We start from the raw sequence: 57671 nt of genomic DNA, 5'->3' as shown, positions 1-57671 counted from the left end.
GCAGTTTGAGGCCGGCAACGACGTTGTCGCGGATGGACATCGTCGGGAACGGGTTGGGACGCTGGAAGACCATGCCGATGGTGCGTCGCACACCGACGGGGTCGACGCCTGCGCCGTAGATGTCCTCGCCGTCGAGCAGAACGGAGCCCTCGACGCGTGCGCCGGGGGTGACCTCGTGCATGCGGTTGAGCGAGCGGAGGACTGTCGACTTACCGCAGCCGGACGGACCGATGAAGGCGGTGACGCCGCGCGGCGGGACTGCGAGGGTGACGTTCTGCACGGCGTGGAATTTGCCGTAGTAGATGTTCACGTCTTTGAGGTCGAGACGTTTTGCCATGGTCGGCTCCTGAAGTTTCGGGGTGGGCGTGCGACGGTCAGACGTTCTTCGGCGAGAAGAACTTCGAGACCAGCTTTGCGCCGATGTTGAGCAGGGCAATGATCAGGATCAGCGTCAAGGCTGCTCCCCACATGCGCTCGGAGGTGAGCGCGCCGGTTCCTGCTTTCTGCAGGTCGACCATCATGAGCGGCAGTGACGTCTGCGGCCCGGAGAACAGGTTGAAGTTGATCGCCGTGGCGGATCCCACGAGGATCAGCACCGGTGCGGTCTCTCCCATGACGCGGGCCAGGGCGAGCATGATGCCGGTGACGATGCCGGACAGTGCCGTCGGGACGACGATCTTGGCGATGGTCTTCCACTTGGGGACACCGAGTGCGTAGGACGCCTCACGCAGGTCCTGCGGAACGATGCGGAGCATCTCCTCGGACGACCGCACGATGACGGGAATCATCAGCAGGACGAGGGCGAACGACACAGCAAGGCCGGACCGTTCGAAGCCGAACGTGGCGATCCACAGTGCGTAGATGAACAGGGCGGCGACGATGGACGGGACACCGGTGAGGATGTCGACCATGAAGGTGGTCAGGCGAGCCAACCGAGTTCCGACGCCGTACTCGACGAGGTAGATCGCGACGAAGACACCGATGGGGATGGAGATCAAGGCACAGAACAAGCCTTGCGTCAGCGTTCCGACGATGGCGTGATACGCACCGCCACCTGCGATGAACTGGGTGATGCCCGCCTGGGAGTTCTGCCACCACGCCGGCGCGACAACGGCGGAGAGCCCGCGCGAGATCACCGTGTACAAAACCCAGACCAGCGGTACGAGCGCGACGAGGACCGCCAGGCTGACGAGGACGGTGGCAGCGCCGTTGGAGAACTTCCGACGCGCACTGACGCCCTTGAACGTGGGTTCCTTGACCGGGCGATCCATGGTTGCGGTCATGGCCTAGTCCTTCTTTCCTGCGATCGCGGCGCGAGCGCCTGCGTTGACCACGAAGGTGAGCACGAAGAGCACGAGGCCTGCGGCGATGTAGGCGCCTGCCTGCAGCTGATTGTTGAACTCGCCTGCGGCAAGGGCAATCTTGGTCGCGAAGGTGCTGCCACCGTCGAACAACGTCCATCCGAAGCTCGACTGGACGCTGCGGATGATGATGTACAGGGCGATGGTCTCACCGAGGGCGCGGCCGAGGCCGAGCATGGAGCCGGACACGAAGCCGGACTTGCCGAACGGGATGACTGTGGTGCGAACGACTTCCCACCGGGTGGCGCCGAGGGCGAGTGCAGCCTCGATCTGTCCGCGCGGGGTCTGTACGAACACCTCGCGGGTCACCGCGGCGATGATCGGCAGGATCATCACTGCCAGCACGATGCCGCCGGTGAAGATGGTGCCGCCGCCCGCGATGGACACCGAGCCGGTGGAGAACAGTGGGAACCAGCTCAGGTTCTCGTTCAGCCATTCCGCGAACGGGCTGATGGCGGGAGCGAGCACGTAGAGGCCCCAGAGGCCGAACACGATCGAGGGAACCGCGGCGAGCAGGTCGATGATGTAGCCGAGCGGCCCGGCGACCTTCTTCGGCGCGTAGTTGGTGAGATAGATTGCGATCCCCAGAGCCACGGGCATGGCCAGGATCAGCGCGAAGATCGACACAGTCGCGGTCACCAGGAACAGGTCGCGAATACCGAAGACCATCGCAGAGGTGTCCGAGGTGTTCCACTGACCGTTGTAGGTCAGGAAGTTGACCGTGTTGTTCTGCAACGACGGGATCGCGCGCCACAGCAGAAACACGCCGATGGCTGCGATGAGAACGATGACGAAGACACCCGAGCCCGTGGCGAGGGTGGAGAAGATCCGGTCACCTGGGCGCGTGACGGTGCCGCCCTTGGCTTTTTTGTCGGGCAATTGCTTGGGTTCTTCCGTGTTCCGCGGCACGCCGCCCGCGGAAATGCTCGCCGCAGATGGTTCGCCGGTGATCGAGTGGGTGTCGCTCATACCGCTCACGTCTCTCGTTTGATGGCTTAGAGAGACGGGAGTCCCACCCGGGCGCCGCGGCTGTTGCTCGCGGCGCCCGAAGCGGGGTCTCGTCTCAATTGAATCAGGCGATCGCGTTGATCGCGGTCTCGAGGCGCTCCTTGAAGGACTCGGGCAGCGGGACGTAGCCGGCTTCCTCGAGGCCCTGCTGGCCTTCGTTCGCTGCGCTCAGCAGGAACGACTTGACTGCTGCGGAGGTGTCGGCGTCGTAGCCGGCGGAGCAGACGATTTCGTACGTGGCGAGAACCAGCGGGTAGCTGTCCGCTGCGTTCGACGCATAGAGGGCGTCGATGTCGATCGCGAGGTCGTTGCCTTCACCGGAGAACTCGGCGGTGTCGATTGCTGCGCCTGCGGTCTCGCTGGACAGCTCGACGGGTCCGTTGCCGAAGTCGACAGCTGCGGTGCCGAGGCTTTCCTGGTCCGCGAAGCCCTTCTCGACGTAGGTGATGGAACCGGGGGTAGCGGCGACGGCCTGAGCGACGCCCGAGGATCCGTTGGCACCTTCACCGACGCCACCGGCCCAATCCGAGCTGTGATCGAGGGTCCATGCCTCGGGTGCAGCTGCGGAGAGGAAGCGCTGGAAGTTGTCGCTGGTGCCCGAGGAATCGGAGCGGTAGATCGGGGTGATCGGAGTGGACGGCAGGGTTGCACCCTCGTTCAGTGCAGCGATCGCCGGATCGTTCCAGGTGGTGATCTGGCCGGTGAAGATGCGTGCGGCTACGTCGGGGCTGACGACGAGGTTGTCGACGCCGTCGACGTTGTAGGCAACGGCGATGGGGCCGAAGACCAGCGGGAGGTTCCATGCCGGGTTGCCCTGGCAACGCTCGGCCGCTGCGGCTGCCTGCTCGTCCTTGATGGTCGAGTCGGAGCCGGCGAAGTCGACGAGGCCGGCGACGAACTGGGTACGGCCGTTGCCGGAACCACTGGTCGTGTACTCGACAGCCTGCCCGGCGCAGACACCGGAGTAGATGGACGTGAAGTTCGACATCGCGTTCTGCTGAGCGGACGATCCTTCACCGGTCAGAGGGGTCTTGCCCTCACACGTTGCTGCCGAGTCCGTGCCCGCAGCAGATTCGACGTTCGCGTCACTGCCACATGCGGTCAGCAGCATGGCGCCGATCGCCACTGCGCCTACGAGAGACGCGCTGCGCTTGAGCTTCACCTGTTTCCTCCGGGGAATCTTGTGCCGTGTCTCGTGTCAGCACCGGGATCGTGCGTGTCACGAGGATCAAGGTGCCGGCCCGTTTGTCGACCCTCGCACCGGGCGGCGTCGGCGCCGCCCGCTGGAAAAGGTAAGGGCCGCCGGTGGACGGCTACCCCCGGGTTGGTTAACGGAAGATGAACAGAGTGGGCTGTATGTCCGGTTCTACGGACGCGAGTAGGCGACGTCGGTATGAAAACGCGTGAAACCCAGTCGTTCGTACGTGTGCACGGCTGCTGCATTGTCCGATTCGACGTACAGAAGCACGTCCTGCAGGTCCCTGCCGCGCAGGTAGTGCAACCCAGCGAGCGTCAACACTCGGCCGAGCCCCCGACCTTGCGCCTCGGGGTCGATACCGACGACGTAGACCTCGCCGATCTCGTTCTCCCCGGCCTCGGCCGGGTGGACCTTGGTCCAATGAAATCCGAGGAGGGTATCGGTTCCTTCTTCGAACGCGAGAAACACCCCGGCAGGATCGAACCACGCCTCGTCACGCCGTTCGGCGATGTCCTTCTCGGTCCATCCACCTTGCTCGGGGTGCCAGGAGAACGCCGCGTTGTTCACGCGAAGCAGTTCCGCGTCGTCCTGATGCCCTCGGTAGGTCCGAAGCGAAACATTGTCCGGCACAATGACATCCGGCAACGCAGGCTCGGCGAGCGGACGCCTGAGCTGAAGCAACTCGCGAGCGACCGACAACCCGAGCGTCGACGCCAGTGCCCGTGCGGCATCGATGTTTCCGTGCGCCCAGATCCGGGCCCCGGCCCCACCGTCGGCGAAGGATCGGTCGATCAAACGTGTTCCGATTCCGCGAGTGCGGAACTCCGGATCCACGACGATCTCGGTCATCGTGGGCGATCCGGCAGCGGTGCCCGCGTACCCGACGACGCGTGAACCGCCCGTCGCGATCAGATGAGTCGTGTCGTCACCGGATCCGACGGATTTCAGTGCCTGCTCGGACAGCGGCGCCGTGCCGTCGACCTCGGTTGCGCGTGCGGCGATCGCCCGGATCTCGTCGACGACGTCTGGCGCCATCTCCGCGGAATCGATGCGAGCGATATCGATCGAGAGAGTCATCGTCGGTCAGTTCGTACTTCCGTTTGTCGCGCCGCCCAGGGAACTGAACTCGACGCTGTCCGAATCGTTGTCGTCGTCGCCGTCGGGGGTCGCCGGACCTCCCTTGGAGCTACGGCTGGGTCGCACGGCCTTGTACCCGACGTTGCGGACGGTGCCGATGAGCGACTCGTACTCGCTTCCCAGCTTGGCCCGCAGGCGCCGGACGTGGACGTCGACGGTTCTGGTGCCACCGAAGAAGTCGTACCCCCACACTTCCTGGAGCAGCTGGGCACGGGTGAAGACGCGTCCCGCATGCTGGGCCAGGTACTTGAGGAGCTCGAATTCCTTGTAGGTGAGGTCCAGCGGCCGACCGCGCAACCGGGCCGTGTAGGTGCCTTCGTCGATGACGAGCTCACCCAGTGTGATCTTGCCCGATGCCTCGGGACTCGCGACGCCGCCCGACCTACCCACGAGGAGCCGCAACCGCGCGTCGATCTCCGCGGGGCCGGTGCCGGGAAGCAGGATGTCGTCGAGACCCCACTCGGAGTTGACCGCGACGAGGCCGCCTTCGGTGAGGACTGCGACGACCGGAATCGCGGAGCCCGTGCTGCCGAGCAACCGGCACAGTCCGCGCGCCGCTGCCAGGTCGGTACGGGCATCCACCAGCGCGATGTCCGCGGAACCGGCCTCGAGCAGCGAGGAGACCTCGGTCGGAGCGGGCCGCACGTGGTGGGCCAACAATGCCAGAGACGGCAGTACGGCCTCCGGGTTCGGATCGGAGGTCAGAAGCAAGAGCTCCATTCAGCCTCCATTCTTACCGCTGTCACTCAAAGACTCCTTCGCCGAGGTCGAGTCCTTGTTCAGGCAACAAGACTAACCCGTCCGACACCTGTCGCGTGCCGCCGTCCCCGAAAGCCCCGGCGGGCATCGGTCACAATGGGCGTCATGCGCAAACTGATCATCGGACTCGTGAGCCTGCTGGCACTTGCCGTCGTCGTGGACTTCGGAGCGGCCGCGTACTCCGAGTACCGCGTCTCACGCGCAATTCGCGACGGCGGAGATCTGACCTCCGACCCGCAGGTGATCGTCCACGGATTCCCGTTCCTGACCCAGGCCGCCGACGGCAAGTATCAGAACGTGGAGATCCGCGCTCAGGACGTACCGACCGACTACGTGGACTCGACGACCATCGAGGCCAACCTCCGCGGCGTCGCGGTACCCCTCTCCGACCTCGTCGACGGGTCGGTGGGAGCAGTGCCCGTCGACGAACTCGACGGCCGAGTGCGCATCGAGGCAACCGACCTCGGACGGTTCCTCGGTATCGTCGACCTGCAGGTTTCCGCTCCCCCCGCGGACAAGTCCGACGGCACGGGCGGGTCCGGCGGCTCCGGTATGACCACGAACGGCGGCGTCGTCCTGACCGGCACGGTCCCCGTCGGCCCGGTCGAGACCAAGGTCGCCGTCCAAGCGGACCTCATCCTCGACGGTGACAGTGTCGACATCGTTGCGAGCGACTTCTACTTCGGCCCGGAGGGGAACGCCGATTTCAGCATTCCGGACTTCGCGAAGCCTGCGGTGCTCGGGCTCTTCACCAAGACCATCGACCGGCAGACGCTGCCGTTCGGGATTCTCCCGACCGATGTCTACGCGGAGGGTTCGCAGATCGTGATCGAGGGCAATGCGAAGGACGTGACCATCGATCTCGAGCAGATCGAGAAGCCATGACCGGAATCACAATTCTCGTGGTGACACTCGTCGTCGCCACGATTGTCGGACTGGTTCTCCGGTCTCGGTCCGGCACGGTGCGCGTCACCGACTCGGAAGGTTCGGCCGGTCGCCGAACCCTGCTTCTCGACGCCGGAGCCGTTCCGGGTACGTCGACGGTTCTGCACTTCTCGGCGGAGTGGTGCGGCCCGTGTGCTGCCGTCCGCCGGGTCGTGGGCCAGGTGATCGACGGGTCGACCGACGGAGCAACGGCACAGAACGGACCCCAGGAGCTCGAAGTCGACATCGACGCTCACCCGGTCCTCGCGAAGGAAATGGGCGTCCTGTCTCTGCCGACGACGTTCGTGCTCGACGCCGACCTGGTGGAACGAGCCAGGATTTCCGGGGTTCCGAAGGCCGACGCCCTCCGTTCGGCCCTCGAGAACCTGTAGTTCTGCTGGTCCGCGACGTCCGGTAGGATGCTCGGTGTGTTCACCGCCCACGAGCTGATGCTCACCAGTCGCCGCACGGTCGATCTGTGCCGACTGGGCGGTTGTTGCTGTCGCTGCCACTGATCTCACCGCCGGCCTCGTGGCCGCGCATCCATCCGGTTCGAGATCGTCGGCGAATCCTTCGTGTTCGCCGCGCCCATGCAGTTGTCTGTCATCAGCCCAGCACGCAGGAGCACCGTTGTCCACAGAATCTCCATCGTCCCCAGAATCTCCCCCGTCCACAGCTTCCTCGGCCGTGGTCGACCAGGTCGACGTCCGGGGGCCACGCTTCGCAGCGTGGATCACCACGGCAGTTCTCGTACTCGTTCTGATTCTCTCCACCTTCCAGAGCACCGTTGCTGCGGTGATCCTGGCGGTTCAGGCCGTCGTGTTCGCGATCGGCGCGGCACGCGGGCCGAGGAAGAGCCCGTACGGGTCGCTTTTCGCACACTTCATCGCGCCGCGACTCGGACCGACCACCGAACGTGAACCCGTCGCACCGCTGAAGTTCGCCCAGCTCGTCGGCTTTCTGTTCGCTGCAATCGGTGTGCTCGGCTTCGCACTCAGCACTCCCCTCGTCGGGACGATCGCGACCGGCTTCGCGCTGTTCGCGGCCTTCCTGAACGCAGCCTTCGCATTCTGCCTGGGCTGCCAGATCTATCCCCTCGTAGCGCGACTGCGGACACAATCCGCACGCGCTTGAACGCTCGACCCCTCCACCGACCGAAGTAACGCACAAGATCGAAAGGAAACCCATGGCTCGCTCCGACGTCCTGGTCTCTGCCGACTGGGCCGAGCAGAACCTGAACGCCCCGAAGACCGTTTTCGTCGAGGTCGACGAAGACGCAAGCGCCTACGACGGCGGTCACATCGAAGGCGCAGTGAAGCTCGACTGGCGCAAGGACCTCCAGGATGCGGTTCGTCGCGACTTCCTGAACCAGGAGCAGTTCTCGGATCTGCTCTCGTCGAAGGGCATCTCCAACGACGACACCGTCGTCCTCTACGGCGGCAACAACAACTGGTTCGCTGCTTACGCCTACTGGTACTTCAAGCTGTACGGCCACAAGGACGTCAAGCTCATCGACGGTGGCCGCAAGAAGTGGGAACTCGACGGCCGCCCGCTGTCGAAGGACGTCGTCACCCGTGAGGCGACGCAGTACCGCGCCGAGGCTCCCGACCTGTCGATCCGCGCCTTCCGCGACGAGGTCATCGACGCGATCGGCAACAAGAACCTCGTCGACGTGCGTTCGCCCGACGAGTTCTCCGGCAAGATCCTCGCCCCCGCACACCTCCCGCAGGAGCAGGCGCAGCAGCGGGGCCACGTCCCCGGTGCCATCAACATCCCGTGGAGCACCACCGCCAACGAGGACGGCACCTTCAAGGACGACGACGCCCTCGAGGCGCTCTACAAGGAAAAGGGCTACGACGACGGCAAGGCCACCATCGCCTACTGCCGCATCGGCGAGCGTTCGAGCCACACCTGGTTCGTGCTGAAGGAACTTCTCGGCAAGTCGGACGTCAAGAACTACGACGGCAGCTGGGTAGAGTACGGCTCCCTCGTCGGAGCACCCATCGAGTTGGAGGTTCACTGATCATGTGTGCTGCACCCGTTCAGGGCCAGGCCATTCCGGCAGGCGTCGACGTCGAGAAGGAAACCGTCATCACCGGTCGTGTCCTCGGAGGCGACGGGGAGCCTGTGGGCGGTGCGTTCGTGCGCCTGCTCGACGGCACCGGTGAGTTCACCGCCGAGGTTGTCGCGTCGGGCACCGGAGACTTCCGTTTCTTCGCAGCTCCCGGCAACTGGACGCTGCGCGCACTGTCGGCGTCGGGCAACGGCCAGGCCGACATCGCGCCGGAGGGCGCAGGCATCCATTCGGCGAACGTGACCGTCGGAGTCTGATCTCTCCCGTAGGCCGAAAGAACCCCCGCACCGATCGGTGCGGGGGTTCTTTTCCGTGCGGTGTCAGCCTTGCGTCGTCTCGGGGACGATCTCGGTCTTCGGCTCGGTCGTCGGATCCGGCACGACGCTGTACTGCGGCGAGAAGACTCCGGGGGGAACCACGTTCAGCGACTCCAGGAACGCGCCCAGATCGCTGTCGCGCGTGACGGTGCCCGGGGTAGGCAACGTCTGCGGATTCGGCTCACGCGCAGCCTCGGGGAGAGGCTCGGCATCCGGCGCTGGGGGTGCGTCGTCGGTGTTCTTGCGTTCGCGTTCGGTCTGCGCCAGATCGGTCACCCAGGCGACGATCTTCTCGCTCTCCCATTCGCGGCCGTCGCCCGGGTTGTTGTTCCAGTACAGGAGGTGCTGGAGGAATCCGATGAAGATGTACGGCCCGACGACGACGTCGACGATGCCCTTGTTGTTCTCCACGAGGCCCTCACCCTCCTGGCGGAGCTTCTCGCGCACCTTGTCCGCACCGGGGCCGAGAGCCCAGTTGAGATCGGCGAGAAGCTGGTCGGGAGTCAACTGCTCCCACGCCTTCTGTTCGTCGACCTCGTAGAGCTGATCGGACACCTTGAGCAGAACTTCGAGCAGCGTCTCGTCGGACTCGAGCCAATCCTTGTTGGTGGCGATGTCCACGATGGCGCGGGTGGCGATGGAGCTCACGGCCCGCGCGAAATCGGCGACGGTCTGCAGCGGGTTGAGAATCGTCAGCCGCATCTGTCCCAGAATGCCGAGGGCCAACTGCAGCGCGACGATGTTGTCCGGCGCGTCGCAGGCCAGATCGTACGGTCGGCACGACCACGTCACCTTGTCGTTCAGCGTTCCGTAGTCCTTGGCGGTCTGCGACTGGAAGCCACCGTCGGTCGGGCCGGGCTCGTCGAAGTTCGGCACACCCGCCGGTCGGTACGGCGCACCGATCATGACGACCCCTGCGATGTCGTCTCCGGTGACCAGCGCGGCCGGATCACGATGACCGAGCTCCATGGAGACACGTTCGATGACTTCACCGCCGACGCTGTAGCCGAGCAGAACGAACTTGGTGTCGTCGCCGCATGTGGTCTTGTACTGGTCGAGCAGTCGGTTGGTGGAGGCGACGCCTTCTGCGACGGACTGTTGGTAGGTGTCGACGTCCGAGAGCACGCCGACGCCGTAGGTCGACGGGTACGGGACGTAGAGCCAACCGACGGAGCCGGGACTGTTCGCGTTCGCCTGCCCGACGGGAAGTGTGACATTTCCCACCCAGTTCGACGCCGGGGACCGCGGCTCCTCGTTCAGGGGGTCACGGTCTGCGTCGGAGTCCGTCGCGCCGGACACTGCGAGCATCAGTACGTCCGGGCAATCCTGGGCGTAGTTGTTGGGGTCGATGTTCGGCTCGTCCGACGATCCGGAGGACGAACCACTGTCCGCAGAGCCAGTGTCCACAGAGCCAGTGTCCACAGAGCCACTGTCCACAGAGCCGCTGTCCGGTGCAGCCGAGGCTGCGGTGGGAACCACCAACAGCAGGGCCGTTGCAATTGTCGCGGTCGTGAACAGCCAAGAGCCAGCACGTGATCGGCGCTGCATGTACGGGTCCTTCCCCAAAACTTCGAAACGTTTTCGACAGCCGTCAGCGCCGGGTCTCGATACTCCCCCGACCCGACGCCAGAAGAAACGTACCGTGCAGAACGCGATCTGTAGAGACGGGAAGTGAATCGGACCATTTCCGACGGCGATCGTCAGTGAGAAGCCACTATTGCGTTGACGCGAATGTCGGGGCGCGGTTCGATCGTGGACCTGGCTGGGGTTAAACTCGGCGACGTGGTCATCTTCTTCGAGGTACTGCTCGCCGTCGCTGCAGTCGCCATCATCGCGTTCTCGCTCTATGTCGTCTACCGCCTGGTCACCGACGAATCGTGAGTGATCGCGCCGCCGACGAATCGGACGAAACCCGGTCTGCCAACGAGGCCATTGCCGAGGCAGCCGAGAAATTCGCGTCCTCGTCGACGCGCAACATCCCCACGCTGCCGGATCTGCCGCATCCCGAGGACACGGCGAATCTGCGGCTGGGGCCGGATCTGAATCCCGCGCTGCTCGCACTGCTGCCGCTCGTCGGTGTGTGGCGCGGCGAGGGCGAGGGCCGTGACCCGGAATCGGGCGAGGAGTACGCCTTCGGTCAGCAGATCGTCGTCTCCCACGACGGCGGCGCGTATCTGGGTTGGGAATCTCGTTCCTGGCGTCTGGACTCCGACGGCAACTACGCGCACCCCGATCTCCGCGAGACGGGCTTCTGGCGGGTCAGTGGCGGCGACGGAGAGAAGGGCACCGAGAACGAAGAGGTCATCGAACTGCTTCTGACTCACAGCACCGGCGTCGTCGAGCTGTACTACGGCCACGCACTCAATCAGTCGTCGTGGGAGCTCGCCACCGACGTCGTCATCCGGTCGACGTCCGGGGCGCTCGTCGGCGGCGCGAAGCGCCTGTACGGCATTGTCGAAGGCGCGGACCTCGCCTACGTCGAGGAACGCATCGGAGCCGACGGCGAACTCGCTCCGCGGCTCTCCGCCCGGCTCTCTCGCTACATCGGCTGATTCGGTACATCGGCTGATCCAGTACATCGGCTGATCCAGCCCCACCAACCGTGAGCATGCGAACGGCCCCCGAGCCATACCTGCGCTGATGCAGGTCTCGGTCGGACGGACCGAGGGCTCGGGGGCCGGGTAGCTGCCGTGGATTCGCTCGCCGCTCGCGCGGTAGAAGAATCCGTCAGCGGTAGCGGCTAGCTGGCAGCCACCTCACGCGTCCTAGAGTTCTTCAACTTCAGACCACCTCCTCTCTCGTGTACTCGACAACGTACGCCCGGATTTGGAGGCTCGCAAAGGGTTTTTCTCGAGTTCGGCCGACAGCGAACGCCCGAGGTCCACGACCTGGTCCGCACGGGTGTCCGGCGGCAGCTGGTGCGTGACGAGAACAACCGTTTTGTCCTCGTCGACGAGGCCGCCGTCGCGATCGAGCAACCGCCGGATCAGATCGGACCCGGACACGTCGTCGAGATGTTCGGTCGGCTCGTCGAGCAGCAACACGGGCGCGTCGGACAGCAGAGCGCGCGCCAGCAGGAGCCGTCGGCGCTGACCGCCGGACAGTGAGGCAGCACCGGCAACGAGAGTGGTGTCGACGCCGTCCGGGAGCTGGTCCAGCCAATCCCCCAAGCCGACCTTCGTCAGCACCGCTCGTGCCTGGTCGGCGTCGACGTCGCCTCGGACGACCCGAAGATTCTCGAGTACCGACGTCTCGAACACGTGGGCGTCCTCCGCGAAGAACCGCGCGCCCGGCAGTTCTGCATTCCCCAGTTCACTGTCCGACGGGACGAGCCCTGCCAGTTCCATGAGCAGCGTCGTCTTGCCCACGCCGCTCGGCCCGACGACGGCGATTCTGGCGGCGTCGTGCGGCCCCGGAAGCGCCGCGCCTGTGCCCACCCGTCGAGGCTCGGGCGCGTCGGCGTCGTCCAACAGCGCCGTGATGCGCGACGCGGACAGCCGCGCGCGCGTCAGAGTCACCGCAGCGGCCGGCAGGACCGATGTCGCTTCGAATGCCGCCAGTGGAACCAGCACGATGATGGCCAGTGCCATGGGCGTCAGCGCGCTCTCGGTGCTGCCGTACAGCGAGATTCCGATGAGCAACGATCCGAGCACGGATGCGCCGATGGACAGTGGAAGAGCCGCGTCGGCGAAGGCGGTGGGCATCGATGCGCGGTCGCGGGCGGTCACCGCGGACCGGTTGGCTGCGGAGGCGTCGGCGAGGGTTCGTGTCAGTTTTCCGGCGACTCTCAGTTCCGGTGCGTGGTCGAGAGCGCGTACCGCGATGTCCATGAATTCGGTTCGTGCGGCGACGCCTTCGGTTTCGGTGATCAGGGCTGCGCGTGCGGCGAGAATCGGTGCGACGACGCCGGCGAGCAGCAGTGCGAGAAACAGGATCAGCGCTGCGCTCGGTGAGATCAGTGCAATCAGCACGGTTGCGCTGATCATCAGTATCGCGGACACGCAGATCGGAACGAGGGCGCGAACGACGACGTCGCCGATGGCGTCGATGTCGGCGCCTATCCGTGCCATCAGGTCACCGCGGCGCAGGTCCAGAGTTGCGCGAGCATTGCCGTCGGCGAGCCGCTCGTACAGCCCGGTGCGTGCCGAAGTCATTCCGCGGAGAGCGGTGTCGTGCGTGGCGAGGCGCTCGAGGTAGCGGAAGACGCCACGGGAGATGCCGAGGGCTCGCACGGCGACGACGGCGACGGTCAGGTCGAGCACCGGCGGCATCTGCCATGCACGCGTGATCAGCCAGGCGGAGACGGCGGCGAGCGTCAGAGCGCTGCCCAGCGTCGCGACGCCCGCGGCCACGCTCGTCGCGACTCTCGCGGGGCGGAGTTCGAACAGTGCGAGTGCTCGTCGGAGATCGGTGTACATCTACTCGGCCCTCACGTTCACCACGACGTCGGCCCACGCCAGAACCGACGGTCGGTGCCCGACGACTATCACGGTCTTCCCTCGATCGGCGATCTCGCGAAGGGCCGCGAGTACGAGTGCCTCGGCTGCGTCGTCGAGATGCGCGGTCGGTTCGTCGAGCAGCAGGACGGGTTTGTCGGAGGACAAGACCCGGGTCAGGGCAAGTCTCTGCAGTTGGCCGAGCGACAGTCCGACGCCGCCTGTGCCGACTTTCGTCTCCCAGCCGTCGGGGAGGTCGGCGAGGACTCGATCGAATCCGAGTGCGGCAGCGGTGTCGCCCAGCACATCGGTGGTGCTGCCGGTGAATTCGAGGTTCTCCCGCAAGGTTCCCGGTACCAGTACCGGCCGCTGCGGCAGCCAGGCGATCTGATCCCACCACGATCGGAGGTCGAGGCTGCGGGCGTCCAGGTCGCCGACGAGCACTCGGCCCTCGCACGGCTCGGTGAGCCCGAGCAGGATGTTCAGCGCCGTCGATTTGCCCGCACCGTTGGGTCCGGCGAGCACGGTGACGAGTCCGGGTGCGATGTCGGCCGACAGTTGGCATGGTGCCCGGGTTCCCCTGGATTCGCGTTCTCGGGACGCTCCGCTCCTCGCGGACACCGATTCGAATCTGATTCCGGTTCCCGCGGCGTCGACGACGGCCGTTCCGGGCGCGGCCGGAGCACGTCGGTCCAGGATCGCGAATGCTTTGTCGGCGGCGGCAACTCCGTCTTCCGCGGCATGGAACTGGGCTCCGACGCGACGCAACGGCACGTACACCTCCGGTGCGAGTACGAGTGCGATGATGCCTGCCTCCAACGCCATGTCGCCGAACACGAGTCGCAGTCCGATACTGACGGCGACGAGGGCAACGCACAGCGTCGCAAGCAATTCCAACACCATCGAGGACAGGAACGCGATCTTCAGCGCCCGCATCGTCGCTCGGCGGTGCGCGTCGCCGAGCGCTTGGACTCTCGCCGCCGGGCCACGCTCGCGGCCCAGTGCGCGCAGCGTCGGAAGGCCGGCGACGAGATCGAGCAGTTGCGCGGACAATCTCGTCATCGATTCGAGCGTCTTCTCCGCGCGCCCCTTGGTCAGCAATCCGATCAGGATCATGAAGATCGGGATCAGCGGGAGAGTGAAGAAGATGATCAGAGCCGACGTGAGATCCTCGGTGAGGATGACCACGAGCGTGATGGGAGTGAGGGTCGCGGCCAGCACGAGCGACGGCACGTATCCGGTCAGGTACGGCGCGAGGCCGCCGAGTGCACGCGTCACCACGATCGCGATCGACTCGCGTTCGGAGTCCAGGTCCCGGGGATCCATGTGCGACGCCGCATCGAGGACTTCGTTCTCGATCTCCTCCACGACTCGTGACGCGGCACGGTGGCCGTACCGCGCTTGCAACCACGCCGCGAGGGTGCGAACGACGATGGCGCCCAGGAGAATCCACAGCTGCGCTGCCCAGTCGGACATCTCGCGGGCGTCGGAGGTGATGACGCCCGCGAGGACGGTGCCGAGCATCACCGCGGACACGACGACGGCCGCGGTGTCGATCAGGGCGAGTACGACGATGAGGACGAGGTACCGACGTGCGGATCGCGAGTAGCGCCACAGCCGTGGATCCACCGGTCCGCGGCCGGCCGTGGCAGTCGTACTCACTTGGAACGACCGAGCGACAATCCGATCGAATCAGGAATGTGAGCGGTGGAAATGCGCTTGCGGAACACCCAGTACGTCCAGGCCTGGTAGCCGATCACGACGGGCGCCATGAACGCTGCTGCCCAAGTCATCACCTTCAGCGTGTACGGACTCGACGACGCGTTCTCGACGGTGAGACTGAAGGCGGGATCCGTCGTCGACGGCATGACGTTGGGGAACAGTGACCCGAACATCAGCACGACGACGGCGATGACGGCCACCGTGGTGAACACGAACGCCCACCCTTCGCGGACCTTGGCAGTCAGTACGACCACCGCGATCAACGATGCCGCGGCGACGCCGACGAGAATCCACGTCCACGTCGTGCCGTGGGCGAGTTGGGTCCACAGGGCGAATCCGCCGCCGACGACGAGAGCTGGGATCGACAGCCGCACAGCAATTTTCACGGCATCCTCATGGACGTCGCCGGAGGTCTTGAGCGCAATGAAGACTGCTCCGTGGAGCGCGAACACCAGTGCCATCGTCGCGCCGCCGAGCAGCGCGTACGGACCGAGCAGGTCGAGAAGCCCGGCTGTGACCTTCTTGTTCTCGTCGATCGCCACCCCGCCGACGATATTGGCGAACGCCACTCCCCACAACACTGCGGGCACCCACGATCCGATACCGATACCCAGGTCGCACCGCCGACGCCACACCGGATCGTCGATCTTGCCGCGGTACTCGATGGCGCAGATCCGCAGGATCAACGCGACGAGAATCAGCAGCAACGGGAGGTAGAAGCCGGCGAAAAGCGTGGCGTACCACTCCGGGAAGGCCGCGAACAACGCCCCGCCTGCCGTGATGAGCCATACCTCGTTACCGTCCCAGACCGGCCCGATGGTGTTGAGGACAGCCCTGCGCCTCTTCTCCCCCACCTCTGCATCGGCGTGACGGCCAAGGAGAGGCATGAGCATTCCGACGCCGAAGTCGAAGCCTTCGAGGACGAAGTATCCGGTGAACAGGACCGCTATCGCGATGAACCAGAATTCTTGGAGTCCCATGGTCGTCTTCCTCTAGTACGCGAACGAGAGTTGTTCGGAATCGACGTCCTCGTGGGGGTGTTCGTCGTGTTCGAGCGGTCCTTCGATCACGTAGCGCCTGATCAGGAAGAACCAGACACATCCGAGGGCGGCGTAGAGCAGCGTGAAGGTCACGAGCGAGGCGACGACCAGACCCACCGGGTGGTCGGACACGCCTTGGTCCACGGTCAGCCGAATCTGGTCGATTCCGTTCAGATTCGGTGCCACCACCCACGGTTGGCGTCCCATCTCGGTGAAGATCCAACCGGCGCTGTTGGCGAGGAACGGCGTCGGAATCGCGGCGAGGCTGAGCCACGAGAACCATTTCTGGTCCGGTACCCTTCCGCCGCGAGTGACCCACAGGCCGGCGAGGGCAAGCAGTGCCGATCCGGCGGCGAGGCCGATCATCATTCGGAATGCCCAGTAGGTGACGAACAGGTTGGGCTTGTAGTTACCGGGTCCGAACTGCTGCTCGTACTGTTCCTGCAGCTGGTTGACCCCCTGGACCGTTGCGCCGAAATCGTTCTCGGCGAGGAACGACGTCAGGCCGGGGATCGAGATCAGGTGTTTCACCGACTCGCAGTTGTTGTGGGTTCCGACGGTCAGCAGCGAGAACGATGCACCGGTCTCCGTATCGCACAACGATTCTGCCGACGCCATCTTCATGGGTTGCTGCTCGAACATCAGCTTGCCCTGGATGTCTCCGGTGATCGCGAGTGCGCCGCCCGCGACGATCATGACGACGAAGGACAGCCGAGCCGCAGGACGGAACATGCTGCGCGAGTTCTCGCTTCGTCCCTCGCCCTTCGACTTACCGCGCGCCTCGCGCACCATCCACCAGCCCGAGATGCCTGCCACGAAGGTCGCAGCCGTCAGGAACGCGCCTGCGACAGCGTGCGGGAATGCCGCAAGTGCGGTGCTGTTGGTCATCAACTCCCAGATGCTCGTCAGTTCGGCACGACCGGTCTCGGGGTTGAAACGTGCGCCGACGGGATGCTGCATCCAGGAGTTGGCAGCGATGATGAAGTAGGCCGATGCGTTCACGCCGATCGCGACGAGCCAGATGGTGGCCAGGTGAACGAGTTTCGGCAGTCGGTTCCAGCCGAAGATCCACAGGCCGAGGAACGTCGATTCCAGGAAGAATGCGACCAGCCCTTCGAGCGCGAGGGGTGCCCCGAAGACGTCGCCGACGAACCGCGAGTACTCGCTCCAGTTCATTCCGAATTGGAACTCCTGCACGATTCCGGTGGCGACGCCGAGGGCGAAGTTGATGAGGAAGAGCTTGCCGAAGAACTTGGTGAGGCGGTACCAGGAGTCCTTCCCGGTGATGACCCACATGGTCTGCATCGCCGCGATGATCGGTGCAAGACCGATCGTGAGCGGCACCAGGATGAAGTGGTAGACGGTGGTGATTCCGAACTGCCACCTCGAGACGTCCAAGGCGTCCATGACTACTCCGAACTCTCGGCCCGCGGGGAAGATACCGCTGCTTACGGGCGTGCCCCAGCGAGTTCGAGAGTACTACTACGCGTAGTAGTAGCTCAAGCGTCGGCGGCGGAGTCTCCGATCGATTCGACCGCCAGATCGACCATGGAACGCACGTCCTCGGCGATGGCCGGTACCGGAAGTTCGACGCCGTTGAGCGTCGTCACGCGGGCCGCGAGGGTGATGCTCGAAATCAACCAAACACCATCTGCCGCAATCAGATCGGCAGGGTAGACGTTCGCGCGCTCACAGGTGTACCCCTTGCTCGACGCCACCTGGAACAGGGCGTCGACCGTCGTTCCCGCGAGGATCCCCTGCTCCACCGGGGGTGTGACGAGAGTCTTACCGCGTGCGAGCACCACGGTGGAACGCGGACCTTCCAGTACTCGTCCTTCGCTGCTGGTGAAGATGACGTCGTCGGCTCCGAGACGCGCCGCGTGCCGTAGTGCTGCCATGTTGGTCGCGTAGGACAACGTCTTGGCACCGAGCAACCCCCACGGCGCGGACGCCGCGTAATCGACCGAGTAACCGCGGTTCAACGTGACCACCGAGACACCTTCGTCTCGCGCTTTCGTCACCCGCTCGTGCAGCGGCCCCACCGTCGCATAGCCCGTCGGCTCTCCTCCGCTCTCGCGACCGCGGCTGAGCACCAGCCGCAACGCACCCTCCGCGTCGGATGTCCGAGTCCATTCGTCCACTGCGAGGCCGACGACGAGGCGCCACGAATCCAGGTCCGGTGTCGGCAGGTCGAGGGCTGCGGCCGACGCCGTCAAGCGGGCCAGGTGAAGTTCGACACCGCACGGCGCTCCGCCGCGCACCAGGAGCGTCTCGAACACTCCGTCGCCGCGTACGGCCGCGAGATCGTCCGCATGCAGCAGCGGAGCGTCCGCGTCGTGAACCTGCCCGTCCAAGGTGACTACTACGCGATCCGACATGAACGCAGCCTACGTGGGTCCTGATGCCCGTTTTCACGTCCCGCGACGACCCGCTGTCACCGCGTCGACCTACTATGGAAGACGTGTCGGATACTGCTGTGATCGCACCGAGCCCTCTTCTGACTTTCCCCGACGCCGTGCCGTCCCCGGAGAACACGCCGGACAGTGCCGTCGCGTGGCATTACGGAAACCCGTTCGGAGAACAACGGGACGCGGTGTCCAAAGCCGCGGTGATAGATCGGTCCCATCGCTTCGTGATCGCGATCAGTGGCGAAGAGCGGCTGACCTGGCTCAACACCATATCGAGCCAACTCGTGTCGAATCTGGCCGACGGGCACTCCGCCGAGAACCTCTCGCTCGACGTCAACGGGCGTGTCGAGCACCACTTCGTGCAAACCGATCTGGACGGGGTCACGTGGATCGACACCGAAGCTGCGCACGGCTCCGATCTGTTGTCGTTCCTGAAGAAGATGGTGTTCTGGTCGAAGGCAGAACCCCGTGAGGGCAGCGAACTCGCGGTGCTGAGCCTGCTGGGCGCCGAAGCCGAGGCTGTTCTTGCCGCCGTCGGCGCCACGGTTCCTGCCGAGATCTACGACGCCACCCCGCTCACCCATGGCGGTTTCGTACGCCGGATGCCGTGGCCGGGCCGCAACGCCTTCGACCTGCTGGTTCCCCGGAGCTCTCTCGCCGAGTGGTTCACCAGATTGCGCGACGCCGGTGCTTCCCCCGCCGGAACGTGGACGTTCGAGGCGTTGCGTGTCGAGTCGATCCGGCCTCGAGTCGGCGTCGACACCGACGAGAAGACCATCCCGCACGAGGTGCGCTGGATCGGCGGCGTCACCGAACTCGGAGCCGTCCACCTCGAGAAGGGGTGCTACCGAGGTCAGGAAACCGTGTCTCGAGTACACAACCTGGGTCGTCCACCTCGCCACCTGGTCCTTCTTCATCTCGACGGTTCCGCCGACGGAAGACCCACCACCGGCAATGTGGTGACCGCGGGTGGTCGCACCGTCGGTCGCCTCGGCACCGTCGTCGATCACTTCGAGCTCGGCCCGGTCGCACTGGCATTGGTCAAGCGGACCGTCCCCGCCGACACCGAGCTCACTGCCGGTCCGTGTGCGGCCTCGATGGACCCGGATTCGATCCCCGCCTACGACGAGGTCCAGGCGGGACGCGCCGCGGTCGACCGTCTTCGCGGGCGATGACCTCTGCACGGGTCGACGCCGTGTGCGTCGTGCACGCGGATGTTCCAATGGGCCGGCGCGGTGTGGTGAACAGCGCGATCGACAAGCGTCCGGTCGATCATCCTGTCCTGGTGCACGCCGACGGGGTGACCGGTGACTACAGCGTGGACACCAAGTTCCACGGTGGGGGCGATCAGGCCGTCTACGCCTACGACTCGGCGGAGGCCGCTCGGTGGTCTGACGATCTCGGGCGTGAGATTTTGCCCGGGTGGTTCGGCGAGAATCTGCGGACGTCGGGGATCGCGGTCACCGACGCCGTGGTCGGTTCGCGGTGGCGCCTCGGTGAGGTGGTTCTCGAGGTGACCATTGCGCGCAAGCCGTGTTCGACGTTCGCTCGGTGGGTTGCCGAGCCCAACTGGGTCAAACGGTTCACCGAGCGCGGCGACGTCGGGGCGTATCTACGGGTGATCACGCCGGGCGCCCTCCGAAGCGGTGAGAGCATCTCGGTCGAGGATGTGCCGTCGCACGGCGTGACCGTTCGAGACCTGTTTCTCGGCAGAAATCCCGAGGGTCTGGCGGAGCTTCTCGGTCGGGGCGATCTCCCGGTGAAGGTGGAACGGGACGCCAAGCTCGCGCTCCGAAAACATACCCAATCGTGATTCTTACCGAGACTCAGCACATATTCGCAGGTTGCGGGCACTGCCGACGCCGGTGAGATGAAGCAAACAGGCCGGACACGTACTCCGTATGAGCATCCGAGCGATTCGCGCGCTAGAGTGTGTGCCAGGAAGAAATACCAAATCTAACGGGGCGCCCAAATTTCCCCAGGCCGCCCCGCAAGTCCGCGAGGGGGCAACGCCATGGGCCGAGGCAGGGCTAAGGCAAAGCAGACAAAGGTCGCTCGTGAGCTGAAGTACAGCTCGCCGACAACGGACTTGGAGAGTCTGCAAAGAGAGCTCTCCGGTCATTCGTCCAACTCCCACCGTGGCGGTATCACCTCGGGCGGCATTTCCTCTTCGGACGCGGACGGCTATTCCCGCGCCGAGGAAGACGAATACGAGGACTGGCGACGCTGACAGCGAGTTCGACAACGAAAAGGAGGGGGAGCCGCACGGCGGCTCCCCCTCCTTTTCGTTCGTCTTCGCGTCAGAAGCGCGGGTGGTTACCCAGCAGCACTGCACGCTCGGCCGCGGACTTGTCGCTCGACTTCTTCACCGTTCCCAGCGTCCAGCAGTCGATGTGCCGTGCAGTCAGTACGGCCAGCGCACGGTCGACGTCCTCGGGTGCGACGATGGCGACCATACCGACGCCCATGTTGAACGTCTGCTCCATCTCGGCGCGCTCGACGCGTCCGCGCTGGGCGATCAGCGAGAACACCGGTGCTGGGCTCCACGTCGTACGGTCGAGTTCTGCGACGAGGCCTGCGGGCATCACACGTCCGAGGTTGTTGGCCAGCCCGCCGCCGGTGACGTGGCAGAACGTGCGCACATCGGTTTCCGCGGCGAGTGCGAGACAGTCCTTCGCGTAGATCTTCGTCGGCTCGAGCAGTTCTTCGCCCAGGGTGCGGCCGAACTCCTCGACGTGCCCGCCGAGGTCCATGTGGTTGATCTCGAGCAGCACTTTCCGCGCCAGCGAGTAACCGTTGGAGTGCAGTCCCGACGAACCCATCGCGATCACGACGTCACCGGGACGCACGCGGTCCGGTCCGAGGACTGCGTCGGCCTCGACGACGCCCACTCCGGTGGCGGAGAGGTCGTAGTCTCCGTCGGCCATGAGCCCGGGGTGCTCGGCCGTCTCGCCGCCGAGGAGCGCGCAGCCGGCGATGACGCAGCCCTCTGCGATGCCCTTGACGAGTTCTGCGACCATCTCGGGGACGACACGCCCTACTGCGATGTAGTCCTGCAGGAACAGAGGTTCCGCTCCGCACACGACGAGGTCGTCGACGACCATTGCGACGAGGTCGAGCCCGAGGGTGTCGTGCTTGCCGAGGGCCTGCGCGACGGCGATCTTGGTGCCGACGCCGTCGGTGGACGCAGCGAGGATCGGTTCGCGGTAGTCACCCTTGAGCGCGAAGAGGCCGGCGAATCCACCGAGGCCACCCATGACCTCGGGACGCGATGCCTTCTTGGCCAGGGGTGCGAACAGCTCGACGGCCCGGTCACCCGCGGCGATGTCGACGCCTGCCGCAGCGTAGGAAGCACCACCCGAGGAGGATGCGCTCTGTGTTCGGGATTCCTCGGTCATGCGGCTCCAGCCTTGTACTCGTGATCGTTGCACGACAAATGCGCGCAATTGCGCTCTAACGGTACCGGAGTCCGATCCGTCGATGCGGAATGCCGTGGATCTAGCCGAAAGTATTTAGTTCGCGTAACGTTCTTGTTGCATCGAATTGTCGGTCGGGGGACTTCAGACAAGGAGGCAACATATGTGCGGAATCACGGGATGGGTGTCCTACGGACGAGATCTACGAGGCGAAAACCAGACTCTGCGAGCCATGACCGACACCATGACCCGGCGAGGACCCGACGACGAGGGACTGTGGACGTCCGAGCACGCAGCCCTCGGACATCGTCGCCTCGCCATCATCGATCTACCCGGCGGCCATCAGCCGATGATCCACCACAGGCCCGACGGCACCGAAGCCGTCATCGTCTACAGCGGCGAGACCTACAACTTCCGCGAGCTCCGCGGAGTGATCGGCGGCGACTTCCGAACCAGCAGTGACACCGAAGTGGTACTCCGTGCCCACGAGAAGTGGGGAGAGAACGCGGTCCCGCAACTCAACGGCATGTTCGCGTACGCACTGTGGGACACCGCCACCGAGGAACTTCTCCTCGTCCGGGACCGCCTGGGCGTCAAGCCCCTCTACTACCTCGAGACCGAGGACGGAGTCCTGTTCGGATCCGAACCCAAAGCGATACTTGCCAATTCACTGTCCTCCAAGAATGTCGGCATCGACGGACTACGTCGACTCCTCGGCTTCGTTGCCGACCCGTCGAACGCCGTGTTCGACGGTATGAAGGAGGTTCCGCCGGGTCACGTCGTTCGAGTGTCCGCCCAGGGTGCACGCGAAGTGAAATACTGGGGCCTCGACGATCACGAGCACACTCACGACCTCGACACCACCATCCGTACGGTCCGAGAGCTGCTCGACGACACTGCATCTCGACAGCTCATCGCCGACGTTCCGCTGTGCACACTTCTGTCGGGCGGGCTCGACTCGTCGGCGTTGACTGCACTCGCGGCCGGTCGACTCGCGGCCGAGGGCAAAGGCCCTGTGCGGTCGTTCGCTGTCGACTTCGTCGGGTACGCGGACAACTTCGTCGCCGACGGTCTCCGCGACGCCCCCGACACGAAGTTCGTGCAGGACGTGGCACGGCACGTGGCGTCGGATCACCGGGACATCGTGCTGAGCAACGACGACCTGCTCGATCCGGTTCACCGGGCAGCCGTGCTCGCCGCACGCGACTACCCGGGACTCGGCGACATGGATACCTCGCTGTATCTGCTGTTCAAGGCGGTACGCGAGCAGTCGACGGTGGCATTGTCCGGCGAGTCCGCAGACGAGGTGTTCGGTGGGTACGCCGATTTCCACGATCCGAAAGTGGTTGCTGCCGATACGTTCCCGTGGCTGGCCGGATCGATGGCACAGGGCAGGGACACGACGTCACCGTTCTCGCTCGATCTGCAGCGTCAGCTCGACATGGAGGGGTACTACGAAGATCAGTACCGGCGCGCGCTGGCGGAAGTTCCGAGGCGTCCCGGTGATGCGGGACTGGAAGCCCGGATGCGCGAGATCTCCTACCTCTACCTGACTCGTTTCCTTCCGTTGCTGCTCGAACGCAAGGACAGGATGAGCATGGCCGTGGGCCTGGAAGTACGGGTTCCGTTCTGCGATCACCGCCTGGTGCAGTACGTGTTCGGTACACCCTGGGCCTTCAAGACCTTCGACGGCCGCGAGAAGAGCCTCCTGCGTGCCGCGACGGCAGATCTACTGCCGCAGTCGGTCGTGCAGCGTGTGAAGAGCCCGTACCCGAGCACACAGGATCCGCAGTACTCGAAAACCATCCTGCAGGAGCTCGGCGCCGTTCTGGACGACTCCAACGCACCGATCGCGGCCCTGTTGGACCGAACCGGCGTCGAGAAAATCCTGGGCGCTCAGGATGATCCGCACGCCCGGCACGCTGCGGAGCGAGTCGTCGGCATCAACTCGTGGCTGGCCGACCACACCATCAGTCTGTAGCGGCTTCGCCGCACGTGAGTGGAAATGTAGGCACTGGGGCAGGAGCGGAGCCTGCGGAGCGACCAGAACGCACTACATTTCCACTCACAGCGTTTCAGGGCCTACTGAGGGCACTCACGTTGGCATTGGTGGACTCCGATGCCTGTCCGGCGGCGCTGGCCAGCATGCCTTCGAGGACGTGCTTGCCGAGCGCGTTGTCGGCGGGAAGATCGATGGGGTACTTACCCGTGAAACATGCGGTGCAGAGCCGAGATTCAGGCTGCTCCGACGCCGCGATCATGCCCTCGGTGGAGATGTAACCGAGGGAGTCGGCACCGATCGCCTGACGTACGCCTTCGAGGATTCCGTCCTCGGAGTCGACGCCGTTGGCGATCAACTCGGCGGGCGATGCGAAGTCGATGCCGTAGAAGCATGGCCAGCGGACGGGCGGCGAGGCGATCCGCACGTGAATCTCGAGCGCGCCGGCTTCACGCAGCATTCTGATCAGCGCGCGCTGAGTGTTGCCGCGCACGATCGAATCGTCCACGACCACGAGCCTTTTGCCTCGAATGACCTCTTTGAGAGGGTTGAGCTTGAGGCGGATACCGAGCTGACGGATGGTCTGCGACGGCTGGATGAACGTACGTCCCACATAGGCGTTCTTCATCAGACCCTGGCCGTACGGGATTCCGGAGCCCTGAGCGAAACCGACGGCAGCTGGAGTTCCCGACTCGGGGACCGGAATCACCAAGTCACCCTCGGCAGGGTGCTCCTCGGCAAGCCGACGACCGATCTCGACGCGAGTGGAGTGCACCGAACGGCCACCGATGACCGAGTCCGGGCGCGCGAGGTAGACGTACTCGAACACACAGCCCTTGGGTTCCGGCGCCGCGAATCGTGAAGACCTGACACCGTCGGCGTCGATGGCCAGGAGTTCGCCGGGCTCGATGTCGCGTACGAAGGCAGCTCCGACGATGTCGAGCGCGGCCGTCTCGCTGGCGACGACCCATCCCCGGTCGAGGCGTCCGAGAGACAGCGGGCGGATGCCGTGCGGATCGCGCGCTGCATACAGCGTGTGTTCGTCCATGAAGGTCAGGCAGAACGCGCCCTTCAGAGTGGGCAGCAATTCCATCGCAGCCTGCTCGATGGTGCGGTCTGCAGCCTTGTGCGCAAGCAGCGCGGTGACAACGTCGGAATCCGACGTGCCGTTACCCTGCAGACGGTCGCTGATCAGGCCTTCTTCGCGGGCACGCGTCGCGAGTTCGGCGAAGTTGACGAGGTTGCCGTTGTGCCCGAGCGCGATGCCCGTGCCCGCGGTCGTGGTCCGGAAGATCGGTTGAGCGTTCTCCCAGGTCACCGACCCGCTGGTGGAGTAACGGCAGTGTCCGATGGCGACGTGCCCCGGCATGGCACCGAGGGTCTGCTCGTCGAACACCTGGCTGACGAGCCCGAGGTCCTTGAACACCAGAACCTGCGAACCGTCGGAAACGGCGATGCCCGCAGCCTCTTGGCCTCTGTGCTGCAGCGCGTACAGGCCGTAGTACGAGAGCTTGGCCACATCCTCCCCCGGGGCCCACACTCCGAATACGCCGCATTCTTCCCGAGGTTCGTTCTCGGGTTCGTCTACAGGCTTGCCTACCAGAAGATTTGGACTGTCGACCGAGATATCGGCAGAGGTCACAACACTGCTCCCTTGGGGGACGGGGCGGGGGGCATGTACCAGTCTACGGGCACACAGGCCATGACAACGCATCGTGGGCAAGTGACATTCCCGGATCAGGCGCTTCGCGGCCATCTCCCGTTCACCTCAGCCGCGTCAGGCGCGCAGGATCGGTAACCAGTGTCCGACTTCGCTCGCCCTGCTGCCCGACGCCGTGATCGAACCGTCGTTCAGCGCGTCGTCGAATGCTCGGACTCCGGTCGCGACCTCGAGCCAGGTGCGCGGATCGGTCTCGACGACGTTCGGCGGAGTACCGCGGGTGTGTCGCGGGCCGACGATGCACTGCACCGCGACGAACGGCGGAACCCGAACTTCGACGCTGGATCCCGGTGCGACCTGGGCCAAGGTGCGGGCGGTGGTGCGGACCGCGTCGGCGACAGCAGCGCGGGGCGGCTTCTCGGCGGAGGCGTCGTGCACCCAGTCCGCGACGGCGAGAACCGCGGTACGTACCTGTTCCGGAGTCACCGTCTTGCTCGGAGCCATGTCGGTCAGCTTATTCGGGTCGTTCCTGCAGGCTCCACTCCCGGCTCAGGACGCGGTCCCCAGTGCACAGAAGTCCGCCCGGTAGGTCACATCCGGCCCTGCGCGGTCGAATTGCGTGCAGCCAGGATCGCGCCCGAAGCGTTCACCCCGTAGTGGAGCAACATCGGCGCGAGAACCCCGCCGCGGCGTCGTAGCCAGGAGAACAACACACCGGCCAGGAAGGTGCCGGCCACGGTTCCGAGCACGGAGTCTCCGGCCGCACGGGCGGGATGGATGTGCCAGAGGCCGAAGAAGACAGGCGACAGGGACGGGGACACGTCGTCGAACACTGCCCTGAACACCAACTCCTCGGTCACGACAGTTCCGATCGGGATCCGGAACAACACCCACTCGGCGAGGTCGTCGTCCGACGGTCGAACTCGGGTGGCCAGCGCTGGTACCGACGCGATCACGACCGCCCCCAGGGCAGGTACAGCTGCCGCACCGATCCCCCACTTCAAGCCGCTTCGCCATTTCTCCAACCCGAGCGGAGCTCGTGTCACTGCGGCCAACGAGATCCCGAACGCTGCGTTCACCACGGCGCGCGGTCGGTCGGACAGCTTCAGTGCTGGCACGACGGCCGTACTCCACGCCGTCGTCACTGCGCCGAGGGCGATGCCTCTCACTTCTCGGGGCCGTCGCGGCCCGCGTAGTCGTCCATCACGGCGCGCACTTTCTCGGTGTCCTCCGCTGTCCATCCCGCGGGCGCCGCGACTGCGACCCAGCCGTCGAGAACCAGGGTTCCGTAGTTGTGACCGTGACCGTCGGGCACGCCTGCGGCGTTGGTCAGATCGGCTGCGACCTGCCAGAAGGTGACGATCGGGAACCAGCGCATGTCAGGCAGACGGTCGGGGCCAGGAGCCTCCGACAGCCAGTCGGGGCGCTCGAACAGCAGGTCGGGCGACCACCAGACGACCGGGTCGGACGCGTGCTGCACGTAGAGGATGCGGGGACTGAGCCAGGGTTGCCCCTCGGGCGGGATCCCGGACGAGTTGTCGGCGAAGCGGACGACGAGACCATCCGCGTAGACCGGCCGTACTTCGGGACTGCCCGGGTCGCGGCGGTTCTTGAACTGCGACCACAACCGGTTCGCGTTCGGCGGCCCGACCCAGAGGACACCGTCGACACTGTCCCGGATCTCGGCGAGACCATCGAAGGCGCCTTCCCCGGACTGCGTTCCGAGACTTTCGCCGTAGACGTACAGCTTGGGCCGGGTGGCCTCCGGTTCCTGTAGCCACCGCTCGCGGACCTTGTCGATCAAGGCTTGACCTGCCTCGGCTGCCTTGTCGCGTTCGGCGAGGAAGGAAATCCAACTGGGGAGGTACGAGTACTGCGCGGCGACGGTGGCGACGTCGCCGCCGAACATCAGTTCCTCGGCTTCGATCGCGGTGGGATTGACCCATCCGGTGCCCGTGGTCGGGACTACGACCAATGCTTGACGCTCGAATGCTCCGGTGCGTTCGAGTTCCTGGACGACGATGTCGAGCCGCTCGTCCTGTGTCTCGGCGGTCTCCAGTCCTGCATAAGCGCGGATCGGTTCCAGCGCAGGCCGTCCGAGGCCGTCGGAGATCTCCTGTGCGCTCAGTCCACTGGAGACGAAGTTGCGTCCTTCGAATCCGAGGGTGTCCCAGGGCGCGAGAGATTGTGGGCTGCCGGATCGCTCGGGTTCGCTGGGTTGTTCTGCGCCCTCACGAGTTTCGTTGTTCTGCAGGCTGAAGATCGAGTTGGTGACATCGGAGACGGCCCGCAGCAGAACACCCTGAACGAGTGCGATGACCAGGACGACAACAAGAACGACCCCGATCACGTTCGCGACCTCACGGGGCATCTTGACGACCTTGTTGAGCTGGCGCGCGATGAAACGAACCAGGTCGCGCAGCACTCGCATCCCCGAGATGAACAGCGCGGCAACACCGATGCTCAACGCACCGGTGCGGAAGTATCCGGTGGTGGTCGTTCCCTCGGCGTCCATCAGTGCGGCAAGCTCTCGCTGCCACCCTGCGGACAGGTAGAGCATGTAGAGCGATGCGAGGATCGCGAGCGGCGGAATGGCGAACTTGACGTAGAGCTCCACGCGACGCGGCATGGGCCACCACGTCTTCCGGTCGAGGTACCACCTCCGAGCCGCCCAGCCGACGGCCACACCGAACCCGTATCCGATGGCGGCGTTGATTCCGCCGATCAGCCCCTGGAACAACCAATCACGCGGCAGCAGCGACGGCGTGAGCGACCAGCAGAAGAACAGTGCACTGAAGACGATGCCCGTGAAATCGAGCTTGAGCAACCCCCACGCCCACATGACGAAGGGGTGCCGCTCGGGGGAAGGTACCGCGAACTCGATCGGCAGACGGTGATGCGTGTGCTCACGCTCAACCGTGTCGACGGTCCCTTCCGATGCCTCTCCCCCGCTCACGGCCCTACCCGAAGAGTCTGGGCAGGGTGCTCTCGAAAGTGTCACGGAGTTCGGTCATCTTGACAGCGAACTGGCCCTGAACTTCGATTTCGTCCGAACCTTCGTCGACGACGCCGATGCGCGTCCACGGGAGGTTGCGGGCGGTGCACATACCGGTGAAGCGAGTCTCCTCGGTGCGCGGCACGGCGACGAGCACGCGTCCGGAGGACTCGGAGAACAAGGTGACGAACGGGTCGGCGCCTTCCGGAAGCAGAATGCGGCAACCGGTTTCGCCCGCCAACGCTGCTTCGACGACAGCCTGAGCCAGGCCGCCCTCGGAGAGATCGTGCGCGGCGGAGATCAACCCGTCACGCGATCCGGCGAGCAGGATGTCGGCCAGCAATTGCTCGCGAGCCAGATCGACCTTCGGCGGGACACCACCGAGGTGGTCGTGCTCGACCTGCGCCCAGATGGAGCCGTCGAACTCGTCGTGGGTGTCGCCGAGAAGAATGAGTGTCTCGCCGGGCTCGAGGCCGAGGCCGGTGGGGACGCGGCGGTGCACGTCGTCGATGACACCGAGGACTCCGACGACCGGCGTCGGAAGGATCGCTTCGGAGCCCGTCTGGTTGTAGAAGCTGACGTTTCCGCCGGTGACGGGGATGCCGAGGGTGACGCAGCCGTCGGCAAGACCGCGGACGGCCTGCTGGAACTGCCACATGACGCCCGGATCCTCGGGTGAGCCGAAGTTGAGGCAGTTGGTGACGGCCTTCGGGGTCGCACCGGTGACGGCGACGTTGCGGAACGCCTCGGCGAGCGCAAGTTGTGCGCCCTGGTACGGGTCGAGTGCGGTGTACCGGCCCGACGCGTCCGTGGCCAGCGCAATACCGCGGCCCGTCGTCTCGTCGATCCGAATCACACCGGCGTCAGCGTTCTCGGCCAGCACGGTATTCCCGCGGACGTAGCGGTCGTACTGCTCGGTGATGAACTTGCGGCTGCAGAGCTGTGGGCTGCCGATCATCTTCAGCAGCGTCGCCTTCAGTTCCTCGGCGGTCTCGGGGCGCTTCAGCGACGCGGTGGTGTTCGCGACGAGTGCGTCCTGAGTGGCGGGACGCTGCACGGGCCGCGAGTACACCGGGCCCTCGTGGGCGACGGTCTTCGGCGGAACGTCGACGACGGTTTCTCCGTGCCACGTGATCTCGAGGTTGTCGCCGTCGGTGACCTCACCGATCACCGTCGCGAGAACATCCCACTTCTTGCAGACGGCCATGAAGGCATCGACGTTGTCGGGCGTCACCACAGCGCACATGCGCTCCTGCGATTCGCTCGAGAGCACCTCCGCAGGCGTCATGCCGGTGGCACGCATCGGGACCTGCTCGAGCGCGATGTGCATGCCGCCGCTGCCGGCAGATGCGAGTTCGGACGTGGCGCACGACAGTCCGGCGCCGCCGAGGTCCTGGATCCCGACGACGAGCTTCTCGGCATACAGCTCGAGACACGCCTCGATGAGGACCTTCTCGGTGAACGGATCGCCGACCTGCACGGCAGGAAGCTTCTTCCTGCCGCCTCCCGTCTCATCACCGTCGAACGTCTCCGAGGCCAGCACGGACACGCCACCGATGCCGTCGAGACCGGTACGAGCACCGAACAGAATGATCTTGTTACCCAGGCCCGACGCGAACGCGAGGTGCATGTCCTCGACGCGCATGACACCTGCGCACAGAGCGTTGAGCAGCGGGTTGCCCGCGTAGGAGGCGTCGAACACCGTTTCGCCGCCGACGTTGGGAAGGCCGAGCGAGTTTCCGTAGCCGCCGACGCCGGAGACGATGCCCGACAGGACGCGACGTGTGTCGGGCGCATCTGCAGCACCGAAACGCAGCTGGTCCATGACGGCGATCGGCCGCGCGCCCATGGCCATGATGTCGCGGACGATGCCGCCGACGCCCGTCGCCGCGCCCTGATAGGGCTCGACGTACGACGGGTGATTGTGGCTCTCGACCTTGAACGTGACGGCCCATCCGTCACCGACGTCGACGACGCCTGCGTTCTCGCCGATGCCCGCGAGCATCGACTTACGCATCTCGTCGGTGGTGGTCTCACCGAAGTACTTCAGATGCACTTTGGAGGACTTGTAGGAGCAGTGCTCGCTCCACATGACGGAGTACATCGCCAGCTCGGCATCCGTAGGCCTGCGACCGAGGATTTCCTTGATGCGGGCGTACTCGTCGTCCTTGAGTCCGAGTTCTTTGTACGGCTGCGCTACGTCGGGTGATGCGACTGCGGCGGAGACAGTGTCAATTTTCACAGAGCTGTCGGACACGAGGAGTGGGGTCCCTTCCTGGAGCGAAATGCCAGGGGGAGTCTATCCGTGCAGGGTGACAGGCCCCAAAAGCAGCGTGCAAACATTGTGTGGTGGATACCCCTTCTGTCGCTTCCGCAGGCTCGGCTCCCATCGCGCTGACCGAGAACGATCTGGACGAATCGGGCGTTCTGACGCCTCAGATGGTGGTCAAAGGTGTGGACATCCCCAGGAAAGCCGTTGTGTGCTTCTTCGCGGAAGTGATCGAATCCATAGCCGGTCAGGGCAAGGCACGGGTGCTGTCGGTACTCCGATCCGAGCACGGCGAGCATCCCGTCTACGAGATCGAGCGGGGCGGCGAACGGCTCGCCGTGTTCCATCCGGGAGTCGGCGCACCCCTGGCCGCATTGTTCCTCGAAGAGGCGATCGCGCTCGGCTGCTCGGAGTTCGTCGCCGTGGGAGGTGCGGGAGCACTGACCGATCAGCTCGGCATGGGTCACGTCATGGTCGTCGACAGCGCGATCCGCGACGAGGGAACGTCGTTCCACTACCTCCCGCCCGGACGGGTCGTCGACGCCGATCCTGCAGGCGTCACGGTGCTGCAGAACGTTCTGACGGAGGCCGGGATCTCGCACGTCACCGGTCGATCCTGGACCACCGACGCCCTGTACCGCGAGACCCGTAGCCGCGTCTCGCGGCGCGTCGACGAGGGCTGCCTGACGGTCGACATGGAGGCGTCGGCGTTCTGCGCGGTCGCCCAGTACCGCGGCGTTCGGTTCGCGCAACTGCTGTACGCGGGCGACTCCCTGGCCGCGGACTGGGAGCACCGCGGCTGGACCAAGGCAGGCACCGTCCGCGAGCAACTGTTCTGGCTCGCGGCCGACGCGTGCCTGCAGCTGAGCTAGCTAGGCCAAGGGAGCCAGGAACGCAGCGAGGGCGTCGGCGTAGGCCTTCACATCGGAGGCGCCCATGAGCTCGCGCGCGCTGTGCATGGCGAGCTGTGCGGCACCGACGTCGACGGTCGACAGGCCCGTCCGTGAGGCCGTGATCGGGCCGATCGTCGAACCGCAGGGCAGATCGGCGCGGTGAACGTAGCGCTGCAACGGCACCCCCGCCTGGTCGCACGCCAGCGCGAACGCTCCTGCACCCGCGGAATCCGTTGCGTACCTGAGGTTCTGGTTGACCTTGAGCACGGGCCCTCCACCGAGTTCGATGCGGTGCGCGGGTTCGTGTCGGTCCGGGTAGTTCGGATGCGTCGCATGCGCCATGTCACCGGAGGCGCAGATGGATCCGGCCATGGTGCGGAGGAACTCCTCGCGACCGCCGCCGCGGCCCAACACGATTCGCTCGAGCACCGTGTTGAGCAGGTCCGAGAACGCGCCACGGTCGGACATACTGCCGACTTCCTCGTGGTCGAACAATGCCAGCACCGGGGTGACGTCCGTCGGATTCTGCACAGCCGCAATCAAAGCCTGAGTACCCGCGTAGCACGTTCCCTGGTTGTCGAGCCTCGGTGCGCTGACCAGTTCGCTCTGGGCGCCGACGACTGCGCTGGGCGCGAGGTCGTGCGTCATCAGCTCCCACCCGAGAACCGTCGACGGGTCGACGCCTTCGCGTTCCGCGACGAACGAGATGAACGATCGCGGTGAGTTACCCACGCCCCAAATGGCATTGACGTGTCGTTGCGGGTCCAAGGTCACGCCCTTGCGATCCTCGGACAGGTGAATTGCGAGCTGCGGGACACGGAGAATCGGTTCGTCGACCTTGACGAGCACCTCACGCAGCCCGTTGCCGTCGCGCACACTGAGTCGACCGGACACACCGAGATCGCGGTCGAGCCAGGAATTGAGCCACGCTCCCCCGTACGGCTCGAGGCCGACCATCTGCCATCCCGCCGACTCCAGATCAGGGTGCTGCTTGACGCGCAGGTTGGGGCTGTCGGTGTGTCCGCCGACGATCCGGAATGCAGCGCTGCTGCTCTCGGTACTCCATGCGACAAGCGACCCGCCGCGGATGAGGTAGTACCGCCCTGCCTCGGCCGGCCAGGCTTCGGTCTCGTCGACGCGGACGAAACCTACCTCCTCGAGCTGCACCGCTACGGTGCGGCACACATGGAACGGCGACGGCGACACGTCGACGAAATTGCACAGACCAGCGGCAGACGCAAGAGACGACATGGGAACCATTGTGTCAGTAGCTGCGTCGAACAGAGCAAGGACCACACATCGACTCGGGGGCGTCATGAATCATCTGGCAGCGCAGGCATCGGGACCGGCTACGACAGCCATCGTCCGCAAGAAAGTGATCGAGGCATTCGGCAAGCACGGGGTGAAGCTGACGAAGATCGACGCCACCACTCTGAAGACCGACGACGGCCACCACGTGACACTCGAGAATCTGACGGCACGCTGCCTCGGTGCTCCGCGGAAGTACTGGGGCGAGATCATCGAGATCCATGTCGCAACCATGCTCGAGTCACAGCGACTGAGTGACCCGCAGTATCTGCTGAACATGCCGGACGACGAGTTCTACATGCGATTGCGTGAGCGGGTCACTGCGCCGAGCGCGTTGCCGGGCAGGGGCGACTTCCGCTATTCGAGTCCGCTGATCGATGCGCCGAATTCACCACGCCGAGTGCTGAACTTGACGTTTCCGGACCTTGCGTTGACTCTCGAAGGTCGGTATCTGGAGAATCGAGACCTCGAGGCCGCGTGGGCGTTCGGTCGCGACAACACGGCCGCGATGACCTTCGACGATCGCGAAACACTGACCAAGGACGATGTGACGATCGACGTGTGCAAGGGCGATTCGATCTATCTCGCATCCAAGGTCGCGAACATGCCCACGCTGATCGCCGATCACCTCGGCGATTCACCGTTCGGCGTTCTGTTCGTCGTTCCCAATGCCTACGAGATCGACTACTACAAACCCTTCGAGTTCGACGCCACCGTTCGTGCGTCGACACTGCTCGTGCAGTTGGCGCGCATATTCTCTCGGGACACCCCGAATCCGCTGTCCCAGGATCTCTACTTCTGGCGTGACGGGCAGTACTGCCAGGTCAACGGTAGTTCATCGGCAGATCTGTTCGAGCGGACTCTCGCCGAGCTCTAGTGCGCGCCCGAGACGCAGAATGCGTTTCCGTCCGGATCGGTCAGGGTGACCCAACGGAATTCGCCCATCGTGTGCTCGTCGACCTTGGACGCACCCGAATCGACCAGAGCCGTCACCTCGGTGTCGAGATCCGCCGTCGTCAGATCCAGGTGGATTCGGTTCTTGCCCGGCGTCGGGTCGTCGACCTTCTGGAAGGCAAGGCGGTACGGCACCGAGGGCAGCGAGACGGTGTAGAACCACCCGTCGTTCTCTTCTTCGATGGTTCCGCCGGTCCTGGCCGCCCACCACGTCGCGAGCGGTCCAGGATCGGAGGAGTCGATCGTGATCATCACCGGTGTCAGGGTCATGCGTCGGAGAATAGACCCTGCTTCCTGCTAGGCCGAGACGATTGCGTCCAGTGCCGAGTAGAAGATGCCGAGGCCGTCGTCGCTGGGGCCGGTGAGGGGCTCGGTGGCGTGCTCGGGATGCGGCATGAGTCCGACGACGCGGCCGTTGGGCGAGGAGATTCCGGCGATGTCCCGCTGGCTGCCGTTCGGGTTGGATCCGCTGTAGCGGAACACGACGCGGCCTTCGCCCTCGAGCTCGTCGAGCACGTTCTGCGATGCCTGGAACCGGCCTTCGGCGTTCTTGACCGGGATCAGGATCTCGGCGCCCGTCTCGTAGCGCGACGACCACGCGGTGTCCGAGTTCTCCACTTTCAGCCACTGGTCGCGGCAGACGAAGTGCAGGCCCTCGTTGCGGGTCAGAGCGCCGGGAAGCAGGCCGACTTCACAGAGAACTTGGAAGCCGTTGCAGATGCCGAGGACCGGCATGCCGCCTTCGGCCGCCTTGACGACGGATTCCATGACGGGTGCGAACCGGGCGATCGCGCCTGCACGCAGGTAGTCGCCGTAGGAGAACCCGCCGGGGACGACGATGGCGTCCACGTTCTTCAGGTCCGCGTCGGCGTGCCACAGACTGACGGCCTCGCCGCCGGCGAGCGTCACGGCGCGGGAGGCGTCGACGTCGTCGAGAGTTCCGGGGAAGGTGATGACCCCCACGCGGGCGGACGACTTGCGTGTGCTCATGCTTCTCGGGTGACCTTCCAGTCCTCGATGACGGTGTTCGCGAGGAGCGATTCCGCGATCTTCTCGAGCTCGGCGTCGTCGACGCTGTCGTCGACCTCCAACTCGAACCGCTTGCCCTGCCTGACGTCGGAGACGCCTGCTACGCCGAGACGACCAAGCGCGCCTGCGATGGCCTGACCCTGCGGGTCGAGGATTTCGGCCTTGGGCATGACATCGACAACTACTCGGGCCACGAGGGAGCTCCTTGGATAAGACAAATACCGGCGGTGAAGAGTTTACGCAGCACCAGCGCGAGCCGCGAAACTGCGCTTAGTGTGGAGGAATGAAGCTGACGCACTTCGGACATTCCTGTGTACTCGTCGAGCTGAACGGCACCACGGTGCTGTTCGATCCCGGCAACTTCTCACACGGCTTCGAGGGCATCACCGGGCTCGACGCCATTCTGATCACCCACCAGCACCCCGACCACGTCGACCTCGAGCGTCTTCCTGCACTGGTGGACGGCAATCCGAACGCAGCGTTGTACGCGGATCCGATGACCGCGTCGCAGCTCGGCGAGCGGTGGACGGCCACACACGCGGGCCAGACGTTCTCCGTCGGCGGCATCCAGGTCAGCGGTGTCGGCGGGACCCATGCCGTCATCCACCCCGAACTGCCCGTGATCGACAACACTGGCTATCTGCTGGGGACACCGGAGAATCCGGGGCAACTGTTCCATCCCGGCGACTCGTTGTTCGTTCCCGAGCAGAAGGTGGACGTGCTGGCGCTCCCGACTGCGGCGCCGTGGTCGAAGCTCTCGGAGAACGTCGAATTTCTGCGCGCAGTCGCACCTCGGACCGCGTTCCCGATCCACCAGGCCGTCGTCGCCGAGGAGGCCAGGGGAATCTACTACGGCCGGTTCAAGGACATGGCCGACGAGAACACCGAATTCCGCGAGCTTCCTCAGGAATCCTCCCTCTCCATGTGAGTGAAAATGTAGGCCGGGGACAGGAGCGGAGCCTGCGGAACGACCCGATGGCACTGTCATCTCCACTCACATCAACCGGTCACCTCGGGCGGCAGAGTGTCCAGCATGATCACGGAGCTCCCGTCCCACTGGTAGCGGATTGCGACGGGACCACCTTCGGGTGCTGCGAACGCCTCGTCGGCGACGAGCCAGCGATAGTTCACGGTGATCGTGTCGGCGGTCTGGGTTGCAACACTCGTGAAGCTGTACGGCGCTGCCGTCGCCGTGCCGAGGTACACACCGTTGCCGAAGAACAGAATGTGCTCCGGTGTGCTCGCGGTGGCATAGGGCGACGCCGCAGCTTCCACCCACGTGAACGCTGCACAGGGATCACCTGTCCGGCCTGCGGTCCAGGCTTCGTCCGGAAAGTATCGCGGAATGGATGCCGCCGCATCGGCGACCACCGCAGCGTCCACACATGTCGCCGGCCGGACCGGGGCCACTGTCGGAGCTGCGTCCGCCGTCGGGATCCGGATGTCCGACGGAAGGGCAGGGACCGGCGACGGAACCACGACCGACGGCAGCGCGCCCACCGAGGGTGCAACCGTCGGCGACGCGGCCTGCTGCCCCGGCGCGGCAGTGGATTCCGACACTGCGGTCGCTGTGCCGCCATCGGTGTTTCCGCAGGCCACAGCGGCCATCATGCAGAGGTTCACGAGCACGATTCTTTTCATGGCGCCGCCTCGACATCGATTGCATCGTCGAGGGTTACATCCACTGGACCAGGTGGTCCGTTACGTCACGATCTCATAACCCCGCGAGCGGTCAGGCTGCTCTCACCCTGCGAACGTGTTCGTACACGCCCGGTGTTGCACCGCTGTAGAGCGCCAGGTCGACCGCGTCCAGGATTGCCTGCCGGGGACCGCTGCGGCCCAGTTGTTTTGCGCTGACCGCCAATCGGACGGTGCCGCCGCGTCGGGCGGTACGTCCGGCGCCGATGACCAGTGCTCGACACCACCAGGGTTCGGCTTTGAAGCCTTCGCCGATGCCCAGGACTCGTGCCCGTACGAGCGATCCCGTGTCCAGATCGTGAATTGCGCTGAGGCCTGCGAGCATTCGAAAGCCGGCCTCGGGCAGAGCGGCAACTGCTCCGGGTGATGCGATCCACCGCGGCGCTGCGAACACCCTTGTGCGTAAGCCGGTCTGCTCCATGACCCGGTCGGCGGCCATGAGCCGCAGCCGTGCTTCGTGGCGTGGAAGTGCTGCGAATTCGGCTCGGCGACGCTTGGTCGCGGCCTGGTCGTACCCGTGCAGGACTATCGCATCCCCCAGGTCCCGACGCCCTCGCAGCCAGTCCTGGGTGTTCTCGTCTTTCGTGAGCCGGTACTTGTCCTTCAGCCGCGGCGCAACGAGAAGCGACTGCGCGACGCCACGCTTGTCCAGTTCGAGGGCGAACTCCGCTGCGTTGTCGCAGGTGTCGTCCCTGATTCCGCTCACCGACACGATCAGTGCTCCAGACATGCCGCGAGCCTCGCACACCGATGTGAACGAGGCTCGACGGCAGAATTGATCGCGTCTAAACGGCGATGTTCTCCTTGGGCAGGATCTTGTCGATCGCAGCCAGTACTTCAGGGGCGTCCGGCTCGGTACGTGGGCGGAAGCGGTTGGTGACGACGCCCTCGGGTGAGATCAGGAACTTCTCGAAATTCCACTGGATATCTCCTGCGACGCCTTCTGCGTCCTCGGTCTTGGTGAGCTCCGCGTAGAGCGGGTGCCGGTTCTCTCCGTTGACCTCGATCTTCTCCGTGATGGGGAAGGTGACGCCGTAGGTGGTGGAGCAGAACGTTTCGATTTCCTCGGCGGTGCCGGGCTCCTGACCACCGAACTGGTTGCAGGGAACGCCGATGACGGACAGTCCCTTCGCCGAGTATTCGGTGGCAAGCTTCTCGAGTGTGGCGTACTGAGGCGTCAGGCCGCACTTCGAGGCGACATTCACCACGAGGACGGCCCTGCCCGCGTACTCGTCGAGCGAGGTGGGCGCACCGCCCAGCGTGTTGATGCCGATGTTCTGGACTTCAGTCATTCCACGAACTTACCTGTGGGTACCGACTTCTGGTGAGTTGGCTGTCCGAACACACAAGAGCGACCCTCCGAGTGGGAGGGCCGCTCTTGTACTACACGCCTGGTGACGGGGGGTGCGCGTCACCAGGCGGGGTCTTTTACGCCTTGGTTGCGGCTTTATCCAGCTCGACGTGCTTGTCGTCTTCCGGGAGATGGTCGTCGACCATGGTCTCCTCGTCGAACGGCAGGTCTCCGTCGAGGACGGTCTTGACGCGTGACGCGTCGATCGTCTTGGTCCAGGTTCCCACGAGAAGGGTTGCAACTGCGTTGCCGGAGAAGTTGGTCACCGCGCGGGCCTCGGACATGAACCGGTCGATGCCGACGATCAGCTGAACACCGTCGAGTAGCTCGGGACGGTGGCTCGACAGTCCCCCTGCCAGCGTGGCCAAGCCGGCGCCGGACACGCCTGCAGCACCCTTCGAGGCGATGATCATGAACAGCAGCAGTGAGAACTGCTCGGGGATCGAAAGCGGCATGTTCATCGCGTCGGCGATGAAGATCGACGCCATCGTCAGGTAGATGGCCGTGCCGTCGAGGTTGAACGAGTAGCCGGTCGGAACCACGATGCCGACGGTCGTCCGCTCGACACCGACGTGCTCCATCTTGGCGATCAGACGAGGCAGAGCCGACTCGGAAGACGACGTGGCGACGATGAGCAGGTACTCACGGGCCAGGTACTTGACGAGTTTGAAGATCGAGAAGCCGGACACGAACTTCAAGATCAGGCCGAGGAAGCCGAACACGAAGATGAAGCAGGTGATGTAGAACGCCAGCATCAGTGTGCCGAGCTGGATGACGGCGTCGAATCCCGTCTTTCCGACGACGCCTGCGATGGCTCCGAAAGCACCGATCGGGGCGAGCCACAGGATCATCGTCAGGATGCGGAAGACGAGCTTCTGCACCGACGCGATGCCCTTGAGAATGCCCTCACCCTGCTTGCCCATGGCCTGCAGTGCGAATCCGACGAGGATCGCGACGAACAACGTCTGTAGGACAGAACCTGCGGTCAACGACGACAGAAGCGACGTGGGGATGATGCCCGCGATGAACTCCATCGTGCCGCCTGCCTCATGGGCGGTATCTGCGAGTTTGAGGCCTGCGTCGTTGGGCGAGATGTTGAGGCCGGTTCCCGGCTGAATCAGGTTGCCGACGACCATGCCGATGCCGAGAGCGATCGTCGACATACCGATGAAGTAGGCGAGCGCAAGCCCACCGACCTTGCCGACGCTGGCGGCCGCTCGGACCGAGCCGATGCCGAGAACGATCGTGCAGAAGATGACCGGGCTGATCATCATCTTGATCAGGCTGACGAAGAGAGTTCCGAGGATGGACAGGTCGGACGCAAAATCCTTCGCAGTCAGACCGACGATGACACCGGCGACGACGGCGATGATCACCGCGATGTAGAGCCAGTGCGTCTTGTCGCGCTTCTTCTTCGGTTCCGGCGCCGGATTCCGGTTTTCAGCATCGATGCTGGTAGTCATGGGTACGTCCTTTGTGACTAATGGAGTGAGTTGGATCACGCCTTGCTAGAGGACGATGTTGGTGGAAATCGTGACCGTAGTCACGAATACGTTCATTCTGTTCACGAGAACCGGGTACGAAACAAAGGAACGAAACGTGGCGAAGCGTCCGACGAGCGTTGCAGGGCAAGTTCTGATCCTGCAATTGATCGTCATGGCCGTCATCGTGCTTGCCGGCGGGTTCCTGACCATCGTCAACGAGCGGTCAAACAGCGACGAGGCGACCCGCCGCGAGGTGATCGCCGTCGCGGCGAGCATCGCCAACGAACCGTCGACGCCGACGGCGATCGCCTCGGACGACCCCACTGCGTACCTGCAACCGGAGACCGAACGGATCCGAAAGGTCACCGGCGTCGACTTCATCGTCGTGATGGCGCCGGACCGAACTCGTTTCACTCACACGACCGTCGACCTGATCGGTCAGCCGTTCAGCGGCAACATCGATCGCGCGCTCGAGGGTGAGACGTTCACCGAGACCTACGTCGGGTCGCTCGGTCCCTCGATCCGCGCGGTGACGCCGGTGACCGACTCCACCGGCGCCATCGTCGGCCTGGTGTCGGCCGGGGTGACAAGGGACAAGATCAGCGATCAGTTCCTGGCCGGGCTTCCTCTCATCGTCGGGGTGGTGATCTCGGCCTTCATCGTCGCCGCCGGCGGCTCGGTGGCACTGAGCCGACGACTTCGTCGTCAGACGTTGGGCATGGCGCCGGACGAGTTGCGTTCGATGTACGAGCATCACGACGCCGTTCTGCACTCCATCAGCGAAGGGTTGCTCGTGTTCGGCAAGAGGGACACGGCGGAAATCGTCAACGACGAGGCCAGGCGGCTCCTCGATCTCCCCGATGGCCCTGTTCGTCGGACGGACCTGCCGGAATCACTGCAGCACATGACGTCCGGTGGCGAACTGCACCTGACCGAAACTCGCGTCCTGGTCGTCAACTCCGACCCGGTGATGTGGGAGGGTCGTCGCCTCGGCGACGTTCTCACGATCCGCGATCGCACGGAGTTGCAAGGGGTGATCGGTGAACTCGATTCGGTGCGGAGCTTCGCCGAATCGCTGCGTTCGCAGGCGCACGAGTCCGCGAATCGCCTGCACACCGTCATCACGATGGTGGAACTCGGTCGGCCACAGGAAGCTGTCGAGTTCGCGACTGCGGACCTCGAACTGTCGCAGAACTTGATCGACCGATTGATGAGCGCCGTGGGTGAACCCGCTCTGGCCGCCTTGTTGTTGGGCAAGGTCAGTCAGGCAGCCGAGCAGAGCGTCGAACTGACGATCACCGAGGACACAGCGCTGGAACATGCCGGCATCGTCACTCCGCGGGAATTGGTCACGCTGGTCGGTAATTTGATAGACAATGCAATCGATGCGTCGAAGGAAGCAGAGCAGCCGTGGGTCGAAGTGACGGTGCGTGATTCGGAATCGGAGCTGATGGTTCGGGTGTCCGACAGCGGACCGGGGATGCCCGCCGACGTACTGAGAACTGCACTGACCCGCGGATACTCGACCAAATCCGGGTCGCGCGGCCTGGGTCTGGCACTGGTGACACAGGTGGTCAATCGGTACCGCGGATCGCTGACCTCCGAGGTCACCTACGGTTCGGTGTTGACCGCGATCATTCCGCTGGGGAGGCCCTCGTGATCCGAGTCTTGATCGTCGAGGACGAACCGCTGATCGCCGAGGCGCATCGCAGCTACGTCGAGCGCGTTCCGGGGTTCACCGTCGTCGCACTGGCGCACACAGGGTCGGCCGCACTGCGGGCCGCAGCCGAAGCCGTCGAACCGATCGACCTGGTACTGCTGGACATAGGCCTGCCCGATTCCAACGGCATCGACGTCGCCGCTGCGCTCGGCGGTCTCCGGCCGAGTCCGGACGTCATCGCCATCACGTCGGAGCGTGACCTCTCGGTGGTCCGATCCGCCGTGGCCCACGGTGTCGTTCTGTACCTACTGAAGCCGTTCACGTTCGCCGCGTTTCGGGACAAGCTGGACCGGTACCGCGAGTTCCACGACGCCCTTCCCGCGGGAGAGAACGCCGCGAGCCAGCGGGACATCGACCGTGCCATGTCGCACCTGCGCACCGCGGACGAACGCGCCTCGACCCCCAAAGGTATTGCGCCGCAGACGATGGACGGAGTCACCGCCATCGTCCGCGACGCCCCCGACGGGCTCAACGCATCCGAGGCCGCCAAGCTCGTCGGGGTCTCGCGCGTGACGGCCTGGCGGTACCTCGAGCGCCTCGCCGACGACGGCCTGGTCACCCGAAACACCGAATACGGCAAGGCCGGTCGTCCACAGGTCAGGTACGTCTGGCGCTGACACTCACATACGGGCGCCTGTCTGCTGCACGATCCAGGCGTACTCGAAGGCGGCTTCCTTCCACTTCTCGTATCGTCCGCTGACTCCGCCGTGGCCTGCGCTCATCTCGGTCTTGAGCAGCAGGTCGGAGTCACCGGTCTTGGTGGCACGCAGTGCGGCAACCCATTTGGCGGGCTCGACGTAGAGCACACGGGTGTCGTTGATGGACGTGATCGCGAGGATCGCTGGGTAGTCCTTGGCTTCGACGTTCTCGTAGGGACTGTACGACTTCATGTAGTCGTACACCTCCTTGTCCGCCAACGGATTGCCCCACTCGTCCCACTCGATGACCGTGAGCGGCAGCGACGGGTCGAGAATGGAGGTCAGTGGATCGACGAACGGAACGTTCGCGAGGATGCCGTTGAACAGCTCCGGCGCCAGGTTCGCGACAGCACCCATCAGGAGCCCGCCCGCGCTACCACCGTCGGCGACGAGGTGTTTCGGCGCCGTCCGACCCGTGTCGATCAGATGCTGTGCAGCGGAGACGAAATCGGTGAACGTGTTCTTCTTGGTGAGAGTCTTGCCGTTCTCGTACCAGTGGCGGCCCATCTCGCCGCCACCGCGCACGTGTGCGACGACGAAGACGATTCCGCGGTCCAGTAGCGAGAGCCTGGCTACGGAGAACGCCGGATCCATCGATGCTTCGTACGATCCGTAGCCGTACAGCAGGGTCGGAGCAGGGCCTTCGGGAACGTCCTTGCGCAGCACGATGGACAGCGGAATGCGGGTCCCGTCGGCCGCGACGGCCCAATCTCGATGCTGGACGTAGTCGTCGGCGCGGAAATCACCCAGGACGGGCTGCGCCTTACGGAGCAGCAACTCGCCTGATTTCACGTCGTAGTCGTACACCTGCCCAGGGGTGATGAACGAGGTGTAGACAAGACGAAGAAGTGGCTGCGTCCACTCGGGGTTCGAGCCGGCGCCGACGGCGAAGAGTTCTTCCTCGAACTCGAGTTCCTCGTAGTCGCCGTACCCCTCGGGTCCGATCGGCCAGATAGCCAGCCGTGTCAACGCTTCTCGGCGGTAGTTAAGTACGAGATGGTCGGCGAACGCGTCGACGTCCTCGAGCCTGACGTCGTCGCGGTGCGGAATCAGAATGGTCTGGTTCGACGGATCGTCGACGGGTGCGTCGGCGAGGAGGAAGTTCTCCGCCTTCTCGCCGTCGGTTCCCCAGCCGTTGACGGAGCCGTTGTGCTGGATCAGGAATCGATCCTCACCGTTCACCACGGCATGCTCGACGCTGTACTCCACACCGGTTTCGCGCGGGAGTACGACGCGGAATTCGCCTTCCGGATTCTCGGATTCCAGGACGAGGCATTCGGAGGTGATCTTGGAGCCGACCCAGATCATCAGGTACTTCTCGCTACGGGTGGAGCCGAATCCGACCCAGTAGCTCTCGTCCGGCTCGTGGAAGACCTTGACGTCCTCGGAGGATGGTGTGCCGAGCTTGTGCCGCCACACGGTGTCGGGACGCCAGGATTCGTCGACGGTTTGGTAGAAGACGTGGCCGTGGTCGATCGACCAGGTCGCTCCGGTGGAGACCTTCTCGATGGTGTCGGGCAGTATCTCATCGGTGCGCAGGTCCTTGAAACGCAACGTGTACCGCTCGTCGCCCTCGGTGTCGGTCGAGTAGGCCAGGAGGTTACCGTCCTGGCTGATCGAGAATGCTCCGAGGGAGAAGAAGGTGTGCCCCTCGGCCTCGATGTTGGAATCGAGAAGGACTTGCTCGCCCGGCACCTCACCGGACAGAGTGGGAGGTGTCCAGTCGTCGGGAGAATCCACGGCGCAACGGCATTGGAGGCCGTAGGACTTGCCTTCGATGGTCCGCGAGTAGTACCACCAGTCGCCCATACGCGTCGGGACCGACAGGTCTGTCTCCTGGGTGCGTGACTTGATCTCGTCGAAGATCTGTCCGCGGAGTTCCTCGAGACCGGCGGTCTGCTGCTCGGTGTAGGCGTTCTCGGCTTCGAGGTAGGCGATCACCTCGGCATCTTCCTTGTCCCGCAGCCACTCGTAGTTGTCGACGACGGTGTCGCCGTGGTGGGTCCGTTCGAGGGGGACCTTCTTGGCAATCGGTGGAGTAACTGTCATGGCTTGACCCAATCGTCGAAGTTGAGGCCCGAAATGCGTTCGTAGGCCTCGATGTACCGTGCACGAGTCGCCGCGACGACGTCGTCGGGAAGAGCAGGCGGCGGCGTGTCACCGTGACGGTCCCAGCCCGATTCGCCCGTCAGCCAGTCGCGGACGTACTGCTTGTCGAAGCTCGGCTGAACGCGACCTTCCTCGTAGCTGTCGGCCGGCCAGTACCGCGAGGAATCCGGGGTGAGCACCTCGTCGGCGAGAACCAGGTTGCCGTCGGCGTCCTGCCCGAATTCGAACTTGGTGTCGGCGAGGATGATTCCGCGGTCGAGTGCGAAATTGGCAGCTCGGGCGTAGATCTCGAGGGTGTCCTCGCGAAGTTTGAACGCCAGTTCCTCCCCGACCTTGTCGACGACGGCGGCGTAGTCGACGTTCTCGTCGTGCTCGCCGAGAGCCGCTTTGGCCGCGGGCGTGAAGATCGGCTCGTCGAGCTTGCTGGATTCGACCAGACCGTCGGGCAGGGCGACACCGCACACCGCGCCGGTCCGCTGGTAGTCCGAGAGCCCCGAACCGGTCAGGTAACCGCGAGCGACGCATTCGATCGGCACCATCTCGAGGCGCTTGACGACAAGAGCCCGTCCGAGCAGTTCCTGAGGGATCCGCTCGTCGAGCGGATCACCGGCGAGGTGATTGACTCCCCCGAGCTCGTCGAAGAAGAACACGCTCATCGCCGTCAGGACGCGCCCCTTGTCGGGGATCGGCGTATCGAGGACGTGGTCGTAGGCGGAGATGCGGTCGCTTGCGACGAGAAGCAGGTGGTCGTCGTCGACGATGTAGAGATCGCGAACCTTGCCGCCGGCCAGATGCTGGTAGCTACTGAGTGTTGGGCGCACGAAACCAACCCTATCTGGGCCTGATGTCGTCATGTCTCGGCGACAGGAGAACAATGGTTGCTGATGGCAACCAACGAGATCGCAGACGTCGGCTTCCGGTCCGAGCGCGGGCCGGTACTCATCGCTCTGATGCTCAGCACGTCGCTAGTCGCACTGGACTCCACGATCATCGCGACGGCCGTGTTGACCATCGTGGACGATCTCGGTGGTTTCAGTCAGTTCCCGTGGCTGTTCTCGATCTATCTGCTGGCCCAGGCCGTGTCCGTGCCGATCTACGGGAAGCTTGCCGACCTGTTCGGCCGCAAGAAGGTCATGCTGTGGGGCATCGCAGTGTTCCTCCTCGGCTCGATTCTGTGCGGCCTGGCGTGGTCGATGCCCGCGTTGATCGCTTTCCGTGCGGTTCAGGGACTCGGGGCGGGGGCGGTGCAGCCGATGTCCGTCACGATCGCGGGCGACATCTACACCCTGCAGGAACGCGCCAAAGCCCAGGGCTACCTGGCCAGCGTGTGGGCCATGTCGGCAGTGCTGGGGCCTGCACTCGGCGGTGTGTTCTCCGAGTTCCTGTCCTGGCGCTGGATCTTCTTCGTCAACATCCCACTGTGCGCACTGGCCGCCTGGATGCTGATCCGACGCTTCCACGAAGGGCCCGTCGACCGCTCGAAACCCACGATCGACTACCTCGGTGCGGGTCTGCTCACCGTCGGCGCGGCTGCGCTGCTTCTCGGGTTGCTGGAAGGCGGACAGTCCTGGGCATGGGCGTCGGGCACGTCGGTGGGGATCTTTGCACTCGGGGTCGTCTCACTGGCGTTGTTCACCTGGCAGCAGACCCGCGCGCCCGAGCCGATACTGCCGCTCTGGGTGTTCACCCGGCGCGTCCTCGTCGTCAGTAGCCTGGTGTCCCTCATCGTCGGGGCAATCGTGCTGGGGTTGACGTCGTACGTCCCCACCTTCGTGCAAGGCGTCCTCGGCACCGGTGCCATCGTGGCCGGCTTCGCTCTGGCGACACTCACGCTCGGGTGGCCGATCGCGGCGTCACTGTCCGGCAAGTTCTATCTGAGGTTCGGATTCCGCGCGACGGCGTTGACCGGTGGGTCCATCGCGGTGGTCGGAACCGGATCGGCAACGCTGATAGGCGCGCAGTCGCAGATCTGGATGATCGCCGCCGTCTGCTTGGTCGTCGGGCTCGGCATGGGTCTCATTGCAAGCCCGACGCTGATCGCCGCGCAGTCGTCGGTCGAGTGGTCCGAGCGTGGAGTGGCGACGTCGACCAACATGTTCGCCCGCTCCATCGGCAGCGCCGTCGGCGTCGCGATCTTCGGGGCCATCGTGAACTCGCGTGTCTCCGGGGATCCCGAGCCCGAACAGCTGTCCGACGCCATTCATCTGGTCTTCCTGGGCGTCTTCGGTGCGGCGGTGCTGATGCTGCTCGCCGCAACGTTGATGCCCAAGGCGGCTCCTCCGCAGGTGAGTCGACGGACATCTCAGCCGTGACGATTTACTTCGCGAACAGCGTCTGCACCTGATCCAGGGTCGAGATGACCCCGTCGTAATCCGGTCGGTAGCTCGTAGCAGGCAGCTCGAAGACGTTGCCGGATGCAAAGGCAGGCAGACTCGCGTAGGCGGGATCCTGTTTCAATCCGTCCAAGCTACGACCGGCGACCGGAACGACGATGATGACGGGTGCGCTCGCCACCGGAGCCAGGAGTTCGGGGCTGATGATGAACGAGTCACCCGAGCCGTAGAGCTCGGGGTTGTCGGCTTTGGTGAGCACGTCGTCCGGTTCGAGGCCGACGTTCTTCAGCAACTCCGGCAACGTTGCAGTCTGCGGGATGAACGCGGGCTCGTTGGTGCTCAGCGACAACAGGTACGACACGGGCGATCCCGGCACCGTGATGGCGTCTTTTACTTCGGCGACCTTGTCGTCGTATGCCTCGAGCAGTCCGGCAACCTTGTCCGACTCACCCGCAGCGTCGGCAACGGCTTCGAGCTGTCCCTGCCACGTGTTGACGGACGCGGGTATCAGAACAGTCGGCGCGATGGCGGTCAGCTGGTCGTATGCTTCGTCTGCCTGGACGGCGGAAATTCCCTGTCCGCCACCGATGATGAGGTCGGGTTCTGCCTGTGCGATCGCCTCGATGTTCAGCGCTTCGCCTGCGGGCAGTTCTTCGGTGCCCTGCTCCTCCGCCTTCTCGGCCCACTGCGGTGGGAAGCCACCGTCGAGGTTGGTCACGCCCAGAAGCCGCGTGTCGGTGATGGCGATCGGTGCGTCGAGGGTGAAGAGGTATCCGGCCAGTCCTGCAGACAGCACCGCGATGCGTTGCGGATCGGCGGGCACGGTGACGTCTCCCTTGTCGGTCGAGATCACCCTGGTCTCGCTGCTTGTGGCTCCAGTTTCGGTGTCGTCACCGGGCGAGTTGTCGCTACTGCATGCGGTGAGACCGACCGTCACTGCGGCGAGCGCGGCGATCACGCGCACACTGCGCCGCCGAAGAAGTGAACCGGACAAGGTAAATCCTTTCGGGAGCGCGAGACATCAGTAGTGCTCGACCAACTCAGCATTCTAGATCGATCACTCGCAGTTGTGGTGGGTCAGCTTTTGCGATGCACCACACCGCGCGAGACGAGATCGACCGTCAGGACCACCGCTAATGTCTGAGCGAGCAAGAGTCCGGTCAACACGAGTATCTGCACGGCTCCGGCCTGGATGGCCGAACCGCTGGCCAACAGCACACCCACGAAAGCTCCTGGCAGTGTCACGAGCCCGACCGTCCGCGTCTGATCCAACCCAGGCAGCAGCGCGTCGCCGGCAGTGGGACGAACGACTTCGAGCCGCGAATCACGTTCGGTGAGGCCGAGACTCAACGCGGCTTCTACTTCACCGTGCCGCTCGGACAGTGCATCCAGAGCTCGACGAGCCGCAAGCGACGTCGCTGTCATCGTGCCGCCCAGAATGATGCCACCGACGGGCACGATCGCAATCCCTTCGGCAGGAACGACTCCCGTCGACAAACACAATGGAACGACGACGCCGATCCCCACGGCCAGTGGGACCGTCAACCACAGCCCGGATCTCCCGGCCTCCGAACGACGAATGGACGTGAAGGCAGCCGCTGCGAACATGACCACCAGCACCAACAGCGACGACCACAAGTGCGCAAGAGCCGCAGCCAGAATCAGCGAGATCGCCGCCAACTGCAGGAAGCCCCGGACCGCAGCCGACGGCACCGTCCACACCCGCCCGATGGCAGAAACTCGATACACCAAGGCCGCCAGCAGGACCATGACCACGCACAGGACTGCAAGGGGAACGCCGGGCTCGACCAGGGAAGAACTCACCCACCGATTATCCACGTGAGTGGAAATGTAGGCGGAAGCCTACGTTTCCACTCACAGACCGACGCGCTCCAGCATGGCGTCGAATTCCTCGCTGGCCTCGGCTTGACTGCGGCCTGCGGCCAATGCGCCGTTGTACACCGCCAGTGCTTCTTCCTGGTACTTCTTGTATTTCTCGAGCCACTGCTCGGAGTTGGCGCGCCAGTATCCGATGATCTCGAATCGAGTCACCGGGTAGCCCAACTCCTTCCGGAAGTACTTTCGCACGACCCGGGACGACGCAGCCTCACCGGCGAACCAGATGTAACCCTCGCCGTCGGGCAGTTCCCACTGACGTGCCGCGTCTTCGAGCACACTCGCGGAATCACCGTTGCCGGAGCCGAATCGCCAGTCGTACGTCACGTCGCCGGCTGTCTCGAACTCCTGCTTGTCACTGCGCTCGAGCACCTCGACGATCGCGTGAGCTTGTGCGCCACTCGGCAATTCCTCGATGATGCGTCCGAGCGCAGGCAGACCCGTCATGTCTGCGACGAGCAACTGCCACTGCGCCGTAGCCGGGATGTTGTACCAGGAACGTGGCCGCGTCCACAGCAAAACCTGGCCGACCGTCGCGTTCAGCGCCCAGGTGGCAGCAACACCGCCTTCGTGCGCGACGAAATCGATGACAAGGTGCCCGGAGTCGGCATCGAACCGACGGACGGTGTAGTTGCGGCCCTCGGGCGCATCCTCGATGCCGTGGAACCACCATTCGCCGTCGACCTCGGTCATCGCAGGCGGACGATCCTCACCCTCACGCGCGAAGAACAACGTCACGCATTCGTCGGGGGCCCCGATGCTCACGTAGTCGGCAACGTCCTCACCACCGAACGTCACCCGCACCATGTGCTTGGTGATCTGCTCGACGGCAACAACTTCGGCGTAGTAGAAACCCTTGCTCATTCTTCCTCGTCCAGATGTTCGTGGGTATCGGAGACACCTCGGCGCCAATATCCAGTGATCGAGCTGTCCCCCTTGCCCAAACCCAGATCCTTCCGGATCCAGGACCGCAGCGGACGTATGTCCCCGGCCTCGCCGGCGAGCCAGACGAACACCGAAGCACCGTCCGGAATCTTCGTCGATCGTACTGCCGTCTCGAGCCCCGACGCCTCACCGTGCGGCGTCACAATCCAGTGGACGTCGATTCCACCCGGCGGGTCCAGCTTCTGAATGCTCGATTCGGTGTGCACTTCGATGTACACGTCTCCGCGGGTGTCACGCGGCATCTCCTCCAGCCAGCGAGCGATCGCAGGCAGCGCGGTCTCGTCGCCGACGATGACGAAATGGTCGTATCCGGGATCGATGATCACCCCGCCGGGAGGTCCCGCGACATGAAGGGTGTCACCCGGCCTTGCCGCGATCGCCCACCCCGACGCGAGCCCATGTCGGTGCACGACGAAATCGATATCGATCTCCCGCTCCTCGGGACGGTACTTCCGGACTGTGTACTCACGGGTGGTCGGGAAGGGCTCCGGCCAATCGAGATGGTCGCCGTCGGGCACCGGGAGCCGCAGCTCACCGGTGTCGACGTCGGGGAAGATGAGCTTGACGTGCTCGTCGGCGACCTGACTGACAAATCCATCGGTCCCGGCTCCACCGAACGTCACGCGGATCATCGTGTCGGTGATCATCTCGGTCCGGACGACCTCTGCCGCACGGATCTTGATGGGATAAGGCTGGCGTCGGGCGGGCGTAGGCACTACAGGCTCCTGATCGATTAACATTCGAAGTTAGGCTAACCTATAGAACTAGTCGGGCGCACCCCCTGTGATTCGTCGAACCCGTACGGCCAACCCCGTCGACGCGTCCGCTCGCAGCACCGGAACCCCACCGTCCATCCCCTCCCACTGGAACACGAGCCTGCCGACGTATGACATCCGCCTGGAATCCGCCCAAGCACATCCCCGTTTTCTTCGACATTCCGGACACGCCGCCGCAGCGTCGAATCAGAATCCGCGACGACATGTCGCCGCTACGCCTCTCGGCGTCGATCATCCGATCGGCAGGCTGGCATGCGGCACTCGGGTGCCTGCTCCTGGTGCTGTACAACACCGCGACGACGCTCGTTCCGCTGGCATTGGGTGCAGCCATCGACCGCGGCATCGGGCCGGTCTCCACGGGCACCCCTGCCGGTGAGGCCGTCCGTGGGTTCCTGCAGTGGCTTGCCGTCATCGCAGGCCTCTATGTGGTCATGAACTTGACGTATCGCTTCGGCGGGCGCATCGGGTGGTTCGCTGTACAGCGTGCGAAGTACGAGCTGTCGTCGCGAGTGATCGAGCGCATCCTCGACGCACGCGGAACCGCAGGCGGACCGCAGCTGCCAGGGCGGCTGCTGTCGGTGGCAACCTCCGACAGCGACCGGGCCAGCAGCGCAATCTATTTCGCGGTGTATCCACTCGGCCATATCGTCGCGATCGTCGTCGCGGCTGTGTCGCTCTTCGCCATCCACCCGGTTCTCGGCTTGACCGTCATACTCGGGTCGCCATTGCTGTTGGCGCTCATGGCGGTTGTCGCGCGTCCACTGCAGAGACGCGCAGAGGAAGAACAAGATGCCGTCGCGGACGCGGCAGGCATCGCCGCCGATCTGGTGTCCGGCTACCGAGTGATCACGGGCATCCACGCTCAGCGCGCCGCCACTGACCATTACCGAGGCGTGTCCCGATCGGCCCTGCGCGGCACACTCGCGGCCAACAGGGCAGAGGGCGCGGTCATCGGCATCAACAATGCGCTGACCGGTCTGTTCGCGGGCGTGGTGACCGTCATCGCTGCAATGCTCACGTTCAACGGCTCCATCACGATCGGCGGCCTTATCGCCGCTGCCGCCATGGCCCAGGTGCTTCTCGATCCGCTGAGAAGTCTCATCGAGGACGCCGCAACGTTGGGTGCGATGGTGTTGGCGTCGGCCAAGCGTGTTCTCGATCAACTGCACATCGGCCCCGATCCGGAGGCGCTCGGAACCGCTCCGATCCCGGAGTCCCCGACGCTTCGGATCCACTCGCCCCAGATGACCGACCCGATTCTCGTCACGCCCGGCGAGTTTCTCGTGATCGACCCGTCCGCGATCGATGCCGACGGGCTCGTCGCCGCGATGACCTTGACCTCGCGCGGCGAGCAAGACAAGACCCCGGGCATCACACTCGACGGACGTCCCTTGCGAGAACATGACCCGGCCGAGGTCCGCCGCCGGATACTCGTCTCACCCCATCAGCCGGACCTCCTCGAACCGACGTTGTTTGCCAACGTGGCGTCCGCGGAGGCAGTTCCGGGGTCGGCCGAGCACACCAGCGCCCGCGGCGCGCTGCAGGCAGCCCGCTGCGACGGCCTGGAGCACGAACTTCGCGACGGCTACGACACCGATATCGGCGACGGCGGCAGAACCCTGTCCGGTGGCCAACGCCAACGCGTCGCACTCGCCCGCGCACTGCATCGCCGTCCGCCGGTACTCGTTCTGCACGATCCCACGAATTCCGTGGACTCGGCCACCGAGCACGACATCGCCACCAGGGTACGTTCTGCGCGAGAAGGATTGACCACGATCGTCATCACGTCCTCGCCCGCCTTTCACGCAGTGTCCACGCACAGCATCGCAGGAGAACATTCGTGAGCGATACCGAAATGCAGCGTCTGCCGGTCGCCGACTGGCGCGAGATGCGTAACGAGATAACAGAACTTGCCGAGGGCAGGAAGCTGAGGATCGCGGGCATCCTCCTACTTCTGCTGACCTCGGCAGCCACGACGCTCGTCCTCCCACTGACCATCGGGTGGATCGTCGACACGGTCACCGCCAGTGAAGCGTCGGGAATTCCAGCGGTGTTCTGGTGGCAGTTGACTGCACTGGTGGCCGCTGCCCTCATCGGCGGCGTCGTCGAGTTCTTCGGCATGGTGGCGCTCGGACGCGTCATCGACACGATGGTCGCTGACCTGCGCGAGAAGTTCATGGCGGCGACACTGGATCTGACGGAGACCGAGGTGGAACGAGTGGGAGTCGGAGACATCGTGACTCGTGCCGCATCCGACACGCGGAACGTATCCGACGAACTCCCAGCAATTCTGCCGACGCTGTCAGCAGCGATCTTCACGATCGTGCTGACCGTCATCGGGGCAGCGGCCATCGACTGGCGCTTCGGCATCGCATTCTTGCTTGCCGCGCCGTTGTACGTACGGGCATTGAGGTGGTACCTCCCCGCGGTGCCGCCGGTGTACGGCGCACTGCGCTCGGCAGACAGCACCCGCGGCGAACGTGTACTCACCACACTCACGGCGCTTCCAACCGTTACCGCATTTCAGGCGGGCGATGCACGTATCAACGACATCCAGAGCGCAACATGGGACGTGGCACGTTGGGAGGTGCGCGCTCGAATCATGCAGAACCGTTTCTTCAGCCGCATCAACCTCGCCGAGGCGGTCTGCCTGCTCCTGATCGTCGGATGTGGTTTCGTTCTGGCTGCGCGGTACGGCACGTCACTGGGTTCGATCACCGCCGCCTCGCTGTTGTTCCTGCAGGTCACCGGACCGATCTCGATGCTGATGTTCGTCATGGACGACTTGCAGTCCGCCGCAGCATCTCTCGCTCGGGTCGTGGGTGTCACGAAGAACTACGCCGCTCCGGCCGCCGCGCCGGACTCGACCGTGAGGCGAACCGGCCACGTCGTCTCGGTTCGTGATGCATCCTTCTCCTATCTACCGGAGCACCCCGTGCTGAACGGCGTCGATCTGACGCTCCACACCGGGGAGCACCTCGCGATCGTCGGCACGAGCGGTTCGGGCAAGACAACGCTCGCCCGTCTGATCGCCGGCGTGCGCGAGCCGAGCGGCGGAACCATCGAGGCATCGGTACACCGATCGCGGATCGCGTACCTGAACCAGGAGGGACGAGTCTTCTCGGCAACACTGCGCGAGAATCTGGCGTTCGCCGCGCCGGATGCTTCGGACGAGTCACTTACGCACGCACTGTCACTCGTCGGCGGGGATGTCCTTCTCAGCTCGCTCCCCGGTGGCCTCGACACCGAACTCGGCGAGGAAGGTCACCGCATCACCGCGGCGGACGTTCAGCTGCTCGCGCTGGCCAGGCTGGTCCTGCACGACCCCGCGGTGGCGATTCTGGACGAGGCCACAGCAGAAGCAGATTCGCGCAACTCGGCTCTGCTCGACGAGGCCACAGCGAAGGCACTACATGGCCGGTCGGCGATCGTCATCGCGCACCGACTCTCGCAGGCGCGTGCATGCGACCGTATCGTCGTCCTCGAGCGCGGGTCCATCGTCGAGGAAGGCACCCACGACGAGCTACTCGATGCCGCGGGCCGCTACGCCGAACTGTGGTCCGTGTACAGCGCCGACATACAACCCCATTCAAAGGTAAGGCTAGGTTAAGCTGAGCTAGGTTAGGCTATCAATCTCAGCCTCGCCGGACCTACGCCGAGGAGCACCCGTGAAGACCTGCATCGCCACCGTGTCACTCGGCGGAACGCTCGAGGACAAACTCGACGGCATCGCCGCGGCAGGCTTCGACGGCGTCGAAATTCTCGACGCCGACCTGACGGCTGCATCATCGAGCGCCGCAGAAATCCGTCGGCGATGCGACGACCTCGGATTGACAGTCGACCTCTACCAACCGTTCAGGCGCGCCGAAGGCGTCACCGAAACCGAATTCGCCGACGTACTCCAACGTTTCCACCGCGAAAGCGACATCATGGAGGCGCTCGGCGGAGATGCAATCCTCGTCGTCTCCAACACCGACGACGACGCCATCGACGACCGAGACCTCTCCGCCTCGCAATTGCATGCACTCGGCGAGGCCGCAGCAGAACACGGCGCCACCGTCATGTTCGAAGCGCTGGCCTGGGGCACCCACATCAACCGCATCGCCGACGTCGAAGATGCACTGAAGCGCGCGGACCACCCGTCGTTGTCACTCGTCGTCGACACCTTCCACCTCTATGCCGTGGGAGACGGAATCGAGCAGGTCCACGCCCTCGACCCCCGCGGTATCGGCTTTCTTCAGGTCGCCGACGCCCCGTGGATGGATCTCGAGCTGATCCAGTGGAGTCGGAATCACCGCTGCTTCCCCGGAGACGGCGAGTTCGACGTACTCGCCCCCGTTGCCGTCGTGATCGAAGCCGGATACACCGGTCCGCTGTCACTGGAAATCTTCAACCCTGGATACCGCGAACGCCCCGCAGCCGACGTCGCGGCACACGGGGCAGAATCGCTCGACGCTCTGATTTCTCGTCTGCAATACACCACAACGTGAGCGGAAATGTAGGCCTGGCCTACATTTCCGCTCACATAGGAAGGGATAGATGACCGCGTCCACTCACGACCTCGCACCCCTCGCCCTGGACGGAGTCGTCCCCTATCCACCGGAGTTCGCGCAGCGCTACCGGGATGAGGGCATCTGGGTGGACCAGACGTTCACGGAGTTTCTGTTCAGCTCGATCGAGCAGCACTCGGAGGAGACTGCACTGATCTTCGGTGACACCCGAATCACGTACGGCCACCTGGGCGAGCGGATTCTGACGCTCGCGGCCGGGTTCGAGCGTCTCGGAATCCGGCGCGGCGAGCGCGTCGTGGTCCACCTCCCGAACATTCCCGACTATGTGGCGCTGGTGTTCGCACTCTACGAGATCGGCGCAGTACCCGTCCTCACCCCGATCGCGTTGCGCCTGCACGAAATCGGTTACATCGTCGAAGAATCCGGTGCCCGCGGGTACATCGCCACCGCCGCGCACGACGGGAACGATCTCGCAGCCCTCGCAGCCGAGCTGAAGTCGACGTCGTCCACACTCGAACACACGATCATCGTCGACGCCGATGGACTTGAACCGCTTCTTGCACAGGGCACACTGGAACATCGTCGACGATCGCTCCCGTCGGACGTCGCTTTCCTGGCATTGTCGGGAGGCACGACCGATCGCCCCAAGCTTGTCCCGCACACCCACGAGACGTACCTCGCCTCCGTACGGGCGGCAGCCGCGATGACCGATATCACCTCGGACACAGTGCAACTCGTCGTGCTACCGATGTCGCACAGCTTCGCGATGCGCTCCCCCGGTTACCTGTCCACGCTCGCTGCCGGCGGCACAGTCGTCATGGCGCCCAACGGGAGTCCGGACGTGAGCTTCCCCCTCATCGCCGAGCATGGTGTGACCATCGTCGCGCTGGTCCCCCCGCTCGCGCTGGCGTGGTTGAACTCGTCACTGAAAGAGCGATACGACCTGTCCACGCTCGCCGTCATCCAGGTCGGCGGGGCGAAGTTCAGCCCCGACTCGGCGCGACGAGTTCGGCCCGAACTCGGGGCGACGGTCCAGCAGTCCTTCGGCATGGCCGAGGGCTTGCACACCTTCACACGACTCGATGCCGACGAGGACATCATCACCACTCGCCAGGGGCGCCCGACCACCGACTACGACGAAATCCGCGTCGTCGACTCTCATGGCCAGAATGTCGACAGAGGCACCGCCGGTGACCTTTTGACCCGTGGACCGTCGACCATCCGCGGTTACTACAACGCCCCTCAGCACCAGAACGTGTTCACCGAGGACGGCTTCTACCGCACGGGTGACATTGTCGTCCAGGGCGCCGACGGTTACCTGACGGTCACCGGACGCTCGAAGGATCAGATCAACCGTGGCGGGGAGAAAGTCGCACCCGCAGAGGTGGAAGACCTGCTGCTGGCGCACGAGTCGGTCCACGAGGCGTCCGTCCAGGGCATTCCCGACGCCGTCCTCGGTGAGCGTGTCAAAGCATTCCTGCTCCCACGCGAGGGTGTGGATCCGAAATCGTTGTCGCTGCCCAAGGTTCGGCAGTTCCTGAAGGCCAAGGGGCTCGCGACGTACAAGCTTCCTGACGTCGTCGAATTGGTCACCGAGTTCGAGCGCACCGCCGTCGGAAAAATCAGCAAGAGACAGTAGAACCGCTTCGCGTGTCGACGAGTGTGGGGCCGGATTCTTTCCCGGCCCCACACTCTCGCGTCCCTATGTTTTCTGCGCAGACTGCTGCAGGTCCTCCAGAACCGCAAGCCAGCGTTCCAGCCGTGGATCCTCTGCCAACACGATGTAGTCCACCTTCTCCACCCCTGCGCTGCGCCACTGCTCGACGAGTTGCATCACGCGCACGGAATCCATTCCCTGCTCGCGCAAATCCAATTCGTGGTCGAGCTCGTCGACCTCCACGTACAGCACGTTCGCCACATCTTCTTGTACCTGTTCGCTGCTCAGTGTCATTGCTGTTCGGCTCCTTCGTCGCCTGGTTCCAGTAGTCGGGAGAGCTGCGCACCCCAGTGGGCTCGTCCGCGCGCGGTGAGGATCACCGACGTGTGGTTTTCGCCGTCGGCCACAGTGATCACGGCCCGCGGGAGATGGACACGCCAGGCGCCCCGTCCAGCGGTGAGCCCCTCCGCCTCGGAGTTGTCGATGGTTTCCCCGGCCAACACGACGAGCGAGCCGCAGTCGAGTCGGCCGCTGGTCGGTTGAGCCATGAGTTGTTCACATCGGTTACCGGACACCGCAAAGGCTTTGACGAGCGTCTGGTTCGCAAACAACGCGCGGCTTCCCTCGTCGCCGAGAATGGCCAGCAAGTCCTCGCGTCTGCTTTCCAGGTACTCCAACTGGGCATCCCGGTCGTCGACGAACGACACATCGGGCGCAGGCGTCTCGGGGGCGCTGGTCGGATAGGTGTCGAGGATCGTCAAGGAATGGATCTCCTCTCCTCTCGAGCGAAGCTCCTGCGCCACGGCGAACATGATGTGTCCGCCGTAGGACCAGCCGAGCAGGTCGTACGGCCCGGTCGACTGCACACGTTGCACCGCATTCGCGTAGACGACGGCCAGTTCGGCGAGCGTGGCGAATTCGATGTCGACGCCGCCGTGTGCCGGGTCCTGCAACCCCACGATCCCCAGTCCGTCCGGCACGTAGTCGGCCAACACGTCGTACGCGGCTGCATCGCCGCCGTACATCGTGTGCGCACAGAACAGAGAGCGCCCGGACGAGGATGGCAACAGCGGGACGAGTATCGCGTCGGCCACGTCGGTCGGGGCGACCGTACTCGCGGCGCGATCCTGCGCTGCAGCAGCCAAACCTGCGACGGTCGGGTTCCGGAAAATGTCGTTCAGAAGCAACGACGTACCGATCTCCTCGTTCGCCCGAGCGACCAACCGGACAGCGAGCAACGAGTGCCCGCCGAGACGGAAGAAGTGGTCGTCCGAGGTGAGCGCGATGTCGTCCGCGAGTCCCAACACCTCGCGGAACAGACGGCCGATCGTATTCTCCGCATCGGTCTCGAGTTCCTGTCCGCCGGTCAGTGCTCCGGTGAGGTCGGGTGTGGGGAGGGCGCGGCGGTCGAGTTTGCCGTTGGGGGTGACCGGGACGGTGTCGATGGGAATGAACACCGTGGGGATCATGTAGTCCGGTACCCGTGCGGTCAGATACTCCCGGAGTTCGCCGTCGGTGATCTCGGTGCCGACGTAATAGGCGGCAAGGTATTTGTCATTGCCGCCGGGGTGGTCGGCGGCAATGAC

54 protein-coding genes (1 of these 54 running past the window's edge) are annotated in these 57671 nt (G+C 64.6%); 20 read left to right on the top strand and 34 right to left on the bottom strand.

All coding sequences use genetic code 11. From position 1 onward, the window contains the following. The 6 genes from pstB to ACFULT_RS06085 form a co-directional block, all read right to left on the bottom strand. A protein-coding gene (gene pstB, locus ACFULT_RS06110; protein ID WP_037104844.1) for a phosphate ABC transporter ATP-binding protein PstB crosses the window boundary here: on the bottom strand, nt 1-337 show its start. It extends 440 nt beyond the left edge of the window; 337 of the gene's 777 nt are visible here — the first part of the coding sequence; the start codon lies at nt 335-337; the stop codon falls past the left edge of the window. Nucleotides 338-374: 37 nt separating this feature from the next. Beyond that, nucleotides 375-1283, bottom strand: a complete 909-nt coding sequence (pstA, locus tag ACFULT_RS06105; RefSeq protein ID WP_037104847.1) for a phosphate ABC transporter permease PstA — start codon at nt 1281-1283, stop codon at nt 375-377. 3 nt (nt 1284-1286) lie between these two features. After that, nucleotides 1287-2330 carry a phosphate ABC transporter permease subunit PstC gene (gene pstC, locus ACFULT_RS06100; RefSeq protein ID WP_037104851.1) on the bottom strand — a complete coding sequence of 348 codons (1044 nt, stop codon included), beginning with the start codon at nt 2328-2330 and terminating at the stop codon, nt 1287-1289. 103 nt (nt 2331-2433) lie between these two features. Further along, entirely contained in the window at nt 2434-3531 is a 1098-nt protein-coding gene (gene pstS / locus ACFULT_RS06095; RefSeq protein WP_037104853.1) for a phosphate ABC transporter substrate-binding protein PstS, read from the bottom strand. A 204-nt stretch (nt 3532-3735) separates the two neighbouring features. Beyond that, complete coding sequence (gene mshD, locus ACFULT_RS06090; protein ID WP_037104856.1) at nt 3736-4644, bottom strand: mycothiol synthase; 909 nt, start codon at nt 4642-4644, stop codon at nt 3736-3738. Between the two features lie 6 nt (nt 4645-4650). Continuing rightward, on the bottom strand, nt 4651-5424 hold the full coding sequence (locus ACFULT_RS06085) for a response regulator transcription factor (protein WP_037104859.1): 774 nt from the start codon (nt 5422-5424) through the stop codon (nt 4651-4653). Nucleotides 5425-5568: 144 nt separating this feature from the next. Between ACFULT_RS06085 and ACFULT_RS06080 the strand changes: the two genes are divergently transcribed. The 5 genes from ACFULT_RS06080 (at nt 5569) to ACFULT_RS06060 (ending at nt 8718) form a co-directional block, all read left to right on the top strand. After that, the gene (locus ACFULT_RS06080; protein ID WP_037104983.1) at nt 5569-6348 is read left to right on the top strand and encodes an LmeA family phospholipid-binding protein; all 780 of its coding nucleotides are present in this window, start codon (nt 5569-5571) and stop codon (nt 6346-6348) included. Next, complete coding sequence (locus ACFULT_RS06075) at nt 6345-6779, top strand: thioredoxin family protein (RefSeq protein ID WP_037104862.1); 435 nt, start codon at nt 6345-6347, stop codon at nt 6777-6779. Before ACFULT_RS06080 ends, ACFULT_RS06075 begins: the two co-directional genes overlap by 4 nt. A 295-nt stretch (nt 6780-7074) precedes the next feature. Continuing rightward, nucleotides 7075-7521 (top strand): DUF4395 domain-containing protein, encoded by a 447-nt coding sequence (locus ACFULT_RS06070; protein WP_255122692.1) that lies wholly within the window; start codon nt 7075-7077, stop codon nt 7519-7521. A gap of 52 nt (nt 7522-7573) precedes the next feature. Next, nucleotides 7574-8410 carry a sulfurtransferase gene (locus tag ACFULT_RS06065; RefSeq protein WP_037104868.1) on the top strand — a complete coding sequence of 279 codons (837 nt, stop codon included), beginning with the start codon at nt 7574-7576 and terminating at the stop codon, nt 8408-8410. Nucleotides 8411-8412: 2 nt separating this feature from the next. Further along, nucleotides 8413-8718: a DUF1416 domain-containing protein gene (locus ACFULT_RS06060; RefSeq protein WP_037104872.1), complete on the top strand. Its 306-nt coding sequence runs from the start codon at nt 8413-8415 to the stop codon at nt 8716-8718. A gap of 63 nt (nt 8719-8781) precedes the next feature. On the opposite strand, the gene ACFULT_RS06055 is transcribed toward ACFULT_RS06060, so the two are convergent. Next, nucleotides 8782-10185 carry a cutinase family protein gene (locus tag ACFULT_RS06055; RefSeq protein WP_378480937.1) on the bottom strand — a complete coding sequence of 468 codons (1404 nt, stop codon included), beginning with the start codon at nt 10183-10185 and terminating at the stop codon, nt 8782-8784. Between the two features lie 470 nt (nt 10186-10655). On the opposite strand from ACFULT_RS06055, the gene ACFULT_RS06050 reads away from it, so the two are divergent. Then, nucleotides 10656-11330: an FABP family protein gene (locus ACFULT_RS06050; RefSeq protein WP_037104880.1), complete on the top strand. Its 675-nt coding sequence runs from the start codon at nt 10656-10658 to the stop codon at nt 11328-11330. Between the two features lie 213 nt (nt 11331-11543). On the opposite strand, the gene ACFULT_RS06045 is transcribed toward ACFULT_RS06050, so the two are convergent. From ACFULT_RS06045 to ACFULT_RS06025, 5 genes are all read right to left on the bottom strand, one after another. After that, nucleotides 11544-13196: an amino acid ABC transporter ATP-binding/permease protein gene (locus ACFULT_RS06045; protein ID WP_378480936.1), complete on the bottom strand. Its 1653-nt coding sequence runs from the start codon at nt 13194-13196 to the stop codon at nt 11544-11546. After that, a complete protein-coding gene (gene cydD / locus ACFULT_RS06040; RefSeq protein WP_378480935.1) occupies nt 13197-14876 on the bottom strand; it encodes a thiol reductant ABC exporter subunit CydD in 1680 nt (559 codons plus the stop codon). Beyond that, on the bottom strand, nt 14873-15916 hold the full coding sequence (gene cydB / locus ACFULT_RS06035; RefSeq protein WP_378480934.1) for a cytochrome d ubiquinol oxidase subunit II: 1044 nt from the start codon (nt 15914-15916) through the stop codon (nt 14873-14875). Before cydB ends, cydD begins: the two co-directional genes overlap by 4 nt. A 12-nt stretch (nt 15917-15928) precedes the next feature. Further along, a complete protein-coding gene (locus ACFULT_RS06030; RefSeq protein ID WP_037104893.1) occupies nt 15929-17383 on the bottom strand; it encodes a cytochrome ubiquinol oxidase subunit I in 1455 nt (484 codons plus the stop codon). Nucleotides 17384-17475: 92 nt separating this feature from the next. After that, nucleotides 17476-18354 carry an aminodeoxychorismate lyase gene (locus ACFULT_RS06025; protein WP_378480933.1) on the bottom strand — a complete coding sequence of 293 codons (879 nt, stop codon included), beginning with the start codon at nt 18352-18354 and terminating at the stop codon, nt 17476-17478. A 74-nt stretch (nt 18355-18428) separates the two neighbouring features. Between ACFULT_RS06025 and ACFULT_RS06020 the strand changes: the two genes are divergently transcribed. From ACFULT_RS06020 to ACFULT_RS06010, 3 genes are all read left to right on the top strand, one after another. Beyond that, a complete protein-coding gene (locus ACFULT_RS06020; RefSeq protein WP_378481342.1) occupies nt 18429-19559 on the top strand; it encodes a YgfZ/GcvT domain-containing protein in 1131 nt (376 codons plus the stop codon). Further along, nucleotides 19556-20197 (top strand): MOSC domain-containing protein, encoded by a 642-nt coding sequence (locus tag ACFULT_RS06015; RefSeq protein WP_037104901.1) that lies wholly within the window; start codon nt 19556-19558, stop codon nt 20195-20197. Before ACFULT_RS06020 ends, ACFULT_RS06015 begins: the two co-directional genes overlap by 4 nt. Before the next feature lie 201 nt (nt 20198-20398). Then, nucleotides 20399-20614, top strand: a complete 216-nt coding sequence (locus tag ACFULT_RS06010) for a DUF3073 domain-containing protein (protein WP_080732843.1) — start codon at nt 20399-20401, stop codon at nt 20612-20614. Nucleotides 20615-20684: 70 nt separating this feature from the next. Here ACFULT_RS06010 and purM read toward each other — a convergent pair whose 3' ends face one another. Then, nucleotides 20685-21782, bottom strand: coding sequence for a phosphoribosylformylglycinamidine cyclo-ligase (gene purM, locus ACFULT_RS06005; protein ID WP_094719501.1), 1098 nt, complete (start codon nt 21780-21782; stop codon nt 20685-20687). A gap of 181 nt (nt 21783-21963) precedes the next feature. Between purM and asnB the strand changes: the two genes are divergently transcribed. After that, a complete protein-coding gene (asnB, locus tag ACFULT_RS06000) occupies nt 21964-23781 on the top strand; it encodes an asparagine synthase (glutamine-hydrolyzing) (RefSeq protein WP_378480932.1) in 1818 nt (605 codons plus the stop codon). 94 nt (nt 23782-23875) lie between these two features. Here the strand turns inward: asnB and purF are convergent, their stop codons facing one another. The 5 genes from purF to purL form a co-directional block, all read right to left on the bottom strand. Continuing rightward, nucleotides 23876-25441, bottom strand: coding sequence for an amidophosphoribosyltransferase (gene purF / locus ACFULT_RS05995; RefSeq protein WP_378480931.1), 1566 nt, complete (start codon nt 25439-25441; stop codon nt 23876-23878). 135 nt (nt 25442-25576) lie between these two features. Then, nucleotides 25577-25963 carry a sterol carrier family protein gene (locus ACFULT_RS05990; protein ID WP_037104910.1) on the bottom strand — a complete coding sequence of 129 codons (387 nt, stop codon included), beginning with the start codon at nt 25961-25963 and terminating at the stop codon, nt 25577-25579. Nucleotides 25964-26049: 86 nt separating this feature from the next. Further along, on the bottom strand, nt 26050-26577 hold the full coding sequence (locus ACFULT_RS05985) for a CPBP family intramembrane glutamic endopeptidase (protein WP_378480930.1): 528 nt from the start codon (nt 26575-26577) through the stop codon (nt 26050-26052). A gap of 47 nt (nt 26578-26624) precedes the next feature. Beyond that, nucleotides 26625-28415 carry an alpha/beta hydrolase gene (locus ACFULT_RS05980; protein WP_378480929.1) on the bottom strand — a complete coding sequence of 597 codons (1791 nt, stop codon included), beginning with the start codon at nt 28413-28415 and terminating at the stop codon, nt 26625-26627. 4 nt (nt 28416-28419) lie between these two features. Beyond that, entirely contained in the window at nt 28420-30711 is a 2292-nt protein-coding gene (purL, locus tag ACFULT_RS05975; RefSeq protein ID WP_378480928.1) for a phosphoribosylformylglycinamidine synthase subunit PurL, read from the bottom strand. Between the two features lie 92 nt (nt 30712-30803). On the opposite strand from purL, the gene ACFULT_RS05970 reads away from it, so the two are divergent. Next, nucleotides 30804-31595 carry a nucleoside phosphorylase gene (locus ACFULT_RS05970; protein WP_241483606.1) on the top strand — a complete coding sequence of 264 codons (792 nt, stop codon included), beginning with the start codon at nt 30804-30806 and terminating at the stop codon, nt 31593-31595. Here the strand turns inward: ACFULT_RS05970 and ACFULT_RS05965 are convergent, their stop codons facing one another. Further along, the gene (locus ACFULT_RS05965) at nt 31596-32876 is read right to left on the bottom strand and encodes a M18 family aminopeptidase (protein ID WP_378480927.1); all 1281 of its coding nucleotides are present in this window, start codon (nt 32874-32876) and stop codon (nt 31596-31598) included. Nucleotides 32877-32931: 55 nt separating this feature from the next. Here ACFULT_RS05965 and ACFULT_RS05960 point away from each other — a divergent pair, with 55 nt between their 5' ends. After that, nucleotides 32932-33801, top strand: a complete 870-nt coding sequence (locus ACFULT_RS05960) for a hypothetical protein (protein ID WP_378480926.1) — start codon at nt 32932-32934, stop codon at nt 33799-33801. Here the strand turns inward: ACFULT_RS05960 and ACFULT_RS05955 are convergent. From ACFULT_RS05955 to purS, 3 genes are read right to left on the bottom strand one after another with little or no spacing between them, the layout of a single operon-like run. Beyond that, nucleotides 33798-34148, bottom strand: a complete 351-nt coding sequence (locus ACFULT_RS05955) for a VOC family protein (protein WP_094713089.1) — start codon at nt 34146-34148, stop codon at nt 33798-33800. The genes ACFULT_RS05960 and ACFULT_RS05955 overlap by 4 nt on opposite strands. Before the next feature lie 27 nt (nt 34149-34175). Next, entirely contained in the window at nt 34176-34868 is a 693-nt protein-coding gene (gene purQ, locus ACFULT_RS05950) for a phosphoribosylformylglycinamidine synthase subunit PurQ (RefSeq protein WP_094719508.1), read from the bottom strand. After that, nucleotides 34865-35101, bottom strand: coding sequence for a phosphoribosylformylglycinamidine synthase subunit PurS (purS, locus tag ACFULT_RS05945; protein ID WP_026348182.1), 237 nt, complete (start codon nt 35099-35101; stop codon nt 34865-34867). The genes purQ and purS overlap by 4 nt, the downstream gene beginning before the upstream one ends. An 89-nt stretch (nt 35102-35190) precedes the next feature. Here purS and ACFULT_RS05940 point away from each other — a divergent pair, with 89 nt between their 5' ends. Beyond that, nucleotides 35191-35835 (top strand): MBL fold metallo-hydrolase, encoded by a 645-nt coding sequence (locus ACFULT_RS05940; protein ID WP_019667380.1) that lies wholly within the window; start codon nt 35191-35193, stop codon nt 35833-35835. Nucleotides 35836-35906: 71 nt separating this feature from the next. On the opposite strand, the gene ACFULT_RS05935 is transcribed toward ACFULT_RS05940, so the two are convergent. From ACFULT_RS05935 to ACFULT_RS05920, 4 genes are all read right to left on the bottom strand, one after another. After that, nucleotides 35907-36548 carry an LppP/LprE family lipoprotein gene (locus ACFULT_RS05935; protein ID WP_037104936.1) on the bottom strand — a complete coding sequence of 214 codons (642 nt, stop codon included), beginning with the start codon at nt 36546-36548 and terminating at the stop codon, nt 35907-35909. 91 nt (nt 36549-36639) lie between these two features. After that, the gene (locus tag ACFULT_RS05930) at nt 36640-37335 is read right to left on the bottom strand and encodes a DUF2334 domain-containing protein (protein ID WP_037104939.1); all 696 of its coding nucleotides are present in this window, start codon (nt 37333-37335) and stop codon (nt 36640-36642) included. Nucleotides 37336-37390: 55 nt separating this feature from the next. After that, complete coding sequence (locus ACFULT_RS05925; protein ID WP_019667383.1) at nt 37391-37897, bottom strand: glutathione peroxidase; 507 nt, start codon at nt 37895-37897, stop codon at nt 37391-37393. 136 nt (nt 37898-38033) lie between these two features. After that, entirely contained in the window at nt 38034-39419 is a 1386-nt protein-coding gene (locus tag ACFULT_RS05920) for a cation:dicarboxylate symporter family transporter (protein ID WP_037104942.1), read from the bottom strand. 193 nt (nt 39420-39612) lie between these two features. Here ACFULT_RS05920 and ACFULT_RS05915 point away from each other — a divergent pair, with 193 nt between their 5' ends. Further along, a complete protein-coding gene (locus tag ACFULT_RS05915) occupies nt 39613-41100 on the top strand; it encodes a sensor histidine kinase (protein ID WP_241483608.1) in 1488 nt (495 codons plus the stop codon). Beyond that, the gene (locus ACFULT_RS05910) at nt 41097-41777 is read left to right on the top strand and encodes a response regulator (RefSeq protein WP_019667386.1); all 681 of its coding nucleotides are present in this window, start codon (nt 41097-41099) and stop codon (nt 41775-41777) included. Before ACFULT_RS05915 ends, ACFULT_RS05910 begins: the two co-directional genes overlap by 4 nt. 3 nt (nt 41778-41780) lie before the next feature. On the opposite strand, the gene ACFULT_RS05905 is transcribed toward ACFULT_RS05910, so the two are convergent. After that, the gene (locus ACFULT_RS05905; RefSeq protein WP_378480925.1) at nt 41781-43907 is read right to left on the bottom strand and encodes a S9 family peptidase; all 2127 of its coding nucleotides are present in this window, start codon (nt 43905-43907) and stop codon (nt 41781-41783) included. Next, a complete protein-coding gene (locus ACFULT_RS05900) occupies nt 43904-44788 on the bottom strand; it encodes a phosphoribosylaminoimidazolesuccinocarboxamide synthase (RefSeq protein ID WP_378480924.1) in 885 nt (294 codons plus the stop codon). The genes ACFULT_RS05905 and ACFULT_RS05900 overlap by 4 nt, the downstream gene beginning before the upstream one ends. A 63-nt stretch (nt 44789-44851) precedes the next feature. Here ACFULT_RS05900 and ACFULT_RS05895 point away from each other — a divergent pair, with 63 nt between their 5' ends. Beyond that, the gene (locus ACFULT_RS05895) at nt 44852-46279 is read left to right on the top strand and encodes an MDR family MFS transporter (protein WP_378480923.1); all 1428 of its coding nucleotides are present in this window, start codon (nt 44852-44854) and stop codon (nt 46277-46279) included. Nucleotides 46280-46283: 4 nt separating this feature from the next. On the opposite strand, the gene ACFULT_RS05890 is transcribed toward ACFULT_RS05895, so the two are convergent. The 4 genes from ACFULT_RS05890 to ACFULT_RS05875 form a co-directional block, all read right to left on the bottom strand. Next, on the bottom strand, nt 46284-47294 hold the full coding sequence (locus tag ACFULT_RS05890; protein ID WP_037104953.1) for an ABC transporter substrate-binding protein: 1011 nt from the start codon (nt 47292-47294) through the stop codon (nt 46284-46286). An 83-nt stretch (nt 47295-47377) separates the two neighbouring features. Then, a complete protein-coding gene (locus ACFULT_RS05885; RefSeq protein ID WP_037104956.1) occupies nt 47378-48124 on the bottom strand; it encodes an ABC transporter permease in 747 nt (248 codons plus the stop codon). A 51-nt stretch (nt 48125-48175) separates the two neighbouring features. Continuing rightward, a complete protein-coding gene (locus tag ACFULT_RS05880; protein WP_037104959.1) occupies nt 48176-49060 on the bottom strand; it encodes a siderophore-interacting protein in 885 nt (294 codons plus the stop codon). Beyond that, complete coding sequence (locus ACFULT_RS05875) at nt 49057-49857, bottom strand: siderophore-interacting protein (protein WP_094719515.1); 801 nt, start codon at nt 49855-49857, stop codon at nt 49057-49059. Before ACFULT_RS05875 ends, ACFULT_RS05880 begins: the two co-directional genes overlap by 4 nt. A gap of 170 nt (nt 49858-50027) precedes the next feature. Between ACFULT_RS05875 and ACFULT_RS05870 the strand changes: the two genes are divergently transcribed. From ACFULT_RS05870 to ACFULT_RS05855, 4 genes are read left to right on the top strand one after another with little or no spacing between them, the layout of a single operon-like run. Beyond that, nucleotides 50028-51761, top strand: a complete 1734-nt coding sequence (locus ACFULT_RS05870) for an ABC transporter transmembrane domain-containing protein (protein ID WP_378480922.1) — start codon at nt 50028-50030, stop codon at nt 51759-51761. Next, the gene (locus tag ACFULT_RS05865; protein ID WP_378480921.1) at nt 51758-53527 is read left to right on the top strand and encodes an ABC transporter ATP-binding protein; all 1770 of its coding nucleotides are present in this window, start codon (nt 51758-51760) and stop codon (nt 53525-53527) included. The genes ACFULT_RS05870 and ACFULT_RS05865 overlap by 4 nt, the downstream gene beginning before the upstream one ends. 58 nt (nt 53528-53585) lie before the next feature. After that, nucleotides 53586-54407, top strand: coding sequence for a sugar phosphate isomerase/epimerase family protein (locus tag ACFULT_RS05860; RefSeq protein WP_378480920.1), 822 nt, complete (start codon nt 53586-53588; stop codon nt 54405-54407). A gap of 49 nt (nt 54408-54456) precedes the next feature. Further along, nucleotides 54457-56067, top strand: a complete 1611-nt coding sequence (locus ACFULT_RS05855; RefSeq protein WP_378480919.1) for a (2,3-dihydroxybenzoyl)adenylate synthase — start codon at nt 54457-54459, stop codon at nt 56065-56067. A gap of 63 nt (nt 56068-56130) precedes the next feature. On the opposite strand, the gene ACFULT_RS05850 is transcribed toward ACFULT_RS05855, so the two are convergent. Next, nucleotides 56131-56379, bottom strand: coding sequence for a phosphopantetheine-binding protein (locus tag ACFULT_RS05850; RefSeq protein ID WP_019667398.1), 249 nt, complete (start codon nt 56377-56379; stop codon nt 56131-56133). After that, nucleotides 56376-57671 (bottom strand): thioesterase domain-containing protein (locus ACFULT_RS05845; RefSeq protein ID WP_378480918.1); only part of this gene is annotated, 1296 nt, incomplete at its 5' end. The genes ACFULT_RS05845 and ACFULT_RS05850, both read right to left, overlap by 4 nt.

It is taken from the genome of Rhodococcus sp. NPDC057297 (assembly GCF_042667435.1).
In the GTDB taxonomy this organism is placed as follows: Bacteria; Actinomycetota; Actinomycetes; order Mycobacteriales; family Mycobacteriaceae; genus Rhodococcoides.
Note: the sequence above shows the minus strand (reverse complement) of the source record. Positions and strands in the feature narration are given on the sequence as shown.

Excerpts from the sequence above, each read along its gene's own strand:
- pstA (WP_037104847.1), bottom strand. The coding sequence starts at position 1,283 with ATGACCGCAACCATGGATCGCCCGGTCAAGGAACCCACGTTCAAGGGC.
- pstC (WP_037104851.1), bottom strand. The coding sequence starts at position 2,330 with ATGAGCGACACCCACTCGATCACCGGCGAACCATCTGCGGCGAGCATT.
- mshD (WP_037104856.1), bottom strand. The coding sequence starts at position 4,644 with ATGACTCTCTCGATCGATATCGCTCGCATCGATTCCGCGGAGATGGCG.
- ACFULT_RS06085 (WP_037104859.1), bottom strand. The coding sequence starts at position 5,424 with ATGGAGCTCTTGCTTCTGACCTCCGATCCGAACCCGGAGGCCGTACTG.
- ACFULT_RS06080 (WP_037104983.1), top strand. The coding sequence starts at position 5,569 with ATGCGCAAACTGATCATCGGACTCGTGAGCCTGCTGGCACTTGCCGTC.
- ACFULT_RS06075 (WP_037104862.1), top strand. The coding sequence starts at position 6,345 with ATGACCGGAATCACAATTCTCGTGGTGACACTCGTCGTCGCCACGATT.
- ACFULT_RS06065 (WP_037104868.1), top strand. The coding sequence starts at position 7,574 with ATGGCTCGCTCCGACGTCCTGGTCTCTGCCGACTGGGCCGAGCAGAAC.
- ACFULT_RS06060 (WP_037104872.1), top strand. The coding sequence starts at position 8,413 with ATGTGTGCTGCACCCGTTCAGGGCCAGGCCATTCCGGCAGGCGTCGAC.
- ACFULT_RS06045 (WP_378480936.1), bottom strand. The coding sequence starts at position 13,196 with ATGTACACCGATCTCCGACGAGCACTCGCACTGTTCGAACTCCGCCCC.
- cydB (WP_378480934.1), bottom strand. The coding sequence starts at position 15,916 with ATGGGACTCCAAGAATTCTGGTTCATCGCGATAGCGGTCCTGTTCACC.
- ACFULT_RS06030 (WP_037104893.1), bottom strand. The coding sequence starts at position 17,383 with ATGGACGCCTTGGACGTCTCGAGGTGGCAGTTCGGAATCACCACCGTC.
- ACFULT_RS06025 (WP_378480933.1), bottom strand. The coding sequence starts at position 18,354 with ATGTCGGATCGCGTAGTAGTCACCTTGGACGGGCAGGTTCACGACGCG.
- ACFULT_RS06020 (WP_378481342.1), top strand. The coding sequence starts at position 18,429 with ATGGAAGACGTGTCGGATACTGCTGTGATCGCACCGAGCCCTCTTCTG.
- ACFULT_RS06015 (WP_037104901.1), top strand. The coding sequence starts at position 19,556 with ATGACCTCTGCACGGGTCGACGCCGTGTGCGTCGTGCACGCGGATGTT.
- ACFULT_RS06010 (WP_080732843.1), top strand. The coding sequence starts at position 20,399 with ATGGGCCGAGGCAGGGCTAAGGCAAAGCAGACAAAGGTCGCTCGTGAG.
- purM (WP_094719501.1), bottom strand. The coding sequence starts at position 21,782 with ATGACCGAGGAATCCCGAACACAGAGCGCATCCTCCTCGGGTGGTGCT.
- asnB (WP_378480932.1), top strand. The coding sequence starts at position 21,964 with ATGTGCGGAATCACGGGATGGGTGTCCTACGGACGAGATCTACGAGGC.
- ACFULT_RS05990 (WP_037104910.1), bottom strand. The coding sequence starts at position 25,963 with ATGGCTCCGAGCAAGACGGTGACTCCGGAACAGGTACGTACCGCGGTT.
- ACFULT_RS05965 (WP_378480927.1), bottom strand. The coding sequence starts at position 32,876 with ATGGTTCCCATGTCGTCTCTTGCGTCTGCCGCTGGTCTGTGCAATTTC.
- ACFULT_RS05960 (WP_378480926.1), top strand. The coding sequence starts at position 32,932 with ATGAATCATCTGGCAGCGCAGGCATCGGGACCGGCTACGACAGCCATC.
- ACFULT_RS05955 (WP_094713089.1), bottom strand. The coding sequence starts at position 34,148 with ATGACCCTGACACCGGTGATGATCACGATCGACTCCTCCGATCCTGGA.
- purQ (WP_094719508.1), bottom strand. The coding sequence starts at position 34,868 with ATGAGCACACGCAAGTCGTCCGCCCGCGTGGGGGTCATCACCTTCCCC.
- ACFULT_RS05940 (WP_019667380.1), top strand. The coding sequence starts at position 35,191 with ATGAAGCTGACGCACTTCGGACATTCCTGTGTACTCGTCGAGCTGAAC.
- ACFULT_RS05935 (WP_037104936.1), bottom strand. The coding sequence starts at position 36,548 with ATGAAAAGAATCGTGCTCGTGAACCTCTGCATGATGGCCGCTGTGGCC.
- ACFULT_RS05930 (WP_037104939.1), bottom strand. The coding sequence starts at position 37,335 with ATGTCTGGAGCACTGATCGTGTCGGTGAGCGGAATCAGGGACGACACC.
- ACFULT_RS05925 (WP_019667383.1), bottom strand. The coding sequence starts at position 37,897 with ATGACTGAAGTCCAGAACATCGGCATCAACACGCTGGGCGGTGCGCCC.
- ACFULT_RS05920 (WP_037104942.1), bottom strand. The coding sequence starts at position 39,419 with ATGACTACCAGCATCGATGCTGAAAACCGGAATCCGGCGCCGGAACCG.
- ACFULT_RS05915 (WP_241483608.1), top strand. The coding sequence starts at position 39,613 with ATGGCCGTCATCGTGCTTGCCGGCGGGTTCCTGACCATCGTCAACGAG.
- ACFULT_RS05905 (WP_378480925.1), bottom strand. The coding sequence starts at position 43,907 with ATGACAGTTACTCCACCGATTGCCAAGAAGGTCCCCCTCGAACGGACC.
- ACFULT_RS05895 (WP_378480923.1), top strand. The coding sequence starts at position 44,852 with ATGGCAACCAACGAGATCGCAGACGTCGGCTTCCGGTCCGAGCGCGGG.
- ACFULT_RS05880 (WP_037104959.1), bottom strand. The coding sequence starts at position 49,060 with ATGAGCAAGGGTTTCTACTACGCCGAAGTTGTTGCCGTCGAGCAGATC.
- ACFULT_RS05870 (WP_378480922.1), top strand. The coding sequence starts at position 50,028 with ATGACATCCGCCTGGAATCCGCCCAAGCACATCCCCGTTTTCTTCGAC.
- ACFULT_RS05855 (WP_378480919.1), top strand. The coding sequence starts at position 54,457 with ATGACCGCGTCCACTCACGACCTCGCACCCCTCGCCCTGGACGGAGTC.
- ACFULT_RS05850 (WP_019667398.1), bottom strand. The coding sequence starts at position 56,379 with ATGACACTGAGCAGCGAACAGGTACAAGAAGATGTGGCGAACGTGCTG.